A 57,671-nucleotide genomic window follows, 5' to 3' on the forward strand; every position below is an offset into this window, starting at 1 on the left:
GCTTGGCGACCATAGCGTTTTGGACCCACCTGATTTCCATGCCGAACTCAGAAGTGAAACGAAATAGCGCCGATGGTAGTGTGGGGCTTCCCCATGTGAGAGTAGGACATCGCCAGGCTTTAAATTTTGGACACTTGCTGATTACAAGCGAGTGATACCACTGCGGAGTGGTAGTTCAGTTGGTTAGAATACCGGCCTGTCACGCCGGGGGTCGCGGGTTCGAGTCCCGTCCACTCCGCCACTTATATTAAGCCTCAGTCGAAAGACTGGGGCTTTTTTCGTTTTGATTACCCGACTTACCTTAACCCCATTTCCATATTGAAACCTTGCATCGAGAGGCAGACTTCCCTCTTCGCGATGCTTTCTAAGCCCTGTCATGACGAGTTGATGCGCAATTCTATGCGGTTTCTGCTGAACCGGGTCCCAGTCTCGAGCGCTAGTTTTGAGCCCCTGTGCTTACTTACCAAAGCTTCCTTTATTATTACCTGGAAAGTTTATTCACTAGGTTATGTTATTTTCAGGGATGATTTCTTTGCTTTAGATGTTGTGATTTAGCCACCGGCGCTCATTAAAATAAGCTCAGCGTATTTAAAACTTTCCTAACATGGATTTTGTTTGTAGATCTATTTAAGCCAGTGTCTGCCTTAAAGGATATTTGCTACTTCTTCCCCTCTAACCGTCTCCAACCGATAAAGCCACCACTACGTACGTATAACGTGAGCGGTATAGGTGCTCTCATAGCTGTGTGTGCTGAGTAAGTCGTTCACCTGGCACATTGACTGAGGAAAGGTCTTCTTTCAGTGGACCTTCGTGTAAGTCACGATAGTTCTAATAATTATCTGGTACTTTTTATTCTAAAGGTGTACGCTTCACATCGAATGTTTTTTCGACAGTAAACCATGTTATATCTCTTGTTTAAAAGCTTTGTAAGAAGGCTGAACTCCGTGCAAAAAACGCGATGAAGTGTTGCTCGGAGTCTTAAATTAATCTTCATCAGGTGTTTTATGCGTATAACTTCGCTGAAGTTATACGCAGGCGTCTGTACACCTGATAAAAGAGAAGAGATGGCCGGTGATATTTCATCATCGGCCTTTTTGTATCTGTTAAGCAGCTACAAAGCATTATCCAGTATTGAAAAAAGGGCCGGTATTGATCACCGGCCCTTTTTATTTGGTTAAAAACATGAGTATTTTACAAGTTAAAAATTTGTCTTATCAGATCGCTGATAAGAGTTTATATAACAACGTGACATTTCGAATTAACGTGGGAGAGAAAATAGGTATCACTGGAGCGAATGGCGTTGGAAAAAGCACCTTATTAAAACTGCTTACCGGTGAATTATCTGCAGATAAGGGCTGCATTGACTGGTTACCAAACCTTGAGGTGGGGTATTTAGAGCAACATTTTAAGATGGATAATGCGCTGAAGGTTGATGAATGCTTAAAGAGTGCTTTTGAGAACTTATACGCTGCCGAGCAGAAGCTTTGGACTTTGTATCAGGCGATGACCGAGTCTCACTCTACATCTCTTTTAAGCCAAGTCGCCCAACTACAGGCATATTTAGAAGATGAAGACTTCTATGCAATTGATACCAAAATTGAACAAGTTGCTGTAGATCTTGGCATTTATCAATTTGGCTTAGACACACCGCTTGTCTCGCTAAGTGGGGGTCAAAGACACAAGGTCCTTTTAGGGAGGTTGTTACTCCGCAACCCCGATGTGTTAATTCTCGACGAGCCGACAAACTATCTTGATGCTCTGCACATTGAATGGTTGGTCACGTTTCTCAACGAGTACACTGGCACTGTTTTACTGGTTTCTCATGATATTGACTTCCTTAATCAAGTAGCGACCAGTATTTGTGATATTGATTATCAAACGGTCCGAAAATACAGCGGCACTTATGTCAAAGCAATGCAGCAAAAGAATCACGACGGTGCTTTGTTAGAAAAGCAATATAAGGCTCAGCAAAATGAAATTCGAAAGTTAGAGCAATTTATTGCCAAAAATGGCGCTGGAGTTAACGCGAGTCTTGCTAAGGGACGCAAGAAAAAACTGGATAAAATCGAACGTATTCAACTGAATCATATAGAGAAAGTATCGATGTTTGACTTTGCTCACCAGCCTATTGGGCAACAGTATGTGATTGACGCAAAAGCGTTGAAGATAGGTTATCAGCAGCCTCTGCTTCCTGCGCTTGATATCACGTTAGCGCGCGGGGAGAAGTTGGTCGTTTCTGGTTTTAACGGCGTAGGTAAGTCGACTTTGCTTAAAACCCTTATGGGGGAGATCGAGCCGCTCTCTGGTGAGGTGGTATTGGCAAAAGGTGCAATGATTGGGTATTTTTCTCAAGATTTGTCTTGGCGTCACCCTCAGCACACGCCTGAGCAGGAGCTATGCTCTTGTGATCCAACGATATCAAGCAAAGAATCACGCAAGATATTAGCTCGCTTTGGGGTCACCGGAGATAAGACGCAGCGCCACCTAGATACATTAAGTGGAGGTGAGCAAACTCGCGTGAAACTTTGTTGTTTATCAGTCCAGAAATGCAATGTTTTGCTGTTGGACGAGCCAACGACACATTTGGATAGCAGCAGTAAAAATGCGCTTAAAGAGGCTCTCCAGCGCTTTTCTGGTAGTGTGATTGTGGTATCTCATGAGAAGGCGTTTTTACAATCTTGGCCTGATAGAGTTTTAGATATTTCGTTGCTCACTTATGCTGAATCGGAAACAGAACAGGAGGTGGAGCTATGATGCAGTCCATGATCCTATTTCTTGTTGCTTTTCTTGTTGGTGCTGATGAGTTGATGCTTGGATCTATTCTTGAACCTATCGGAAATGATTTAAGTGTTCAACCGAGTCAGGTTACGTTATTTATTACGGCATATAGTTTAGCTATAGCAATTTGCGCTCCTTACCTGGGACGTTTATCAGACCGGGTTGGGCGTATTCGTATCATGTTGCCTGCTTGCTTCGTATTTGGGGTTGCGTCTATTACGACGGGCATAGTTCATGATTTTGAACTTGCGATTGCAAGTCGAGTGATCACAGGTATTGCAAGTGCAGGCATGTTGCCAATTGCATTTGCGTTGGCGGGAGACGCGAAGGGTAATAGAGCGATGCGTCAAATTGTGATGGTTCAGGTGGGATTAACGCTGGGTATGATAACCAGCCCAGCGATCGGAGCATTGCTGACCCAGCTTTTATCATGGCGTGCCGCTTTTATTATTTTGGGCGTTGCGGCTCTTCTTGTCGGTGCCATGAGCGTAGTGTTCATGAACAACAAGCATAATGAGTCCAAGAAGTCAGATACTCTGCCACCTATCACAGACGTCATTCATCTTCCAGGCGCGTTGAGGGCTATTCTAGCGATGTGTTTAGGCCTAGGGGGAGGTATTGGTGTATTTAACCTGATAGGCCTTCATATTCGAGATACCAGCGAGTTGGCGCTCGGTTGGGTGGGCGCTATTTATGCTGCTCTAGGGATCGTGAGTGTGGTTGGAAATATGTGCGTGGGGAGAGCTTGCCGTTGGCTTGGTAGCTCTCGAGCCGTTATGCGAGTGGCTTTAATGGTGTGCATACCTTGCAGTGCATGGGTGTTCTCAAATGAGATGAGTACGGTGACCGCTTATCTTCCAGCTCTAGTGCTCTGGTCTCTTGCTGGAGGGGTAGGCTCTCCGGCGTTACAAGCACATATAGCAAGCTTATCTGATGAACATCGAGGTGTGCTGATGTCTTCTGGAATGAGTATGATGCACTTTGGTGTCGCGATTTGGTCTGCCTTGGCGGGCTTTGCTTATTCTGTAGGTAGTGAATGGGTCGCTGTCGTGGCTTTGTTATTGTTTGGCTCAGCGGTAGTTATATTAAAGCCAGTTGGTAATGCTGAACAAAGTGAGCGTTATTCGTAGTGTTTTAGTAGATAAAGAAAAGCCGTTACCTAAAAAGGTAACGGCTTGTTCCAAATACTTTTTGAAAGCCGGTCTTAGTTCATGCCGTATTTCTTAAGTTTTTTGCGAAGAGTACCGCGGTTGATACCCATCATAGTTGCCGCGCGAGTTTGGTTACCGCGAGTGTACTGCATGATAGTATCTAATAGTGGCTGTTCAACTTCAGCTAGAACTAATTCGTATAGTTCTGTTACTTCCTGGCCGTTTAGTTGAGCAAGGTAGTTTTTAAGAGACGCTTTAACAGAGTCACGTAAAGGCTTCTGAGTAATCTGGTCTTGTGACGTTACTGTAGTTACTGTTAATGCTTCTGAAGTCAGATTTTGTTCGAACATATTCGGTCTAGCTCTTCTCTTAATTATGATGCAACGTTATCAAAATAACCTTCTAACGCCTCAATTTGCAGCGGAGCTGCGTCGATAGCGTTGAAGGTACGGCGAAACTCACTTGCCTGTTCATGCTCTTTCAGGTACCACCCAACGTGCTTGCGCGCGATACGTGGACCTAAGAACTCCCCATAAAATTCATGCAGAGCATTCACATGACCAAGCATAATGGTTTTCACTTCCTCAGTTGGAAGCTCCTCCATTGTGGTGCCGTTTTCCAAATAGTGATGGATTTCCTGGAAAATCCACGGACGACCCTGGGCAGGGCGTCCAATCATTAAAGCGTCCGCACCGGTGTACTCCAGTACAAATTTGGCTTTCTCCGGGCTATCGATATCACCGTTCGCGATAACCGGAATTGAAATCGCCTCTTTTACCGCTTTAATGCTGTCGTATTCGGCCTCACCTTTGTACATACATGCTTTCGTTCTGCCATGCAGAGCAAGAGCTTGTATGCCGCAGTTTTCGGCTAATTTAGCGATCTGGACACAGTTCTTGTTGTCTGTATCCCAGCCAGTTCGAGTCTTTAACGTTACAGGAACGTCCACTGCATTCACGACCGCTTTCAAAATCTCTTCGATAATGTTTGGGTATTGAAGCAGAGCAGAGCCCGCTAGCTTCTTATTCACTTTTTTTGCCGGGCAGCCCATGTTGATGTCGATGATTTGTGCACCGTTCTCAACACTGAATTGAGCTGCGTCCGCCATAAGCTGTGGATCGGAACCCGCAATCTGTACAGAGCGAATGCCCGATTCGCCCTCGTGTACCATGCGCTGTTTCGACTTTGACGTTCCCCATAGTTTTGGGTTAGCAGACATCATTTCACTGACGGCCATTCCCGCACCATAGCGAAGACACAACTCGCGAAACGGTCTATCCGTTACACCAGCCATAGGGGCTACGATTAGATTGTTCTTAAGTTGATAGTTTCCGATTTTCAAAACGTCATCACAGTTCTGTACCAGCAAGGGCGCGCATTTTACGCATTTTTTCACTGCGTGAAAAGACTAATATTTGAGCATTTACAAATTGTTTTTGTAAATTGTATGAATTTCAAACAATTAGCTCTGAAAACCTTGTCTAGCCTTGCTTACGACCAGAGATGCGACACCATTCACTTTGCTCAACAATCGGGTCAATGTGAAGCTCGTCACGGTAATAATTCGCAACATCTTCGGCTTGGGTGTCTAATACGCCAGACATTGCAAGGTCGCCATTTGGTTTAACTAGGCCTTTAATGATTGGTGCAAGTTCACGCAGTGGGCCAGCAAGAATGTTAGCAACAACCACGTCTGCAATCAGACCTTCTGGTTGGTTTTGCGGTAAGTAAACTTCTAGTTTGTCGGCAACGCCGTTACGCTCTGCGTTGTCTTTCGAAGCAAGCAGTGCTTGAGGATCAATGTCGATCCCTATCACTTTTTCAGCGCCCAGTTTGATCGCCGCGATCGCCAGAATGCCAGAGCCACAACCGAAGTCGATAACGGTCTTACCGCTTAAGTCCATGCTTTCTAGCCACTCAAGACAAAGTGCTGTTGTAGGGTGAGTACCCGTACCGAATGCAAGGCCAGGATCCAACATAACATTAACAGCGTCAGGATCTGGAATGTCGCGCCAGCTTGGACAAATCCATAGTCGTTCACCAAATTTCATTGGGTGGAAGTTTTCCATCCATTCGCGTTCCCAGTCTTTATCTTCAAGCTGTTCTACTTTGTAAGCAAAATTGTCAGCCAGCATATTGCTCGCTTTAATTTGGTCGATGATGAAGTTAGTGTCTGCTTCTGCATCATACAGTGCCAGAATATCAGTATCGCCCCATAAGCGAGTTTCGCCAGGTAGAGGTTCGAATACAGGTGTATCCTGCGCGTCTAAGAATGTAACAGACAGCGCGCCAGTCTCTTCCATTAGCATATCGCCGATTTGCTCAGCGTTTTCATTGGTCGCGTTGAGTTTGATTTGAATCCAAGGCATTGGTTTTTGCTCTTAAAGTGAATGAAGTGGCGCAGAGTTTACCAGAACTCTACGATTTGTTTGAGTATATACCCAAATAAGCCTACGTATCTGTTGAACGCTTAGAGTACATACAAAACAAAAATGCCCACGGGTGTGGGCATTTTTTAAGACGTTAGCTAAGGCTTATTGTAAGCCGAGCTTCTTCTCTAGGTAGTGGATGTTTGCACCACCATGCTGGAAGTTTTCGTCATTCATAATGGAGAATTGCAGTGGCACGTTGGTTTTGATGCCTTCGATGATCATCTCACCCAGAGCATTCTTCATGCGCGCAATCGCCACATCACGGTTTTCACCGTACGTGATTAGCTTACCAATCATTGAATCGTAATGAGGTGGTACTGTGTAACCAGAATAGATGTGTGATTCCCAACGCACACCCATACCACCAGGCGCGTGGAAACGCTCGATCTTACCTGGAGATGGTAGGAAGCGTTCTGGGTCTTCTGCGTTGATACGGCACTCAATCGCATGGCCACGGATCTTAATGTCATCTTGAGTGAATGACAGAGGTTGACCCGCTGCAACGCGAAGCTGTTCTTTGATTAGGTCGATGCCGGTAACCATTTCTGTTACTGGGTGTTCTACCTGAATACGAGTGTTCATTTCGATGAAGTAGAATTCACCGTTCTCGTACAGGAATTCGAACGTACCTGCGCCGCGGTAACCAATTTCGATACATGCACGAGTACAACGTTCACCGATGTACTTACGCATCTCTTCAGTGATACCTGGTGCTGGCGCTTCTTCCACTACTTTTTGGTGACGACGTTGCATTGAACAGTCACGCTCACCAAGGTGGATTGCGCCGCCTTGACCGTCAGCGATAACTTGCACTTCAACGTGACGAGGGTTTTCTAGGAATTTCTCCATGTAAACCATATCGTTGTTGAACGCTGCTTTTGCTTCAGCACGCGTCATTGCAATCGCTTGAATTAGGTCTTTTTCTGCGCGAACGACACGCATACCACGGCCACCGCCGCCACCAGACGCTTTGATGATGACTGGATAACCAATGCGTTTAGCAAACGCCTTGTTTTTCTCTTCGTCGTTGTCCAGAGGACCGTCAGAGCCAGGTACACAAGGAACGCCAGCTTTCTTCATTGCGTTGATAGCCGACACTTTGTCACCCATCAGGCGGATAGTGTCTGCTTTTGGACCAACGAAGATGAAACCACTGCGCTCAACTTGCTCAGCGAAGTCTGCGTTTTCTGACAAGAAGCCGTAACCAGGGTGAATGGCAACGGCCCCTGTTACTTCTGCTGCAGAAATAAGTCGTGGGATATTTAGGTAGCTGTCGATACCACGAGCAGGGCCGATACATACGGTTTCGTCTGCGAGTAGTACGTGCTTAAGATCGCGGTCAGCTGTCGAGTGAACAGCGACGGTCTTAATACCTAACTCTTTACAAGCGCGAAGAATACGAAGTGCAATTTCACCTCGGTTCGCGATGACTACTTTGTCTAGCATAAGGCAAGCCCCGCTTATTCGATTACAACAAGAGGTTGGTCGAATTCAACTGGTTGGCCGTCTTCAGCTAGGATCGCTGTAACAACGCCAGATTTGTCCGCTTCGATTTGGTTCATCATTTTCATTGCTTCAACAATACATAGCGTATCGCCAGCATTTACTTTCTGACCCACTTCTACGAATGCTTTAGAGTCTGGGCTTGGAGAACGGTAGAAAGTACCAACCATTGGAGAAAGAACTTGGTGACCTGCAGGCGTTGCAGCTGCTGGAGCTTCTGCTGCTGGCGCTTCTGCTACTGGTGCCGCTGTTGGAGCAGGTGCCGCTACTGGAGCTGCTGCGTAGTGAACTGGTGCTTGAGGGGCTGCAGTGCCGTGACGACTGATGCGTACTGACTCTTCACCTTCAGAAATCTCTAGCTCAGCAATGCCAGACTCTTCAACTAACTCAATTAGCTTCTTGATTTTACGAATATCCATCTTTTCTTTCTCTTTTATCTTGTGATTAAGACAACCCTCGTGGGGTTGCAGAGTGTTAGGGTTACTTTGCCTGTAGCTTATTAATCGCGGCAGACAGAGCGAATTCATAACCTTGTGCGCCTAAACCGCAAATCACGCCTTCTGCTTTATCTGACAGATAAGAGTGATGACGAAATGATTCACGTGCGTGCACATTTGATAAGTGCACCTCAATAAATGGGATGGCGACGCCAAGTAATGCATCTCGCAGTGCCACACTGGTATGAGTGAAAGCCGCTGGATTGATGATGATGAAGTCAATCTTGCCATAAGCAGCATGAATGGCTTCAATCAGTTCGTACTCACGATTTGATTGTAGGTGTTCCAGTTCCACCCCAGCGTTATGAGCTTGCTTCGTAAGAGCATCCACAACTTGTGCTAAGGTGCTGTGACCATAGTGTGTCGGTTCGCGCAGACCCAATAGGTTAAGATTTGGTCCGTTTAGAACAAGAATCCGTGACTTTGCAGACATTATGTTGCTATCTTCCCTTATCGTGAGTGGAACGTTTATATTCCCAAATATACGATAGTTCAGCACGATTTTTTTGTTAAAACCGAGCAAATTTTAAAAAATCGACCAAGATTATAGCTAATTCATAGCAATTAGCAGCAATTTACTGGTCTAATCTCCTAATAGCCACCTTCGTTTCTGTAACCAAGTTAACAAAAACAACATAATTGCCATGTTCTTTGTGTGGCTAATTTGTGCGCAAAAGCAAAAAACCGCCATGAGTGATGGCGGTTTTTAAAGTGCTTTTAAAACAGTTGGTTGAATTTATGCCAATTCTGCTTTCTCTGCGATGAGTTTGTCTACCACGCTCGGATCGGCAAGCGTTGACGTGTCTCCGAGGTTGCTTGTATCGCCCGTTGCAATCTTACGCAGGATTCGACGCATTATCTTACCAGAGCGAGTCTTCGGTAAGGAATCCGTCCAGTGCAGTACATCTGGTGTCGCGATTGGACCAATCTCTTTACGCACCCAATCTTTAACTTCTTTGTGCAGCTCAGCTGACGGGAATTCACCATCGTTCAATGTAATGTAAGCGTAGATAGCTTGGCCTTTGATGTCATGTGGAATACCAACAATCGCCGCTTCTGCAATCTTGTGGTGCGCCACTAGCGCTGATTCAATTTCAGCGGTACCCATACGGTGACCCGACACGTTCAGTACGTCATCAACACGGCCTGTGATCCAGTAGTAGCCGTCTTCGTCACGACGCGCACCATCACTGGTGAAGTACATACCCTTAAAGGTTGAGAAGTAGGTCTGTTCAAAGCGCTCATGGTCGCCGTAAACCGTGCGCATCTGGCCTGGCCAAGAATCAAGGATAACCAAGTTACCTTCAGCAACGGTATCTTCAAGAATGTTACCCATGTTATCGACAAGAGCAGGTTGGACGCCGAAGAATGGGCGAGTCGCAGAGCCTGGTTTTAGATCGGTTGCCCCTGGTAGTGGCGCAATCAAGATGCCGCCAGTTTCCGTTTGCCACCAAGTATCGACGATAGGTGAGTTCTCGTTACCAATCGTTTTGTAGTACCACTCCCACGCTTCTGGGTTGATTGGTTCGCCTACTGAGCCCATGATGCGCAGGCTTGAACGAGATGTGCCTGCAACCGCTTCATCACCTTTTGCCATTAGCGCACGAATCGCGGTTGGGGCGGTGTATAGAATGTTGACTTGGTGTTTATCAACCACTTCGCTCATACGGCTTGTGCTTGGGTAGTTTGGTACACCTTCGAATAAGATGGTCTTCGCCCCATTTGCTAGTGGACCGTAGATTAGGTAAGTGTGACCGGTAATCCAACCCACGTCCGCGGTACACCAGAAGGTTTCGCCTGGTTGGTAATCGAACACATATTTGAAGGTCATCGCCGCGTAAACGAGGTAACCGCCTGTTGTGTGTAGTACGCCTTTAGGTTTGCCTGTTGAACCTGAAGTGTAAAGGATGAAGAGCGGATCTTCGGCTTTCATCTCTTCTGGTGGGCAAACGTCAGAAACGTTAGCTGTTGCTTCGTGCCACCAAACATCACGATGTTCATGCCATTCGACATCACCACCTGTACGTTTAAGCACCAACACTTTATTGATGGTTTTTACGTCTGGGTTAGTTAGTGCTTCGTCCACGTTCTTTTTCAGTGGAACGGCACGCCCGCCACGCACGCCTTCATCAGCGGTGATCACGACTTTAGCGTCAGAGTCGATGATACGGCCAGAGAGAGCTTCTGGTGAGAAACCACCAAATACAACGGTATGAACCGCACCGATGCGGGTACAAGCGAGCATAGCCACTGCGGCTTCTGGCACCATTGGCATGTATAAACACACCACGTCGCCTTTACGTACGCCTTGCTCTTTCAATGCGTTGGAGAACTTACATACTTCTTTGTGCAGTTCGTTGAAAGTGAGTGTTTTGTCGTCGGCTGGATCATCGCCTTCCCAGATGATTGCGACGTCATCCCCGTGTTCTGCGAGATGACGGTCAATACAGTTAGCCGAGACGTTCAGTGTGCCGTCTTCAAACCAACGAATGTCGACATGACCAGTATCGAAAGAGGTGCTTTTTACTTTGGTGAAAGGTTTGATCCAATCAACGATTTTGCCGTGTTCGTTCCAGAAGCCCTCTGGATCGGTTACCGACTGCTGATACATGGCTAAGTAAGTATCATTATCCGCGTGTGTATGAGTTTTAATATTTTCTTTTACCGGATAAACGTGGGCTTCGCTCATGGCTTCTCTCCTTGTGCCTTATTTCTCGGCCTTACACCAATCTAGATAAGATTTTGAATATGTTTTTGTAGGGCTGTTTTTTTGGTTCTAAATAACTTGGTCGTGGTAATGACGACGTTGTGCTTATAACTGTCAGTCACTGCGCGTATTTCCACAATTAGACTTTAGGATGAGAGTGAAGGAAGCGCCGTGAAATCGCTGAAACAAAAGTATTTCTGGGAGCTAGGTCAACTGATTTTTATGTATACGGCGCGGTTAGGTTGGGCAAATCGCCTTTCGTTAAGCGAACAAAGACCAAAGCGGCAGAAATCGCATCTTGTAAAGCGTCGTGTTTATCTTGGATAGGAAGTTCGAGGTGTTTACAAATCGCATCCAGACTTAAGTCGAAATAGGCATTCGGCAAATGTCTTTCCAGCTTGTCGTGATAAATCTGACTTACCTCGATGAGCGGGTTAGGAAGTGGAAAGCCAAGTTGCCTCAGACAAGCAAGATCTAAGATCTTTTTATCGTAACGAATGTGATAACCGACAAGTGGTCGGTTGCCGATAAAGTCGAGCAGCTCGAGCAGCGCCTCTTTTTCGCTAATCCCGTCGACTAAGTCTTGGTGGCGAATTCGATGAATTTTGACTGAGCCAGAATCGAGCGATTGCGGCGCGCGTAAGCGGACTTCAAATGGCTGGCTAGTGATGATGCGGTTGTCGATGATCTTCGTGGCCGCAATGGTCACCAACTCGGCGCGATTTGGATCAAGGCTGGTGGTTTCGCAGTCGAGAGAAACGTATTCTGTTTTATCGGGCGTGCAAAAAAGCGACTGATAAGGAGAGCCTTTCAGTTTGTAGTGCCAGTATTTGCGTTGTAACCAGTTCATTGCCTACGCCTCTGTATGATTTATGAAAATCATGGTTAATCACGAATTTGATAGTGGAAGCCTAAAAATTGCTTAAATTTTTTCACTACATGTAAGCTGTGGCGAAGTAAATCACGCTCGGTTCTATCCAGTTGTTTAATATCAATGTTATTCAATGCTTCTTGCTTTTTGAGTTGTTGATTAAGGCGAACCTTAAAGAACAATTTCAGTGCTTCGTTGAGGTTATCTGCCGTTTCAGGCTCTAAGATGCGTTTTTTCCGAAGTGCTTCAATGCGCTCAAACGTGTTCTTCTCCTCAATGGCATATTCCAAAGACAAGGTGCGAATGCCGTGCACAATTGGGAAAATGCCGCCGCGTTTAATATCTAACCCGTCCTTAGCACTTTTTACGTTGCCAAAGAGAGTTAGGGGCACAGAAAACTGCAAGGCAGGGCGAGTAAAATCAGACAGTATCAACATGCGATCTTTCATTGTGTCGCGAAGGTGGGTCGCGATTGGAGCCAGCAGTTCGCGATTTCCCGCAACAGCATGGGCGTCACTGAAAATGGCTAAGTCCATGATTTGTTGTGGTTCGGCTTTGGCTATCCAGCGGTCTAAGGTGTTTATCCACTCTTGCTGCGTTTTGACCCATTTCGGGTTGTTGACCATGACTTTACCCGGGCAAAGTGGATAACCGAGCTGTTGTAGAGTGTGCGTGAAGGATTGCATCACTTGTTCGCAATGAGGCCATTCCAAACCATCTTGAATAATTAGAGCATTGTCTTGGTCTGTCTTGAGAATTTGTTCTCCTCGACCTTCTGAGCCGAGTACGATTAAGCAGCAATGATCGTGCAAGGCTGGTGGAACCACTAACTCGAACGCTTTTTCGATAATTTGCTCGTTCACGGCGGAAATCAGCTCCATGATAAAGCGAGTGCGGATGCCGTTTCTCAATAAACTCTCGACCAATTGACGCTGGCGGTTTGAGGCCAATGCGAGCTCTTCCACACTGCTTGCTCTGGCAATACTGAGCGTTAACACGTGAGAGTGGGTGGAGAACGCGCTGAGAATTTGGGTCATATCCAGCATGCCGACGGCTTGGTTGCCATCACATACCATGAGACGTTTCATTCGATTTCGGGTCATGGTGATCATGGCGTTGAATAAAAAATCACCATCATCAACGTGATAGACAGGAAAGGTGGCGATATCACCAACAGGGGTATTGAGTGCGCTGCCATCTAACATCACGGAGTGCAGCATGTTGGTTCGCGTCACGATGGCGTATGGATGAGCCGAGGGCCATTTTTCTAATCGCGGATCGTCATCATTGAGTTTGACAAGTGCTGCATCGATCCCATTTGCTTTTAGGGTGTGCGTCACCTCGTTAATCGGCGTATTTGGCTCAAGGATCATCGGTGGGTGATAAATGCTGCGGTCCACTTTGGTGAGGATAAACTCTGCCAAGTTTTGTTGTTGGTGAGCGGCTTCGATGAGTTCTTGTCGCTTTGATAAATTGTTATCGAAATAGGCCGCAAACTGACCATTCTCGTTGTAAAGCGCCAGAAAGACGTCTTTCGGTAGCAGATAGGAGAGCGTGTCTTCAAGTGCGATGTATTGATGACGTACGTTGTCTTCAAGTAACGAGCGCACATCAAACATATCGTCGTTGGCATAATGCGCGAACACTTCCTGCTGATCTTGGGAGCGCTCTTCTACCGCGCCTTTGATCAGAATATGCAAGTGAGGGTTCTTCTGTCCGCAAGATAAAATTACATCTCGAGCTCGATAGTAGGCAACGTCCAGAGACGAGCGCAGTCGTGTCTGTTGTGCTTCGGTTAAGCGGTCGAACGGTGGAGATTGCATGTTAAATTTGTCAGGCATGAGAACACCCAATGATGGAAGGAACACTCTCTAAGTCTGACAAATTTCCTACCGGAAGCCAGACGACTTTGGTCTAAATCACGATGATTTCGCTTTAAGATGGCCAATGTCGCAAAGTTAGTATTCCATCGAGGAAACGATAAGTTGCCTATTCTTCCCTTTTTATAATACGCATAGCGATCCATAATTCCCGGTTCGAACGTTGATGTTCCCGTTTTAGGATATTAGTAATGTTGAAACCTTCTCCGTATGGCTGGATTTCCCAGTACTTTCTCGGATTCTTCTTTGCGTATGGCGTATATCTGCCATTTTGGTCACTTTGGTTTAAGGAGCAAGGTGTCTCTTCAACCGACATCGGTTTGCTAGTTGGGTTAGGTCTTGCGACACGTTGTGTCGCCAATATCGTGATCACCCCACGAGTGCACAAAGTTGAACACCTTATGCCTGCTTTACGTTGGTTGAGTTTCGCTGCCCTCCTTTTTGTTGGATTTCACTTTTTTACAGGTGGCAGTTTTTGGTTAATGGCGTTAGCGACGGTGCTATTTAACCTCTGTTGTGGACCGATTGTTCCATTATCGGATGCGATGGCAAACTACTACGCTCGTCTGAAAATGCTCGACTACGGCCGTACGCGCTTATGGGGCTCGATCGCCTTTATCGCGGGTTCGACGGCCGTGGGTTATCTGGTGGCTGAATTTGGCTCTGATATGATCTTGTACACGGCGATGGCTGGGGTATTAGTTTCGTTGCTATTTTCAATGCGTATGACTAACCCGATGCCCGTTACGCTTGGTGGGCAAAGCGCGGAGCGTCCAAAACTGAGTGCTCTTTTGACTGACAAGCCGATACTTAAATTCTTAGTGTTGGTGTCATTAATTCAGGGCAGTCATGCGGCTTACTACGGTTTTAGCGCTATTCACTGGAAAGCCGCAGGTCATTCGGAAGATGTGATTGGCTATCTGTGGAGCTTGGGTGTTGCAGCCGAAGTGGCAGTGTTTGCGCTGAGCAAGCGTTTATTTGTCGGTTGGTCAATGCGCGCGTTATTTGTTGTTGCTGCCGTTGGTGTGATGATGCGTTGGGGCATTACGGCATCGACAACGTCGATTGTTGCTTTGGTGATTGTTCAATTATTGCATGGCGTGACCTTCGCAACGGCACACATTGCTGCAATTCAATATATCCAAAACTCGGAAGAAAATAAGATAGTGGCGCTGCAAGCATTGTATAACGCGATTCCGCTAGGCGCATTCATCGCACTGATGACCGTGTTGAGCGGTTGGGGTTATGAGCACTGGGGACCACTTGTGTTCTGGGGCATGGCCGCGATGGGTTTATTGGCATTGTTCATCAAGCTCGAACCACAAGAGCCACATCATGTGGTCGATGTATCAGACAAGTCACTGGAAACACAGAATTAGACTTCTGTGACAAAGGTTAAAAACTAAGCTTTGTCTCCGTTGTGAAAGCAGTGTTAAATGAAACCTCTCCCTAATGGAGAGGTTTTTTTATTCTCTTGCTTTAAAACGGCAAGAAAGGCAAGAAAGGATATCGGATGCAAGGATGGCTGGTGGTTCCCGTTTCTTTGGCGTATTTGGGAGCCTTATTTATCATCGCGTGGTACGGCGACATTCAGAAAAGGTGGTTAGCACGCTGGCGGCCGTGGATTTATAGCCTTTCCATTGCGGTGTACTGTACATCGTGGACCTTCTACGGCACGGTCGGGCAGGCCAGCAGTAACCCTTGGTCTTTCTTGCCCATCTATATTGCCCCCATTTTAGTGTTTACCATCGGATGGCGCGTTTTAGCTCGGCTTATTTTGATTGCTAAACGGGAACACATCACGTCGATTGCTGATTTTATCGGAGCTCGTTACGGCAAATCTCAAGGTTTGGCCGTAGTTGTTACACTCATTGCAGTTGCGGGAATTTTGCCGTACATCGCTTTGCAGTTGCGTGGTATCACCATGGGGCTAGAAATCATTGCCCCTGAACTGGCTACCGATTTTGGTTATCAAAACGATAGCGTGTCGTGGTTTGTCGTGGTCGCACTGGCAATTTTTACCATGCTATTTGGTACCCGGCACATTGATAACACGGAACACCATCGTGGGATGATGATGGCGATTGCTTTCGAATCGATTATCAAACTGTTGGCGTTTTTAGTGGTCGGTGTATTCATTGTTTGGTTGGCGATGAACACCGAGAATTTGAGCTTAGTTGATGTTGCCGCACAGACGTATCAGTCACCGAATATTCCGACGATATTGATTCATACCGTACTCACGATGCTGGCGATTGTTTGTCTTCCACGACAATTCCATACTATGGTGGTGGAGAACGAACGCGCGCAAGATTTGCATGTTGCTCGTTGGTTGTTTCCCATTTATCTGATCTTGATGGGGATTTTTGTTTTACCTATTGCGTGGGTAGGGCAAGGTTTGTTGAGTGGTGCTTCGCCTGATACTTATGTGATCAGTGTGCCGATGTCGGTAGGGGCGAGTGAAATCGCTTTGCTTGCATTTTTAGGTGGCACTTCGGCGGCCAGTGGCATGGTTATCGTGTCGACGATTGCCTTAGCGATCATGGTATCGAACGACTTGGTTATGCCACTACTATTGCGTCGCATGCGATTGACGCAGCGTAACCATCATCACTTCTCTGAATTATTACTGCGGATCCGCCGTGGTCTGATTTTAGTCCTACTAATTGGCGCTTGGGGTTTTTATCAAGCGTTAGATACCATTCACTCACTCTCAGCGATCGGCTTTCTCTCATTTGCGGCGATCACGCAATTCGCGCCTGCGCTGGTGGGCGGTATGTACTGGCGTCAAGGGAATAAGAAAGGTGTGTATGTTGGCTTGGCGGTAGGCTTTACCATTTGGCTGATTACGTTAATGAGCCAAACGGACATGCTTGCCGGGAATGCCAGTAACAACTTTTTGATTTGGTTGATCACCCCACCAGAGGTATTGGCTGGCTTTGACATTGCGATTTCAGATTGGGGGATGATCCTCAGCGTGGTCGCCAATGCAGTGTGTTTTGTCGTGGTTTCTATGACTACACGACCAAGCCTAAGTGAGCGCTTACAATCGGCGTCATTCGTTGGTACGCCACTGCCTGAAAGCGAAAACATGAGCCTATACCAGAGTCGTGTTACGGTTGCTGAACTAGAAATGCTAGCGTCTAGGTTTGTTGGGCGAACGCGAGTAAAAGCGGCTTTTCAAGCGTATTGGAGCCAGCAACGAGAAGAGCTAATGCCGAATCAGCAAGCGCCATCTTCTCTGATTCGACATACCGAACGTGTATTAGCCGGGGTATTCGGTGCTTCTTCTGCTAAGTTAGTACTTACTTCTGCCCTGCAAGGAAGAAACATGCAGCTTGAAGAGGTGGCGACTATCGTCGATGAAGCCTCTGAACTGTACGATTTTAGCCGAGGCCTACTTCAGGGGGCGATTGAACATATCGGCCAAGGTATTGCGGTGGTCGATAAGCAATTACGCTTGGTGGCTTGGAACCAACGCTACTTAGAACTCTTTGAATTTCCGCCAGGCTTGATCCAAGTTGGGCGACCGATTGCGGATGTGATTCGGCACAATGCAGAGCAAGGTTTATGTGGACCAGGCGATCCTGATGACCACGTCCGTCGTCGCGTTTATCATCTTGAGCAAGGGACTCGGCACACCTCTTCTCGGGTTCGTCCTGATGGTCGCGTGATTGAGGTACAAGGTAACCCAATGCCAGGTGGTGGCTTTGTGATGAGCTTTACCGACATCACCGTATTCCGTGATGCAGAGCAAGCGCTGAAAGACGCCAACGAGACATTGGAAGAAAGGGTGCGTCTGCGGACTCGGGAATTAGAACAACTTAACAAGCAGCTGGTGGCAGCGACGCAACGCTCCGATTTGGAATCGAAGTCCAAATCACGGTTCTTGGCGGCAGTAAGCCATGACTTGATGCAGCCACTCAACGCTGCGCGCCTGTTCGCTTCTTCATTGTCGGAAGTAGCCAAAGACAGCGAAGCTAAAAAGCTGTCGGCTCACATTGAGAGTGCTTTAGAGGCGGCCGAAGACCTGATAGGAGATTTGCTGGATATTTCGCGCCTGGAGTCGGGCAAGCTGGAAGTCAATATGCACGGTTTTGCGTTAAACGATGTGTTGTCGAATTTGAATGCGGAGTTCAGCGCATTAGCCAAGCAACAAGGTATAGCATTCACCATGATTCCATCCTCACTCATGGTGAAATCGGATCCCAAACTGCTGCGCCGTGTGGTGCAAAACTTCCTGACCAATGCGTTTCGTTATAACCCGAATGGCAAAGTGGCGCTCGGTGTTCGCCGGGTAAAAGGGCGAGTGCGTATTGATGTGTGGGACAACGGTGTAGGTATTGAAGAAGAGAAGCAGCAAGAGATCTTTGAAGAGTTTAATCGCGGAACTCAAGTTCGTTCTGACCAAGGTCTCGGGCTTGGTTTGGCGATTTCCAAGGGAATTGCTCAAGTGCTCGGGCATGAAATTTCGATGCGTTCTTGGGTCGGGAAAGGCAGTGTCTTTTCTATCACGCTTGATAAAGCCGATCATGTGCAGCCGCACCCAGTTCAAGTCACGACAAGTAACCAATCTGAACTTGGTCATCTGAGAATCCTTTGTGTCGATAATGAGCCTGACATTCTAGTCGGCATGGAAAACTTACTGTCTCGATGGGGCTGCGATACACGAGTTGCAATTGATTTAGTTGAAAGTCTACAAGCGCTTGAGGATGGTTGGATTCCGGATGTAATTTTCTCCGATTACCGACTTGATGATGGTCGTACTGGCTTGGAAGTACTACAGCAATGTCGCTTGAGACTAGGCAGCTGCTTTGAAGGTGTCATCATCAGCGCGGATCGCACCGATGATATGCTTGATGGCATCAAGGCAAATGGGTTCAGCTTTATTGCGAAGCCAGTTAAGCCGCTTAAATTGCGTTCGGTGCTCAACCGCGTCGCATAGATTTAGAGTGTTTTAGCGTTGCTATAAAAGAGACCTCCAAATGGAGGTCTCTGTGTTTGTAATCTTATTTTGGTTTGTAGGCTGAGTTTGCCGATTATTCCGCAACACCACCTTGGGTGAGTTTTGCGGGATTAAGCAATCGTTCTAACGTGGCTCTATCTAAATCGGTTTCTTCTTCCGCGACATCAATAATCGCACGACCCTGCTTATAGGCTTTCTTCGCGATTTCTGCCGCTTTCAGGTAGCCAATGACCGGGTTGAGGGCCGTGACCAAAATTGGGTTTTTTGCGAGCGCTATATCCAAGTTATCTTGACGAACTTCAAATGTTGCAATGGCCTTATCGGCTAAAGCGGTTGCGCTATTAGCGAGCAACTCGATGCTCTCCAATATATTATGAGCAATGACAGGTAGCATGACGTTTAGTTGGAAGTTACCTGCTTGGCCCGCGACGGTAATCGTGGTGTCATTACCAATGACTTGCGCTGAGGCCATAGCTGCGGCTTCCGGGATCACAGGATTTACTTTGCCAGGCATGATGGAAGAACCTGGTTGCAAGCCTTGTAATTCAATCTCAACTAAACCAGCCAATGGGCCTGAATTCATCCAGCGAAGATCGTTTGCGATCTTCATGATCGCAACTGCTGCTGTTTTGAGCTGTCCCGATAGAGCGACGATCGCATCTTGGCTGCTTAAATTGAAAAAGAAATTATCACTGGCTGTGAACTGAATACGAGTCGATTGTGTCAGGTTGCTGGCGAATAAGTCCGCAAAGCGTGGATCGGCATTGATCCCTGTGCCAACCGCCGTACCACCTTGGGCTAAGGCTTTTACCGCTGGCAGTGCTTGCTCAATCGCTTGTTTTGCGTGCTCGATTTGGAACTGCCAACCGCCAAGCTCTTGAGCAAAGGTAATGGGCATCGCGTCCATTAAGTGAGTGCGACCGGTTTTTACAACATCTTTCAATGCTTGTTGCTTAGACTCTAGTGCTTGGCTGAGGTGTGACAAGGCCGGAAAGAGCTGTTTTTCAATGGCTAATGCTGCGCTAACTTGAATTGCGGTTGGCACCACATCGTTACTGCTTTGTCCCATGTTGACGTGATCATTAGGACTGACGGTACCGCCTAGATGCTGGGAGGCCAGTGTTGCAATCACTTCATTCGCATTCATATTTGAGCTGGTGCCTGATCCGGTTTGAAATACGTCAATTGGGAACTGCTCAATATGATTGCCCTCGATAATCGCCTGAGCTGCGTCAGCAATCGCATTAGCGATATCACCTTCAAGCAGCCCCAATTGTGCGTTGGTGAGTGCCGCAGTCTGCTTGATGTGTGCCAACGCTTGGATGAAGCCAGATGGCATCTTATATTGACTGAATGAGAAGTTATCGACGGCGCGCTGAGTTTGGGCTTGGTAGAGTGCATCTGCTGGGACTTTCACTTCGCCCATACTGTCAGTTTCTATGCGGAATTCGGTGCTCATGGTAGGGATCCTTTTGGTTAATCGAGTGAGATTTGAATCAGGCGTAATTGTTGTTGTAATGCGAGAAATTTCACGTCGCCTTGTTCAAACTGATAGTAATAGCGTTTGAGACAGAATAATGGCGTATGGATAGAATCGAGACAGACACGACGGAAGATGCGACTGCGAGTGGAGTCTTGAATTGCGTCTAGTAGATGGAAATAAACCTGACGCAAAAACAGCTCACACAACAATAGATTTTCTTCATCGGCACCGTGTTCATAGCAGGAAGACAACACCATTCCCCAATGAATATAGTCATGAATTACGTCTGGCTCAAAGCCGTGTGGTGCGGCGAGAAGGAATCTATCTTGTGCTTTAAAAAATGCGTTGAAGATGTCCCGTTTGTTGTCCATAACCACCTCTCGTTTAATGTAATGATAATTATTATCAATTAAGTGGTGGGTTGGCAACCCTTTTTAGAGTAAGAGGTTGTTGAAGAAAGACTTACGGAAACAAAAGCCGACGTAAAAGCGTCGGCAGAGAGGGAATTATTTAGTCCTGAGGTGACAATGAGGTATCGACGTTTTGGATATCGGTGTCTTTATCTGTGGCCATTACTCTGTAAATAAGGTTTCGTACTTCACAAACGCGGTTTGTGTTTCGCCGTAATAAAGTGTGCCTCCAGATTGAATGACGACTCTTAACCAACTTTCTGCGGATGCTGGTCTTGGTAAGGTAATGTACCAACTTTTTCCAGCCTGATCGGCGGGCTTCATATCAACCGGCTGAGCATTTTTCTCTTCGTCATTAACGATGGAAACTTTGACCCCTTCGAGTGGATAGGCGGCATTGAGTGACAATTCTAAGCCATTTTTCGTGAGCTGTTCTGAGCGAAACTTCACTTTAAAGTCGCCATTTTCCATGTCACACAGTCCACTGGTGTAACGACAGTTAGACTTACTCGCGAGTTTGTAAGTTTCCCCTTCTTGTGCCGCGTGGGGTTTCTCGCTGAGTGCCATATCGGTGCCGAAGTAGGCGATCAAAGAAAGAATCGGCGCAATCAGCAGTGCGAGAATAAAGTGCTTGTTTTTGAACATAAAATACTAATTCCATCAATTATCTGTTCATTTTAACTGGCTAAAATCACTAATAACTTCGTTAATGATTTTGAAGGTAGAGCAACTAGCTTGCTGCAATCTTTGCCCTGCTCTAAACGATTGTTTCTGAGTTCCCCGAACATATAATCAATGCCATTCCTGTGCTTCCTTGCTACGGCTCAGGGAATCTAATTATTAGAATAAGTTAGATGAATAAAAAAGCCCCAAGTGGGGCTTTTGTGGCTTGCGTTATATTTTAGTGATCCACGGCATCGCCTGCACCAACAGGGACACGAACGTGTTCAACAAGATCTTTAACTTCTTGAGGTGTTTCCGCTGTAACTTTCGATACCGCGAATGCCACGATGAAGTTAAATAGGGCGCCGATAGCACCAAACGCGTTTGGCTCAATACCTAGGAACCAGTTGGTTCCCCAGCTTTCTAGATATTTCCAGTCAGCAACGAATAGGATGCCTTTGTGCTGGAATACGTAGAACAGTGTGATACTGATACCGGCAATCATACCGGCGATTGCGCCTTCTTTATTGATGCCTTTGCTGAAGATACCCATCATCAACGCAGGGAAGATGGATGACGCAGCAAGACCAAAGGCGAGCGCCACCGTACCAGCGGCAAAGCCTGGAGGATTCAATCCGAGATAGCCTGCGGCTGCGATTGCCACCGCCATCGAGATTCGGCTGGCAAGCAGCTCCTTCTTCTCGGATATGTTCGGATTTATAACCCCTTTGATTAAGTCATGGGAAATCGCCGACGAAATAGCAAGCAACAGACCCGCTGCTGTGGATAGTGCTGCAGCGAGACCACCAGCGGCAACGAGTGCAATGACCCAGTTTGGTAGCTTAGCGATTTCTGGGTTTGCTAGTACCATGATGTCACGGTCAACTCGCAATTCATTGGTATCAGGATTTGAGGTGTACTCGATCAGGCCATCGCCATTCTTATCATCAAAGCCTAATAGACCTGTTGTTTCCCAGTTTTTGAACCAATCAGGGCGCTCATCATACGCAAGGTGCTGACCAGGCGCAGGGTTGACGGTATCCATTAGGTTTAGACGTGCCATTGCTGATACTGCTGGCGCCGTTGTGTATAGAATAGCGATGAACACAAGTGCCCAGCCTGCAGAAGTACGCGCATCACGCACCTTAGGTACTGTAAAGAAACGGATGATAACGTGTGGTAGACCTGCAGTACCGATCATCAATGACATGGTGTAAACGAACATGTTTAGTGTGCTACCGCGAACCTGCGTAGTGTATTCACTAAAGCCGAGTTCGGTCACCACTTGGTCGAGCCTATCGAGCAGATAAACATCGGTGCCTTGAATGGTACTCCCGAGGCCAATCTGAGGTAGCGGGTTACCTGTAAGTTGCAGAGAGATAAAGATTGCAGGGATAGTGTAAGCAAGAATGAGTACGCAATATTGAGCAATCTGCGTGTATGTGATGCCTTTCATGCCGCCAAGTACTGCGTACATGAATACAATACACATACCAATCAGTAGGCCTGTTGAGTAATCAACTTCTAGGAAGCGACCGAAGGCAACGCCAACGCCTTTCATCTGGCCGATAACATAAGTGACCGATGCGATGATAAGACAGATAACCGCCACGATACGTGCCGTGTTCGAGTAAAAGCGTTCACCAACAAACTCTGGCACCGTAAACTTACCAAACTTACGTAGATAAGGGGCGAGTAACAGTGCAAGCAGTACGTAACCACCCGTCCAACCCATTAGGAATACGGAGCCGCCGTAACCCATAAAGGCAATTAGGCCTGCCATTGAGATGAACGATGCCGCCGACATCCAGTCAGCAGCGGTTGCCATACCGTTAGCGATTGGGTTTACCCCGCCACCTGCGACATAGAACTCTTTGGTTGACCCCGCACGCGCCCAGATCGCAATACCGATGTAGAGGACGAAGGTTGCACCAACAACCAGGTAGGTAATAGTTTTCAAATCCATCTGAGTTACTCCTTACTCATCTACGCCGAATTCACGGTCGATTTGGCGCATCTTCCATGCGTAATAGAAAATAATACCTAGGAAGGTGTAGATGGAGCCTTGCTGAGCAAACCAGAAACCAAGTTTGTATCCACCTAATTGAAATTGATTAAGTACGTCGACAAATAAAATGCCGCAGCCGAAAGACACTACGAACCAGATGACCATAAGGCCAATCATGAGCTTCACGTTTTTGTCCCAATAGGCTTTGGCTCTTTCTTCGCTTTCAAATGCCATTGCCGTCTCCTTACGATTGGTATTGTTGTTAAAAAAATGTTTCAACATGTACATTAGCAAGGTGTTGGCAAGAACTCTTTTCAACTTTAGTCGGGGTATAAAAAATAAAAAACTCCCGTGATATGGTCGCTTAGAGAGAAGTTAGGGTTATTTATTAATGTTAAAAAGCTGTTAAATTAGCCAAAGGTCTAAGGAGAGAAATGATAAAAAGCACGAATAAGAGACGTGATTAATTTTTTCTTCATTGATTTTAGCGATCCTTAACAGAAACATTCTGCGTTCTTCTTTTTATCAATCAGTGAAAAAATTGGCGTGAAAAATTCACAAGTAATTTATTTACATAAAGTTTTCGTACCAAATCACCGTTTTAGCGCACAATAAAGTAATATAACTGAGTCATTCTCGTACAACCTCGCGCTTTGGGACGGTTTAAGGAGGAGGCAGATTAAGGCATTAACTTATTAACGAAGTCGCCTTAGCTCATCACAAGCATATCGTTTTTCATTAAGGGAGGGTGAGAATGGACGCAGACACCATTAACAGTTTTTTTCTTATAGGTGCGTTGTTAATCGCACTTAGCGTTCTTTTAAGCCCAGTTTCCTCTAAGTTGGGAATCCCAATTCTTTTGGTATTTTTAGCCGTTGGAATGCTGGCGGGGGAAGACGGTTTAGGCGGTATTTTATTTGATAATTTTTCGATCGCTTACTTGGTCAGTAACCTCGCATTAGCCATCATTTTGCTCGATGGTGGTATGAGAACACGGGTTGCCAGCTTTAGGGTGGCGTTATGGCCTTCGGTGTCCTTGGCAACGTTTGGGGTTGCGATCACCACTATTTTGACCGGGCTGATGGCAACGTGGTTATTCGACTTAGACTTGCTGCAAGGTATATTAGTTGGTGCGATTGTCGGCTCCACAGATGCTGCCGCGGTTTTTTCTCTACTCAAAGGTCGTAGTCTTAACGAACGTGTTGGCTCAACGCTGGAAATTGAATCCGGCACCAATGATCCTATGGCGGTGTTTCTGACTGTTACTCTGATTGCTATTTTAGCGAACCCAGATGCAGATTTGAGTGTGGGCTTTTTGGCGCTCAGTTTTCTTAAGCAGTTTGGTATTGGCGCTTTACTCGGTTTTGCTGGTGGCTGGATTTTGTGGAAGGTCATCAATCGTAATCAACTGCCGGATGGCTTATATTCGATTTTAACCGTCAGTGGTGGCTTGCTGATTTTCGCTTTATCTAATGCATTAGGTGGCAGCGGTATTCTGTCAATTTATCTGGTTGGTTTACTGCTAGGTAATCGTCCAACACGCAGCCGCCATTCCATTCTTCATGTGCTAGATGGCATGACGTGGCTAGCTCAAATCGGTATGTTCCTCGTGCTTGGTTTATTGGTTACGCCTTCCAACTTGCTCTCTATTGCGTTGCCTGGTTTGGCGCTGGCCTTTGGGATGATTTTATTTGCCCGTCCAATCTCGGTTTGGATCGGTTTACTGCCATTCAAGAGTTTCACACCACGTGAAAAGTGGTTTGTTTCTTGGGTGGGCTTGCGCGGTGCTGTCCCAATTATTCTGGCGGTATTTCCAATGATGGCAGGATTGCCAGATGCGCAGTTGTACTTCAATTTGGCGTTTTTCGTGGTAATGGTCTCTTTGATTGTACAAGGTGGCACATTGACTAAAGCGATGTCTCTGGCGAAGGTAGAGCTACCTTCTAAACCTGAGCCAATTTCACGCACAGGTGTGGAGATTTACCCAACTAGTGAGTGGGAACTGTTTATCTATAAGCTTAAAGCGGATAAATGGTGTATTGGTGAACCATTGCGTAGTCTTTCGATGCCGGATGGAACGCGCATCGCCGCAGTATTTCGCAATAAAGCGTTATTGCATCCGTCAGGTAGTACGCGCCTCGAAGAAGACGATACCTTGTGTGTGTTGGCGCAAGAAAAGGATTTGGATGCCCTGAGCTTGCTATTTAGTGAAGCGCCTGAGAAAGCGTCATTGGCACGATTCTTTGGTGATTTCTTCCTAGATATTGAAGTGAACCTTGCCGATATTGCGATGATGTATGGCCTGAACTTGGGCGATGAATCACTCGATAAAAGCTTAAGAAACCTTGTAGAAGAACAATTGGGGAGTACACCAGTGTTAGGGGACCAATTCGAGTGGCAAGGCTTGCAATGGATCATTGCCGATGTCGTTGACCAACAAGTCACCAAAGTAGGTATCCGTTTGCCAAGCGAGCAAAGCCTGCTCGCTGACGAGGAGTGAGTCTAGTCGTTCATCTCCGTTAGCATGATGACGGCTTGTGTGCGGTTTTTTACGCCGAGCTTGCGGAAAATCGCCGTCATATGCGCTTTGATGGTGGCTTCTGAAACATTCAATTCGTAGGCGATTTGTTTGTTCAGTAAGCCATCTGACAACATCCCCAACACCTTATATTGCTGTGGCGTTAGCGCGGCAATCTTCTCCGCTAAGTCATTACATGCCGCGTTATTGGTGATCAGCCCTTCAGGAAAATACGGGTCGCCATTGAGCACTTGATTGAGCGCATTCACCAATTCGCGCATATCGCTCGATTTAGGAATAAAACCAAACGCACCATGGCTTTTCACTTGTGTCACGATCGCTGGCTCTTCACTAGCCGAGACGACGACGATTGGTAAGTCTGGGTGTTCTGCTCGCAAGTGAATCAAGCCAGACATACCATTTGCTCCTGGCATTTTGAGATCCAATAGCACCAAATCTGGCTCTTCTTCTCGCTCTAACAAAGCCAGTAGTGCGTCGAGTGAGTCCGCTTCCAGCAAATTTGCCCCACTGATTGCCATGTGGATAGATTGAAACAAGGCATTACGGAAGAGTGGGTGATCATCTGCAATGATGATGGTGTAGGTCGAATCCATGACGTTAAACACTTTTGACTATTTCGTTAAATTTATTATTGTCCAGCTTTGAGAGAGTGGACAATATTTATTCGCTAAAAGTCTGAACCAAATCGACTTTTATTAGGAAAATTGCATATAAGCGCAATTTTCTCATTCAAATCTGGGTAATAAAAAACGCCAGTGGTCATCACTGGCGTTTGAATATCTGGTGATCAGAATTGTTGGATGTGCTCTAAGAAAGGCTCGGCTTGCATAAAGCCGGTTAAACGCGCGTTTGAAATGTGTTCGCCATTCGCATCCCAGAACTCGATGGTTGGCAAGCCAAGTACGTTCATGTGTTTGAGTAACTCAATATCTTGCACTTGGTTCTTGGTTACATCAGCTTGCAAAAGAACAAAGTCTTTTAGCTTGGCTTCGACGCTTGGATCATGGAAGGTGTACTTCTCAAACTCTTTACACGCCACACACCAATCGGCGTAGAAGTCGAGCATCACAGGTTTGCCAGCTGTTTTGGCTAGCGCTAGTTGTTCTTCCAACTCTGCAACATTGGCAATGCGTGTAAAGCTTACGGAAGTTTGTTGAGCTTGCGTTGCGTTATTACCAAACCAGTAATTTAATACTGGCTGTGCTGACGCGAGCAAACCCAATACGGCCATGATGCCAACGGCGCTTTGTTTCCAGCCACCAAACTCCAAGCTGTTTTTCACATGATACAGCCAACCAAAGGCAGCGATGCCCAGTGTTGACCACAGAATTGTTGACCATATTTCTGGCATGATACGTTCCAACAAGAAGATAGGCGCAGCAAGCAGAATAAAGCCGAACAGCGTTTTCACGCGGTCCATCCAACCGCCGGCTTTTGGTAGCAACTTGTTGCCAAATACCGCTACAAGGATCAACGGAATACCCATGCCCATCGCCAGCGCGTAAAGGGCGACCCCACCAGTGAGTAAGTCGCCACTTTGTGCGACGTAAAGCAGCGCACCAGAGAGTGGGGCGGTAGTACACGGAGAACAAACCAAGCCAGATATTGCCCCCATTGCAAACACGCCTGCACTGCTACCACCTTGCTGCTTGTTACTTAAGTTATTCAGCCACGTTTGCACGCTGCTTGGTAACTGCAATGAGTACAGACCAAACATCGACATAGCTAATGCGATGAACAGTACACTTAAACCAATCAGCACATAAGGGTGTTGCATCGCCGCTTGGAACTGCATGCCCGCAGACGCCACTACAAGGCCGAGCAGCGTGTAAGTTAGTGCCATGCCTTGTACGTAAACAAAGGACAAACCAAGCGCACGACGTTGGCTCAGTTTGCCGCTACCAAGCACGATGCTGGTGAGAATGGGATACATCGGCAGTACACAAGGGGTAAATGCTAGACCCACACCAAGTGCCAAAAACAACAACGGCGTCCACCACTTGTCGGCTAGATTCGCGGCTAAGCTATCTTGCTCACTGACTGGTACTGAAGTGGTGGTTGATTTTGTTGTTGGCTGTGCTTGTTCTGTCGCTGGTGCCTTGGCAGTCGGTGCTACGGTGTCGGAATTGGATGAAGAAAACGCGCTGATTGGAATCTCACGTGTTTCTGGTGGGTAACAGAAGCCCGCTTTCGCACAGCCTTGATATTGCACAAGGACGCGCGCGCCCTCTTGCCAATTACTCAGTGGGATATTGACAAATAGTGGTGTGGTATAGATATGCACATCACCAAAGAATTCATCTTTATGTGGCGTGCCGTTTTCCATTTGCAGTTCGCCCAGTGAGATGTTCTCACCAGACACAGATAAACGCTCTTGATACAGGTAATAACCATCGCGTACCTGCCAATCGAGCATCAATTTGTCGTCTTGCTGGTAAAAACTAAACGGAAATGCCTGATCGACCGGAACAAAGCTGTCGCTGCTGCTACCAAAACTGTTGTTCTGGCTATTGGTAAACTGGTCTTTGCCGAACAAGGCTAAAGCTGGAGTGGAAAAGGTAATAAGCCCTAAGAGTAAAACGGAAAGTAATGCGCGCATAAAAGAGTCAATTCATCTTAGATAATTGCCGTTAGTGTAACTCAATCAGACCCGGAGGCGAGTCAATAAGTTTCATGAAAATGAAGATTTATTGAGCATAATTCAAAACGACAGGCAATAAAAAAGGGAGCCGAAGCTCCCCGAGTAAGACTCTGTTTCCACTAGATCAGTAGACCACCGAATGCGAAGCCAAGTGCTACCGCAGAAGCGATGGTTACCACACCAGGTACAAAGAATGGGTGGTTGAATACGTACTTACCGATGCGAGTTGAACCCGTGTCGTCCATCTCAACCGCCGCAAGTAGCGTTGGGTAAGTTGGTAGTACGAATAGCGCACTTACTGCTGCGAAAGACGCAACGGCGGTTAGTGGTGCTACACCGATAGCAAGTGCTGCTGGCATTAGCGCAACCGTGGTTGCACCTTGAGAGTAAAGCAGCATTGAAGCGAAGAATAGAACCAGTGCTAGCATCCATGGGTAGTCTGCTAGTAGCGCACCAGCCACTTCTTTGATGCCGTCAACGTGCGCGTTAACGAAGGTAGAACCTAACCATGCCACACCAAGAACACACACACACGCTGTCATACCAGAGCGGAATGTTGCTGCTGCTGGGATTTTGCCAGCGTCGATTTTACAGCTCATTACGATAGCTGCCGCGGCTGCTAGCATTACCGTCATGATAGCTTCGTTACGACCTAGAGCAGGGTTCTCGATAAGGCCAACAGAGCCAGAAATTGCTGCTGCGTAACACACTACGAATGCGATTGCGCCTAGGAAGATGAAGGTAGCTTTCTTCGCTGTTGGTAGGATTTCGCGTTTTGCTTCTGTATTTAGCTTGATTAAGCCTTTTTCTAGACGCTCTTGGTATTCAGCATCGTCTTTTAGCTCACAGCCCATGAAGTTCGCCACGAACGCACCGATCATGCACGCGATGAACGTCGTTGGGATACAGATTGCTAGTAGTGTTAGGTAGTCAACGCCAAATGGGTGCAGCATTGCCGCAAACGCGACAACAGCCGCTGAGATTGGTGATGCAGTGATCGCGATTTGCGATGCCACTACTGCGATAGACAGTGGACGAGAAGGACGCACGCCTTGGCCTTTCGCGACTTCTGCAATCACTGGCAACGTAGAGAATGCCGTGTGGCCGGTACCAGCCATCAGCGTCATTAGGTAAGTTACGATAGGCGCATAAAAGGTGATGCGCTCAGGATGCTTGCGCAAAAAGTTTTCAGCAACTTGCACCATCCAGTCTAAACCACCTGCCACTTGCATTGCTGCGATAGCCGTGATGACAGACATGATGATCAAAATTACGTCAACTGGGATGTAAGCTTGGCTTGTTGGCACACCTAAAATCAAAGACAACGCAATGACCCCAGCACCACCAGCAAAACCAATGCCGATACCGCCGATTCTAGCCCCCAAATAGATGAAGAGCAGAACCACGAAGAGTTCGACCATGACCATATTGATACCTCTTTAGTTTTTTATTGATTCTGATTTTTTGAACACTCAGGAACAGGAGTAAATGCTCAGAGAATTAGAACCCAGTGGCCTAATGGCAATAAAAGCATATAAAAAATGTGGTTAACCGTATGAGAGCCTAAAAAAGGGGCCTGAGTGGCCCCCTTCGAATTAGTTATTACTCGTAGCGTTTCGCTTTGTAAGTTGGATGCATGAAGTTTTCGACTGACAAGATTTCATCAAGCTCTTCTGCGGTTAGCAGGCCGCGCTCTAGCACAACTTCGCGAACACTCTTACCGGTTTCCGCACAAATCTTACCTACGATGTCACCTTCGTGGTGGCCGATGTATGGGTTTAGATAAGTGACGATACCGATAGAGTTGTAAACGTAGTTTTCACAAGTCTCTTTATTGACTGTGATGCCGTCGATACATTTATCACGTAGGTTCACACACGCATTGTGTAGTAGAGAGATAGACTCAAACATGCTTTGTGCGATAACTGGTTCCATTACGTTTAGCTGTAGCTGACCGCCTTCTGCTGCGAAAGAAACCGTGTTGTCGTTACCTAGAACTTTGAAGCAAACTTGGTTTACTACTTCTGGGATAACTGGGTTTACTTTTGCTGGCATGATTGAAGAACCTGCTTGCATTTCAGGTAGGTTCAATTCATTTAGACCAGCGCGTGGGCCAGAAGAAAGTAGACGAAGGTCGTTACAGATCTTCGATAGTTTCACCGCTAGACGTTTTAGTGCACTGTGCGTCATTACGTATGCGCCACAGTCAGAAGTCGCTTCGATAAGGTCTTCTGCCGCAACAACTTCAAGACCTGTTACTTCCGCTAGATGTTTTACTGCAAGCGCTTGGTAGCCAGTCGGTGTATTTAGACCTGTACCGATTGCGGTTGCGCCTAGGTTGATTTCTAGGAGTAGTTTAGAGGTGTAATCTAGAGCACGAATCTCTTCGTTTAGTGTTACTGCCCAAGCGTGGAACTCTTGACCTACAGTCATCGGTACCGCGTCTTGTAGCTGAGTACGACCCATTTTCAGTACATCTTTAAACTCAATTGCTTTAAGTTCGAATGCGCCTTTTAGGTACTCAATTGCTTCCATTAGTTTGTGTACGCTGTTGTAAACCGCGATACGGAAACCCGTTGGGTACGCACAGTTGGTTGATTGGCTCTTGTTTACGTGGTCATTTGGGTTAACAAATTCGTATTGACCTTTCTCTTTACCCATTAGCTCAAGCGCAACGTTTGCGATCACTTCGTTTGTGTTCATGTTCACGGAAGTGCCCGCACCACCTTGGAATACGTCTGATGGGAACTGATCCATGCACTTGCCAGTTTCTAGGATCAAATCACACGCTTCGATGATGTAGTTTGCAACGTCTTTTGGAATCGCACCAAGTTCTTTGTTTGCCAACGCCGCTGCTTTTTTGGTCATTACCATACCGCGTACAAATTCTGGTACGTCAGAGATGGTCATATTAGAGATGTTGAAGTTCTCGATCGCACGTAGCGTATGAATACCGTAGTACGCATCTGCAGGGACATGACGTTGACCTAATAGATCTTCTTCAATACGAGTGGCTGGGTTTGCTGTTTTTGGAGCATCAGATAGGGTAGCCATAGCAGGATCCTTAGATGATAATTCTGATAATAAAGTTATTTATTAGCCATTTCTGCAATCTAGAATCCATTCATCAGAATTTTTGGCTGGAAAATCCGTCCTGACTTATGTGGCACATGATACTGCACCTAGCGCATAAAAATAGTAACTAGATCACCTTTTTCGTTTTTCATGAGTCAATAATTTGCAAAGTATGAAAGGGTTATTAATAACCCTTTATGGGTACTCGATTTTCCTCGACAAACATGGGTTTTTAGAGTTCGAAATTAGCACTTTAAAAGCACGAAAAAATCGGTATGCAATTGAATGAAACACTCCACTACCACTTTTTCTGCGTAGGAAGAGACCAGTATGAACACGCTTTTTTACAACGATTCGTTTGAGCTTAGTCTGCTTTTACCATTACACTGAATTAAACAAAGGAGGGCGTGTGTTTCCTATCTTATTATTGGCATTTATTTTTGTCCCGATCATTGAAATCGGCTTATTTATTCAGGTGGGCGGCTTTTTAGGTTTGTGGCCGACTATCGCATTAGTATTAATCACGGCATTTGTCGGTGCATCGTTGGTGCGCAGCCAAGGCATCCAAACTCTGATGTCGGTGCAGGGGCGTCTGGAACAAGGTGAAATTCCAGCCCAGCAAATTTTTGAAGGCGTAATGCTAGCGGTGGCTGGCGTGCTGCTGTTAACACCGGGCTTTATGACCGATGCTCTTGGTATGCTGGTGTTGCTTCCTGCGCCACGCGCCGCGATTGCCAAATACTTGATGAGTAAAATGGTGGTGAAAACCATGCATGGTGGTGGCTTCCAAGGTGGTTTCTCTAACCAAGGGCCATTTGAGCAAGACCCGTTTCGCCGTGACCCATTTAATTCCCAGTCAGACGATGGCAATACCTTTGAAGGGGAATACGAGCGTAAAGACGATGATGATCGCAACAAGCTCAACTGATTGAGTCAGAGAGTAAAGAAAACAAAAGGGCGCACGAGCGCCCTTTTTTGTGTCTGAAAATCGTGGTGCTTACAACGCGCCTTCAAATCCCATTTGACGCCATGCTTCAAAAGCAATGATCGCAACGGCGTTCGAAAGGTTTAGGCTACGCGCATCTGGCATCATTGGAATGCGGATACGCTGCTCCATTGGCAAGCTATCGATGATTTCAGCAGGCAAGCCACGAGTTTCTGGACCAAACATCAATACGTCACCTGCTTGGTATTGTGCATCAACGTGGTGACCTGTGGTTTTGGTGGTGCAGGCAAACAATCGGTAGTTCCCTTGTTTCTCTTTCTCTAAATATTCTAAGAATGCTTGATAGTTCTTATGACGCGTTACGCGAGCTAAATCATGGTAATCCAAACCAGCACGGCGGACTTTCTTCTCTTCAAGATCGAAACCCAGAGGTTCAATTAAGTGAAGGTTTGCACCGCAGTTGGCGCATAGTCGAATGATGTTGCCGGTGTTCGGCGCGATTTCTGGTTCGTATAAAGCGATATCAAACATGGTATTGAAATAGAGTTGGTCAAATAGAGGGGCAGTATATACCCAAGTCAGCAAGATATGCGAGATTCAGCAAGATTGACCTGGGCATGAAAGCAGGCATTAGCGCGGACGCTAATACCGTAACTATCGATGCTCTTTATAATAGAGCGTGAGCGTAATTTTCTTCAACCGCTCGCCAATTAACGACGTTCCACCATGCGTCAATGTATTCTGGACGACGGTTTTGGTAGCTGATGTAATACGCGTGCTCCCACACGTCAAGAGCGAGAATTGGCTCGCCGCGTACATCCACTACGTCCATCAGAGGGTTATCTTGATTGCTGGTGGACGTAATGTGAATCTCTCCATCTTTTACGATCAGCCATGCAAAGCCAGACCCAAAGGTATTTATCGCGGCTTGGGCAAACGCTTCTTTAAATTGCGCAAAGCTACCAAATTTATCGTTAATTGCCTGAGCAAGTGCGCCTTGAGGCTCACCGCCACCGTTTGGTGACATGCAATTCCAATAAATGATGTGGTTATAATAGCCGCCGCCATTATTACGCACTGCAGGGCTGAGCTTAGAGATATTGTCAAAGATCTCGTCTAATGACTGAGTTTCGAGCTCGCTCCCTTCAACGGCACTTACGAACTTATCGAAATAAGTCTTGTGATGTTTGCTGTAATGCACTTCCATGGTTTTCGCGTCGATGTACGGCTCTAGTGAATCGTACGGGTAAGGCAGAGCGGGAAATGTATGTGACATAGTAAATCCTCCTTAATTGGAAAATTTACTTTAATGCTAACGATAATTATTATCAACTTTGATCTTTGTAAGGGTATTCGAAGGCGTTCCCACCCAATTTCTAAAGTGAAGATGAAGCCGTGAATCTCTCACTCTAGAAATATGGTGTGGCTTACTGTTAGCCCATCGGCTTGAAGTTAACGATTGATAGGTAAGGTGATACTCATGCGCAATCCGCCTAACGGACTTCGACTGGCGACGATCGTGCCACTGTGCTGGCGGATGGCACTTTCGGTAATGGTTAGGCCGAGACCCGTGCCGCCGGAGTGGCGATCGCGGGCAGTCGAAACGCGATAAAACGGGCGAAAAATCGCGGCTAATTCTTCTTCTGGAACGCCCTCGCCATTGTCATCAACCGTGATATGCAGCGTATCCTCATCGGCCTTGATGTCGATTTGCACCTCATCTTTCCCGTAATAGATGGCGTTACGAACGATGTTTTCCACCGCACTCATCAGCAGTTTAGGATTGCCGGAGATACTTCGTTTTGGCAGTTCAGAATAGTGTAGGTGCTTGCCCATTTGCTCAGCTTCAAACTGCGCATCTTTAATGATCTCTTCCCACAAACTTTCCAGTGGCTGCGTTTCGCGAGTCATATGGCTGTTTGCCTGCATGCGAGACAGTTCAAGCAATTCGCTGATCATCTGTTCCAAGCGCTGCGCTTCGGTATCGATACGAGTCAGTTCTGGGCTTTCACCCTGCTTACGCGTCGCTAATGCGCTCGCCATACGTAGGCGAGTTAAAGGTGAGCGTAACTCGTGAGAGATGTCGGATAGCAGGCGTTGCTGTCCTGAAATCATCTGATTGACCGCCTCGACCATCTGGTTGAAGCTGCTGCCAGCCTGACGAAACTCTGCTGTGCCTTTTTCTAAATTTGGGTCTGTGACAAATTCGCCTTTCGCGACACGTTGAGCGGCGGCTTCAAGACGACGCGCTGGCTGACTCAATGCCCAAGCAAGCCATAACAGCAGTGGTGTACTAACCAGCATGACCGCGAGCAATAGCTGGAATGGGTGATCAAACAGACGCAAGAGTAGTGGTGGTGGCTCATTCCACTTGAAGCCCACATACATCAAGATATCGGAGCCAGCCAAAGTAATTGGGATTGGACCTGCAATCATGTATCGACCATACAGTTTCTGCTTTGGCTGGTTGTAATCTTCGATACTGGTGACAAAGTTTTGTATGGCACGCAATTGGAAGTTACTGCGTTTTTCTGTCGTAAGAACATTACCGCTGTAGTCAGAAAAAAATACGCGCGGACGAGGGTCATGCTTACCGTGACGGTTACCCTCGATACGAAATAGTATTCGACCTAAATCAGTTTGCTGACTGTATTTTTGTTGGATTGCGTCACGCGTTTCTACCATACGTTTATAGTGCTCTTCTGGAATGTCGCGAGCTTTGCGAGGGTCCAAATGTGGCAGTGATAGCACAGCTATCAACACCAATAACATAGTGAACCAAAAAATGGCAAAGATGCGCCCATACAAGCTATTGATGTTTGGCAGTTTGATGCGTGATAGGCGCATTAATCCTCCTCAAGCAGCATATAGCCACGACCACGCAGGGTTTTGATTCGCGGCTTGCCATTGCTCTGATCTGGTAATTTTTTACGTAAGTTCGAAACATGCATATCGATCGCGCGATCAAAAGCGGCGAGTCGTTTACCAAGCACATCTAAGCTCAATGTTTCTTTAGTTAGCACTTGTCCTGGGTTTTGCACAAAGTGGGTCAACAGAGCAAACTCGGTTGCTGTGAGATCGAGCAACTGTTGATCGCAGTATGCTTCTTGTTTACCTGGGTAAAGACGGAGCTCTTGATACTCAATGCAATCGCTGTTTTTGGTGTTTTTCTGTGTGCTGCTGGTACGGCGTAAGATCGCACGGATACGTGCTAACAGTTCACGGTCACTAAAAGGTTTCGGTAAATAATCATCCGCGCCTAGCTCTAAACCGATCACGCGGTCAATTTCTTCCCCTTTAGCGGTCAGCATCAAGACAGGAGTTTCCCAGTTTTCACGCAAGCGTTTAAGGGTTTCCATGCCATTTAGCTTCGGCATCATGACATCCAACAAAATCAAATCAATCTTATCATTGACCGCAGCTAAGCCTGCTTCGCCATCATTTGCTTCGCTGACGTCAAATCCTTCGAAACTGAGTACTTCTTTTAATAAGCTGGTTAGCTCGATATCGTCATCAATTAAAAGAATGTTTGCCATGGGGGCACCTATAGTAAGTTACCGATAGCTTAATATTACATTGGAATGATGTGCTGCGAAGAGGGTAAAAATCACTCTTTACGATTCTTTACGCTCCCTATACGTCGCTTTACCTAGTGGGTCGTATTCTATACTCAAGCGCTGTGAGAACAGCTCAGAAGAATCACTCACCTGTGTAAGGAATCAAATTATGAAATCTGCAAAAAAACTTGTGTTAGCTGCTGTTGTTCTACCTCTTACTCTCGGCGCAGCAAGCGCATTCGCTTACGGTGGTAAAAACCATCATCAAGGCCCGCGTGATGAATGTGGCATGGGAATGGACCGCGGCATTATGCGTGATTTGAGTTTGACGGATGCTCAAAAAGATCAGCTTAAGTCTTTCCGTGAAGCAAACCGCGCACAGATGAAAGGCAAATATTCTGAAAATCGCGAAGCTCGTATGGCTGAGCGACAAGCACACCATGCAAAAATGCAGTCACTCTTACTAGCGGATAGTTTTGATGAAGCGCAAGCGACCGCATTAGCAAAAGAAATGGTTGAACGCCAAACTGAGCATCGTGTGCAAATGCTAGAAAGAAAGCACCAAATGCTGAGCGTATTAACGTCAGAACAAAAAGCAGAGTTTGTGAAGTTGCAAAATGAACGCATGCAAGAGTGTGGCGATAGAATGCATAAGCGCATGGAAAAATACCGCAATAATTAAGTCATGAATTGATGTTATATAAAGAGGCAGCCATTGGTTGCCTCTTTTTGATCTGGTTATTTCATGGGCATTCAATATACTCAACGTATGGTTTGAGTTAACTCTTTGATTATGAAACAGCAATATGCACGTTTAGTGACGACCGCAGCTTGGACTGCAACTATTGTGGCGACTCTTCTCTTGATTGTAAAAGTCATCACGTGGTGGGTAACCGGCTCAGTTAGCCTATTGGCATCACTGATCGACTCAATGTTGGATATCGCCGCGTCGGTGGTAAATCTCGTTGTTGTCCGTTATGCCTTACAACCAGCAGACCGCGAACATACGTTTGGGCATGGTAAAGCTGAGTCTCTAGCGGCCTTGGCTCAGGCGATGTTTATTTCGGGGTCGGCGGTATTTTTGATCCTGAACGGGATTGACCGATTTTTCCGCCCACACGCACTGCATGCGCCGGAGCTCGGTGTTTATGTATCGCTGTTTGCGATTGTGGTCACACTTGGCTTGGTGATGTTCCAAAAACATGTGGTACGCGTGACAGGGAGCCAAGCAATCGCGGCGGATTCTCTGCATTATCAGACTGATTTGTATATGAACGCTGCGATCATGGTGGCTCTGGGACTCAGCTACTTTGGCGTGACGCAAGCGGATGCGGTGTTTGCGATTGGCATTGGTGTCTTCATTCTTTACAGCGCCTTCAAAATGGTCAGCGAAGCGATTCAGACGTTATTAGACCGAAAGCTACCGGATTCCGAATTGGAGCAAATCCGCAATGAATGTTTGAATGTGAAAGGGGTTCTTGGGGTTCATCAACTGCGCACCCGTATGTCAGGGCCGACACGCTTTATTCAGTTGCACTTGGAGCTAGACGATAACTTACGTTTAATCGAAGCGCACTATATTGCCGATAAAGTTGAGGAAAACCTTTTAGCTTTGTTTCCTGATGCGGATGTTTTGATCCATCAAGATCCATTGTCTGTCGTTTTTGGGCCAGAGAAAGAGCAAAAAGCGCAAGATTGGTAGGGCTCGAAAAATCCATAAGTGCCTGACGACAAACAGGCACTTATTGACTATCTTTCCATCAATACTTATTAAGATTCGTGATCCTGATGTGAATCAACAAAGTTTCATAGAGAAACTGTAATACTCTTACATAAGTAGAAAAGTTACATAAAAAAGTGCGTTTTCATTGGTAATCCTGTAGAGGAAATGTAACATAACGCACAGTTCTGGATTATGCAGGTTGCTTGGTAACAAGGGGCCTAAAAGAAAATTAAATAATTGATTGCCAAAGATCGAGGGTGAGCATGATTAAGAAGATCGGTGTTTTAACAAGTGGCGGTGACGCACCTGGTATGAACGCGGCGATACGCGGCGTAGTACGTACAGCACTATCCGAGGGATTGGAAGTATTCGGTGTGTACGACGGCTACCTAGGCCTATACGAAGGCCGCATCGAGAAGCTAGATCGTTCTAGCGTTTCAGATGTGATCAACAAAGGTGGTACGTTCCTAGGTTCTGCACGTTTCCCTGAATTTAAAGAAGTGGAAGTGCGTGAAAAAGCGATTGAGAACCTGAAAAAACATGGTATCGATGCGCTAGTCGTGATCGGTGGCGACGGTTCGTACATGGGTGCGAAGAAACTGACTGAAATGGGTTACCCATGTATCGGTCTTCCAGGCACAATCGATAACGATATCGCTGGTACTGACTACACAGTGGGCTACCTAAGTGCACTAAACACAGTTATCGATGCAATCGACCGTCTACGTGATACTTCTTCATCTCACCAACGTATTTCAATTGTAGAAATCATGGGCCGTCACTGTGGTGACCTAACTCTGATGTCTGCAATCGCGGGTGGTTGTGAGTACATCATCACTCCAGAAACTGGTCTAGACAAAGACAAGCTGATCAGCAACATCCAAGACGGCATTGCAAAAGGTAAGAAACACGCAATCATCGCGTTGACTGAGCTAATGATGGATGCTAATGAACTAGCACGTGACATCGAAGCGGCGACAGGTCGTGAAACTCGTGCAACAGTACTTGGTCACATCCAACGTGGTGGTCGTCCAACGGCATTTGACCGCGTTCTAGCATCTCGCATGGGTAACTACGCTGTTCACCTATTGATCGAAGGTCATGGTGGTCGTTGTGTCGGTATCGTGAAAGAGCAACTTGTTCACCACGACATCATCGACGCGATCGAAAACATGAAGCGTCCAGTACGCAACGATCTATACAAAGTTGCTGAAGAACTGTTCTAAGTAAGTTTGAAATAGATAAAGAAAAACCGCGGCTTTCCGCGGTTTTTTTGTATTTGAGTATCAGCCAAAGGAAGCTGACGCATCGGACAAAATCTTACGAAGCGCTGCTCTGTTCAATGAGCGTCAATTTACGTTCGCGCAGTGCAAACATATAGCCAAGTAGGCCACCTAACGTATTCCCCACAGCGATACCTATAAACAAGCCTTCAATACTGTAAATCTGGCTTCCGATCCATGCTGATGGCAGGGTAAACACGAACAGACGCATAAAGCTCCATTGGAATGCTCGTAATGGTTTGTGCATCGCATTCAAACCACTGATTAACATCATCACAATGCCTTGAAAACCATAACTGAACGGCACCACAAGCAGGTAATGCCACAGCAGATTTTTTACCGCTTCTTCCTGCGAGAACAATGCCGCTAGAGGAATACTCAATGGCACCATCATCAAGAAGATAAACCCTTGGAACACCACCGCAAAACGCATGCTGATAAATAAGCCGGAAAAGGCGCGTTGAGGGTTTTTCGCCCCTAAGTTTTGTGCCATGAATGGCGTGAGTGCTGAGGTCAGAGACATCAAGACTAGGATCAAAATAGACTCAATACGCTGCGCCGCACCGTAAGCCGCAACCGCTGCTGTACCGTGGTTGGATAACAGCATCATCAGAATGGCACCGGACAATGGATTCATCGCGTTCGACAGTGCGGCAGGAGTGCCGATTTTTAACGTTTGCTGCCAATCTTGTTTCAGCAAGGACCATTGGGGTTGAGCGAGCAACTTTTCGCGTTTAACTAGCACATAGAATGAGCCACATAGCGCACCTAACCAGCTAAAAGCACTGGCTATTGCCGCACCTTGGATGCCAAGCTCGGGGAATGGGCCAAGTCCGAAGATCAGTAGCGGATCGAGCATGCCGTTAATCAAGCCCGCCAACATCATGATTTTGGCTGGTGTTTTTGTATCCCCAGATGCTCGTATCGCGCTATTGCCCGCCATTGGGATCACCAACAATGGAATGGTGAGATACCACACCTGCATGTACTCTTCGATGAGTGGAATTAGGTCGTCGGCTGCGCCAAGAAAGCGGAACAGTGGTGCAATAGTGGCAAAGCCAATCGAAGAGGCGATAGCCACGAGTAACACCGCTAACAACAAACCGTGAGTGGTAAACCGAGCGGCTTGTGGGGCGTGACCTTGTCCAAGTAAGCGACCAATGTTGGTCGAAAGACCCATCCCTATCCCCATCGTGATGCAGTTAACCGCAAAGGTTACAGGGAAGGTATAGCTGATCGCCGCTAGCGCTTGAGTACCAAGCAACGAGATAAAAAACGTGTCCACCAAGTTAAACATCAAAATCGCGATCATGCCCATGGTCATGGGGACGGTCATTTTCCGCAGCGTTTCAGGAATGGGTGCGGTCAACAAACCATGCTTATCGGTCGCTTGGGGTTCCAGCTTGTTATTTTCCTGCATGTATGACAACTATGTGGTGAGCAAACTGCAAGGATACAAGAAAGCGAGATGCTGGGCGAGTGAGCATTTCGAACGCAAACCGTTGCTTAGTTGTTCGTTATTTTAACTAAGTCACAAAAATTTTGTGCCACCCCCTTGGGATCGCTGCTTCGACCCCTTATATAGGGATCACGTGTCTGGGGCTACAGTCCCTAAGGACAATTATCAAATAAACATGGAAATTTTCAGGAGAGACGACCGATGAACATTCGTCCATTACATGACCGAGTTATCGTTGAACGTAAAGAAGTTGAATCTAAGTCTGCTGGTGGCATCGTTCTCACTGGTTCTGCTGCAGAAAAATCAACTCGCGGTGTTGTTCTAGCTGTGGGTAAAGGCCGCATCCTAGAAAACGGCACAGTACTGCCGCTGGACGTTAAAGTTGGTGATACTGTTATCTTCGCTGAAGGTTACGGTACAAAAACTGAAAAAATCGACGGTAAAGAAGTGCTTGTCATGTCTGAAAACGACATCATGGCGATCGTTGAATAATAGCAATCATTGAGTAATTTTTTGCTCAGATTCAATTACGAAATTACACACAAAGAATTTTAGAAAGGAAATCAAAGATGGCTGCTAAAGACGTTAAATTTGGTAATGACGCACGAGTTAAAATGCTAGAAGGTGTAAACGTTCTGGCTGACGCAGTAAAAGTAACACTGGGTCCTAAAGGACGTAATGTCGTTCTAGACAAATCTTTTGGTGCACCGACTATCACGAAAGATGGTGTATCAGTAGCGCGTGAAATTGAACTGGAAGATAAATTCCAGAACATGGGCGCACAAATGGTTAAAGAAGTTGCGTCTAAAGCAAACGACGCGGCAGGTGACGGTACAACAACAGCAACAGTACTAGCACAATCTATCGTAAACGAAGGTCTAAAAGCAGTCGCAGCGGGTATGAACCCAATGGACCTTAAGCGTGGTATCGACAAAGCAGTAGCAGCAGCAGTAGAGCAACTAAAAGAGCTTTCTGTTGAATGTAACGACACGAAAGCGATCGCACAGGTTGGTACTATCTCTGCAAACTCAGACGCAAGCGTAGGTAACATCATTGCTGAAGCAATGGAGCGTGTGGGCCGTGATGGCGTTATCACTGTTGAAGAAGGTCAGGCGCTACAAGATGAGCTAGACGTAGTAGAAGGTATGCAGTTCGACCGCGGTTACCTATCTCCTTACTTCATCAACAACCAGGAGTCAGGCAGTGTTGATCTAGAAAACCCATTCATCCTGCTAGTTGATAAGAAGATCTCAAACATTCGTGAACTTCTTCCAACGCTAGAAGCCGTAGCGAAAGCGTCTCGTCCACTGCTTATCATCGCAGAAGATGTAGAAGGCGAAGCGCTAGCAACATTAGTTGTCAACAACATGCGTGGCATCGTGAAAGTTGCAGCAGTGAAAGCACCTGGCTTCGGTGACCGTCGTAAAGCAATGCTACAAGACATCGCTATCCTAACTGGCGGTACTGTGATTTCTGAAGAAATCGGTCTAGAGCTTGAAAAAGTAGCACTAGAAGATCTAGGTCAAGCGAAGCGTGTTTCTATCACGAAAGAAAACACGACTATCATCGATGGTATCGGTGAAGAAGAGATGATCTCTGGTCGCGTAGCTCAAATTCGTCAACAAATCGAAGACGCAACTTCAGACTACGACAAAGAGAAACTACAAGAGCGCGTAGCGAAACTGGCTGGCGGTGTTGCAGTAATCAAAGTTGGTGCAGCAACTGAAGTTGAAATGAAAGAGAAGAAAGACCGTGTAGAAGATGCGCTAGCCGCAACTCGTGCAGCGGTTGAAGAAGGTGTTGTTGCCGGTGGTGGTGTTGCACTTATCCGCGCGGCATCTAAGATTGCTCACCTAACGGGTGACAACGAAGAGCAAAACGTTGGTATCCGCGTTGCACTACGTGCAATGGAAGCGCCAATCCGTCAAATCACGAAGAACGCAGGTGAGGAAGACTCAGTGGTTGCGAACAATGTGAAAGCGGGTGAAGGCTCTTACGGTTACAACGCAGCAACAGGCGAATACGGCGACATGCTAGAGATGGGTATTCTAGACCCAACGAAAGTAACTCGTTCTGCGCTACAGTTCGCAGCATCGGTTGCGGGTCTGATGATCACGACTGAAGCAATGGTTACTGACCTACCGCAAAAAGACGCACCAGCGATGCCTGACATGGGCGGCATGGGTGGCATGGGCGGTATGGGCGGCATGATGTAAGCCAGCTTATCTCTTTGCTCTAAGGGAATCCTTATAGCGGAAAGATAACCGACCAAACCTTTAAAAGTCGAGGCATTTGCCTCGACTTTTTTATGCGCGTTATCCGAGAAACATAGCATTCTGATGTGGCTTCGATTGTGAGAGGCGAGTTCAAGAAATGTCAGTGGAAAAACATGAAAATAGAAGCGACAAAATTTTTTCTTTTGAGTCAGATGGTTAAATCTGACCTACCGCTAACACTTTTTGAACGTGGATAGCGCAAAATCTGAACATTACACTATGTTGTAAATTGTTGCTTCCCATCATGGAGATGAAAATGAAAAAGCTTATGACGTCATTGGCGGTTGCAGCCGCTATCGCATCACCAGTTGCTCTTGCTGACAGTACACCTGTGATGTTCTCTACTATCGACAACACAAACGCACCTTCTAACTCGTCAGTTGGTGGTGTTCGTTTAGCCGTGTTGCATGGACAGGTGAATGAGGTTAAAGGTGTCGACTTTTCACTGCTTGGTATGTCAGAAACGGATCGTACGACAGGTGTGAACTTCGGTCTGTTTTTTGGTGCAGCAAAGGTAAACCAAGAAATGAAAGGTGCGTCTTTAGGCTTAGTTAACTGGAACCAAGGTCAGACGACGGGTGTTAACTTGGGTGCTGTCAACATTACGAACAATGTAAAAGGCTTGAACTGGAGCGCGGTGAACTATTCTGAAGGCTACACCATGGCGGATGTGGGCTTAGCGAGTATCTCTAAAAAGTCTAACTTCCAGTTTGGTTTCTTCAACATGACCGATCAAATTGATGGCGTACAAATTGGTCTTTTGAACTGTGCGGATAACGGTTTCTTCAAGTGTTTCCCACTCATCAACTTCGCTAAATAATCCCCGAGCAAGTCAGAATTTTTAGATACCGAAAGCCCTCGATATTCGTCGAGGGCTTTTTAATTACTGATGGGGTGAAGCGAGTTTATCGGCGGCGTTAACTATTTAATTAAGCGGGATGAGGTTTTGCGTTGTTGAATTCTTTGGTGAACCCCTCGGCGCAATGCTTTGATGTGGTTTTCTGCTTTATCCACGCCCAGTAACACCGTTAAAGCCAGTAGGGTAATGACCACCGACTGCGTTAAATAACCCAAACCGATCATCAACCCTAATCCTGCCAGTACCCAAATAACCGCTGCGGATGTTACGCCGTGGATTTTTCCATCGAGTGTCATCATCACGCCTGCGCCTAAGAAGCCGACGCCAGTAATAATCTGACCAAGCACGCGTGCTTGATCGAGTGTATTTTGCGATAACGATACTGCCATCGACATAAACAGGTAAGTGCCTGAAATAATAAGAATTGCCGTGCGAATGCCAACAGGTTTACCACGAGTTTGGCGTTCGATACCGATCATTAGCCCATTAATGGCACAGCATAGTAGGGCAGGCCAGCTGAATGGGCCAAGATCGAAAATTTGTTCGAGTGCTGTATGCATCTTGACCTCCAAAAGAGCGGAGTATGCATAGACTTACCGTGCAAAGCGAACAAAAAGGAACGGTCGTGACGACAAATTTAATTGAGCGTCAGGACCTATTCTAAATGCAAATCCAATGGCGTTTTACTTGGCCTGCCACCAATTTCTCGTGTCAGTTTTGGTACCAGGTAACCCGATACACGCGTGATGAGTCCGCGCATAATGGCTTTTGCTTCTTCGTCCGAAATAAAGTAGTGCGCCGCGCCTTGCACCTTATCAAGAACGTGGAGGTAATAAGGCAAGATACCCGCGTCAAATAAGGCTTCACTTAATGCCACTTGAGCTTCTACCGAATCATTCACGCCTTTCAACAGAACGCCTTGGTTTAGAAGCGTAACGCCTGCTCTTTTGAGCTTGAACATCTGTTCAGCAAATTCGTCATTGATTTCGTTGGCATGGTTGATGTGAGTCACAAGGATGATTTGCAACCTTGATGCTTGCAGCAGTTGGCATAGTTCATCAGTGACTCGAGCGGGAATCACCACAGGTAAACGGCTATGAATACGCAGACGTTTGATGTGAGGTATGTGAGCAATATGCTCTAAAAGCCAATGAATTTCATCGTCTTTTGCCATTAATGGATCACCACCTGAGAAGATGACTTCGTTCAACTCTGGTTGCTGCGCCATGTACTCTAAGCACTTTGTCCATGCCTGCTTGCCGCTTTTATTTTCTTGATATGGGAAGTGACGACGAAAACAGTAACGGCAATTTACCGCGCAGCCACCTTTGACGATCATTAAGGCGCGGTTGCGATACTTGTGTAGCAGACCAGGGACTTCATTATCCTGCTCTTCTAACGGATCGTTGGAATAGCCCGGATGTACTTCAAATTCGTCACTTAATGGTAAAACCTGACGTAAAAGAGGGTCTTTAGGGTTGCCTTTCTCCATCCTATCGACAAAACTTTGCGGTACACGCTGTGCAAACAGCTTGCGTGCGGCAAACCCGTCTTGCCACGGTGAAGGATCTATTTCCAGTATTTCGAGCAATTTTGCAGGATCAGAGATCCCATTCGCCAACTGTTTGAGCCAGTTTTGCTCAACAGATTCGACTTTTCGGGTTATTATGTGCGGCATTGAATTTAGCTCTAAGAATGTAAGAGGAAAAAATGGCTACAGTTAGCACCAATGAATTTAAAGGCGGTCTTAAGTTAATGCTTGATAACGAGCCTTGTGTAATTCTGGAAAACGAATACGTTAAACCAGGTAAAGGCCAAGCGTTCAACCGCGTTAAAATTCGTAAACTTCTTTCTGGTAAAGTGCTAGAGAAAACATTCAAGTCTGGTGACACTTGTGAAGTGGCAGACGTAATGGATATCGACCTAGATTATCTATATTCAGACGGCGAATTCTACCACTTTATGAACAGTGAAACGTTTGAACAGATCGCAGCAGACGCAAAAGCGGTAGGTGACAACGCTAAGTGGTTGGTAGAAAACAACACTTGTATGATCACACTTTGGAACGGTAACCCAATTACTGTTACTCCACCAAACTTCGTTGAGCTAGAAGTGGTAGACACAGATCCAGGCCTGAAAGGTGATACTCAAGGTACTGGCGGTAAACCAGCTACGCTATCAACTGGCGCTGTTGTTCGTGTTCCTCTGTTCATCTCAATTGGTGAAGTGATTCGCGTTGATACTCGTACGGCTGAATACGTAGGCCGTGTGAAGTAAGCACTTTAGATTGATTGTTTGAAAGGTCGCTTCGGCGGCCTTTTTTATTGCCTGTAATTCTCTCTTGAATGTCCCTGCATAGAAAATCGATATCCTCCGCAAATTTTCGATGATTTTGTATTATTCGTAAAAATCTTATTTATTTCATGAATCTGTCGATTATTCCTTAATGTAACATTTTGATACATTAGTTCTTGTTGTTGAGTTGCATAGCAATCTGATTTTTATCGATTTAACTCAGTAACAATCCAAAAAGGAGAACAAAATGGAAAGCAGAGGCTTAGGAAGGGGTTTAAAGGTGGAAGAAAGACGTCAGTTACTACACAAAGGATTGAAAGCTGCGGTGTTTGGCGTACCGCTGTTGGCAATAGGCTTAACGATTAATAGCTCTGTGCTGATGACCGATGCAGGTTACAGCTACGTGCATCAGAACAATATCACTGGTGAGTTGGATGTGTTTACTGAACCTGGCATTCATTTTCGCATGCCATTTCTGTCCAAAATCACCAAGTATGACCAAGTGATCACTGTGTCATTCGGTAACAGCAAGGGCGAAGATTTTTATCAACGTCTTGATGCGATTCAGGTTCGGTTTGCCGACACCTACATTGGTCAGATCCCCGTAACATTCCGCTTTAAGCTCAGTAATGACCCTGAAGCGGTGAAGAAGATGCACAAAGAGTTCCGTAACAACAGTAACTTGATTGATGCGCTGCTTGTAAAGAACGCACGTAACGTGACGGTGATTACTGCTACCCAATACACGGGTGAAGAGTTTTTCCAAGGTGGTTTGAACCAGTTCAAATCGAAACTTGGCGATCAGTTGCGAGAGGGGATTTATCTAACAGAGCGACGTCAGGTTGAAGTGGAAGAGTTGGATCTTGCGCCTGTTGGGGCGAATCAGGCCAATGCGAACCAACTACAGCGCACCAATCAACTGGTTTGGAAAACGGTGCCAGTTGTAGATAAAACCGGGCAACCAATTCGTCAAGACAACCCGTTACAACAATACGGCATTCAAGTGACGCAGGTGACCATTGGTGATCCACAGCCAGAAAAGCAATTGGATCAGCTATTGGCGGATAAAAAGCGTTTAGTGGCGGATCGTATTCGCGCGATTCAGGAGCAAGAAACGTCGAAAGCACAAGCAGAGACCGAGCAGTTACGCAAAGAGATTCAACGAACACGTGAAGTGCAAGACGCTCAGCGTGGTAAAGAACTCGCTATTATTGCTCAGCAAAAAGAAGTGGAAGTTGCACGTCAGATTGCAGAGCGTGAAATCGTTGAAGTGGAAAAAACCAAACGACTTGCTGAAGTCGAGAAGGAGAAAGAGCTAGCTATCGCAGAGGCTAACTTAGCCATTCAAAAGGCGAACGCACTTTCTGCTGAGTTTGAAGCGAAAGCGATATTAGCGAAAGGTCGTGCAGAATCTGAGGTCCTAAAAGCGAAGTACTCGGCGTTAGGGGCAAACCGTGAAGTTTATTTGGCAGAGTTGAATCGAGACGTAGCGAACTCGTTGTACAACAACTTGCAAAACTTCCAAGTTCAGATGCCACAAAACTACATTGGTGGTAGCGAAGAAACGGGCTTGAAAACAAACCTAGATGTGATTACTGGCTTTGGCGCCCTGGGTCTTATGGACCAAACGAAGAAGGTCATACAGCAATAAGATCATGGGTGGTCAAAAGCTTAAAAAGCAAAAAGATCATGGGTAACCCAAAGCAATAAAAAAGCTGGCATAGAGCCAGCTTTTTCTTTTTAGTCAGTATCTTAAATCATGAAGATAAAGATAACGGCTAGTGCAGTGATGAGGCCTGCAAATGCATAGCATGCAATTTTACCTATCACACCAGTGTGGAATTTAAGGTCGTGCATGCCGTGGTGTACACGGTGCATCGCATGCCACATTGGTAGAGCTAGGGTGCCAATGATGAATAGCGCACCGATGATACTGGTTGCGAATTCGGAGACACGCTCGTAGCTCATCGCTTCTGCATCAATCACGCCTAGTGGGACCAAGATACCTAGCACCAATACCGTGATTGGCGTGATCATCGCGAACCAAGTACCGCCAGCACCAAATAGACCCCACCAGATTGGCTCATCAGAACGTTTTGGTGATGTGTTTACACTATAATTCGGTTTCATGCTCAGCTCCTTACACCACGATGAGAACGATCAGTGAGATGAACGCAACCGCGGCCCACTGAGTCAATACGATGATTTTCTTGTCCACCAGTTTGCCTTTCAAACGAATTGGCATTACTTGCGGCATCATGCTGAAGAAAGTTTGAGCGTGGAATAGGCTACCTAGTAGTGCAACGATGTTGATCGCGACTACGATTGGGTTTGCCATAAAATCCAACCAACCTTGCCATGCTTCAGGGCCTTTCACCAAGCAACCTAAACCGAAAGTTAGGAACAGAGTGAATAGGATCAAAGGAAGCACAGTCGCTTCACGTAGCATGTAGAAGCGGTAGAAAGGATGGTTCTTCCACCAAGTGCGTTTTACTTCACGAACGTAAGGTTTACGATTGCTCATCCTTATGCCTCCACTTTCTTTGGTGAACCATCAGGTTTCAACATAGCAATCACGAAGTCCATAGAAGACTCCACTTTGCCTTGGTTTACTGCCGCTGCTGGGTCAACGTTCTTCGGACAAACTTCAGAACAGTAACCAACAAACGTACAACCCCAAGCACCGTTTTCACCGTTGATAAGCTTCATGCGCTCATCTTTACCGTTGTCACGGCTGTCTAGGTTGTAGCGGTGTGCTAGCGTTAGTGCCGCAGGACCGATGAACTCAGGGTTTAGACCAAACTGAGGACACGCCGCGTAGCATAGACCGCAGTTGATACAACCAGCGAACTGCTTGTATTTCGCCATTTGCTCTGGCGTTTGCAAGTTCGTACCGTCTTCTGGTTTACGGTCGTTACCAATGATGTACGGTTTGATTGCTTCAAGACGTTCGATGAACGGCGTCATATCAACAATCAAGTCTTTCTCGATTGGGAAGTTCGCTAGAGGCTCGATAGTCACACCGTCTGGGTAATCACGTAGGAAGCTCTTACAAGCAAGTTTCGGTACGTTGTTCACCATGATGCCGCAAGAACCACAGATCGCCATACGGCAAGACCAACGGTAAGACAGATCTTTGTCTAGGTGATCTTTAATGTAGCCCAGTGCGTCAAGCACAGACATGGTTTCATCGAATGGCACTTCGAATGTTTGCTTGTATGGTTCTGCATCTTTTTCTGGGTCATAACGCAGAATGTCTACTTTTTGAATGCGATTTGCTGACATTATGCTTGCTCCTCTGCGTTCTTCTCTTCAGCTGCGGCTTTTTCTGCTGCTTCACCGTATAGACGAGCTTTTGGTTGTGACTTAGTGATAGTCACATTGCTGTAATCGATACTTGGCGCTGAATCTGGTTTGTAGAAAGCAAGTGAGTGTTTTAGGAAATTCACGTCATCACGTTCTGTACAACCGTCGTCCAGACGTTGGTGCGCGCCGCGAGATTCTTTACGTAGAATCGCAGAGTGAACCATCGCTTCTGCGACTTCTAGGCCGTAACCCACTTCAATTGCGTACAGAAGATCAGTGTTAAACACTTTGCCTTTGTCTTTAATGCTGATGCGTTTGTAGCGTTCTTTTAGTTCGGTGATCTTGTTAATGGTTTCTTGCATCAAATCTTCTTGACGGTAGATACCACAACCCGCTTCCATGGTATGACCCATTTCAGTACGGATGTTTGCCCAGTTCTCATCACCTTCTTGGTTCATCAGTTTGGCGATGCGCTCTTCAACTGCTTTCACTTGAGCATCGATTGCAGACTCGTTCCAACCTTTGAATTCTTCAGCGCGTTTCACTGCGTTTTCACCCGCTACGCGACCAAATACCACAAACTCAGCCAGTGAGTTAGAACCTAGACGGTTTGCACCGTGAAGACCAACAGACGCACATTCACCAACCGCGAATAGACCTTTAATGCGAGTTTCACAGCCGCCGTTTGTCTCGATACCACCCATGGTGTAGTGAACCGTTGGACGAATTGGAATTGGCTCTTTTGCAGGGTCTACGTTCACGTAAGCTTTTGCTAGCTCACAGATGAACGGTAGACGCTCTTGTAGGTACTCTTCACCAAGGTGGCGAAGGTCTAGGTGCACCACGTCACCCAGTGGGTGTTTGATGGTGTTGCCTTTCTGTTGTTCGTGCCAGAAAGCTTGAGAAACTTTGTCACGAGGACCCAGTTCCATGTATTTGTTCTTCGGTTGGCCAACTGGAGTTTCAGGGCCCATGCCGTAATCTTGTAGGTAACGGTAGCCGTTCTTGTTAACGATGATACCGCCTTCACCACGGCAACCTTCCGTCATCAGGATACCTGTGCCAGGAAGACCGGTTGGGTGGTATTGAACGAATTCCATATCACGTAGAGGAACGCCGTGACGGTAAGCCATTGCCATACCATCGCCCGTTACGATACCGCCGTTGGTGTTACAGTGGTAAACGCGGCCCGCGCCACCTGTTGCTAGAACAACAGATTTTGCTTTGATAGTAACAAGCTCGCCTTCAGACATGTGAATAGCAATCAGACCTTGAACTTCGCCTTCATCAACAAGCAGATCCACCACAAAGTACTCATCAAAGCGTTTGATGTTGCTGTACTTCATGGATGTCTGGAATAGCGTATGAAGCATGTGGAAGCCAGTTTTATCTGCAGCGAACCAAGTACGTTCAACCTTCATACCACCAAAGCGGCGTACGTTGACTTCACCGTTCTCTTTACGACTCCATGGGCAACCCCATTGCTCCATTTGGATCATTTCGCGAGTCGCGTTCTCTACAAAGTATTCAACAACGTCCTGTTCACATAGCCAGTCACCACCGCCAACAGTGTCGTTGAAGTGGTTGTCTAAGCTATCTTCATCCTTGATAACTGCTGCTGAGCCACCCTCTGCAGCGACCGTGTGGGAGCGCATTGGATAAACTTTAGAAATCAGAGCGACTTCTAAGTCTGGGTTTGCTTCAGCCGCTGCAATAGCAGTACGAAGACCAGCGCCGCCTGCGCCGATGACTGCGATATCTGTGGTGATAATTTGCACAGTTATCCTCCAGTGTGTGATTGCGGAAATCCGCTTGTTATTGTCATTACGAGGCGCTCTTTAAAAAGAACTCCCCAAAAGTAGTAGGGTTAGTGTAGATGAGCCACATGGCAGAAAAATTGATGTAATTGGGTTTTTGCTTCGGTAATGCACTTAAGGGCATAGAATTTATAGGTTATGTGACTGCTATCACGGCATCGAGGTTTTGGCCCTCAAGCATTAACATTAGGGATGTTAAACCTGTGTTGCGTGACATTAACCGCATGGATAATAGGGTTTTAACTGAGTGTTTTTTGTGCTGCGGCACGAGTAATGCTTGCCTCAAATAGGCGAGCACGTTAGTAAAAATAAGAAGGGATATTCCTCTCTTCTTGAAGAGTAAAAAGCATGTAGAATGAGACTTTCCTCGCTGAATTAAAGTTTGAGAGACTTGTTATGCAAACCAACTGGCAACCTACTGCTTCCATTGACCAACTTCGTCAACGTGCGACGTTAATCGCGTCGATTCGCCAATTCTTCGCTGATCGACAGGTGATGGAAGTCGACACGCCAGCCATGAGTCACGCAACCGTGACTGACATTCATTTGCATACTTTCCAAACCGAGTTTGTTGGCCCGGATTACGCCGATGGTAGCAAGCTGTTCTTTATGACCAGCCCTGAATTCCACATGAAGCGCCTGCTGGCGGCTGGCAGCGGTTGTATTTATCAAATCAACAAAGCATTTCGTAACGAAGAAAATGGTCGTTACCACAATCCAGAATTCACGATGTTGGAGTGGTATCGCGTTGGCTTTGACCATCATAAATTGATGGATGAAATGGATGATCTGTTGCAACTGGTATTGAAGTGTGGCGCAGCGCAGCGCATGACGTATCAACAAGCCTTCATTGATGTGTTGGGTGTGTGCCCACTAGAAGGCTCGATGACGGAGCTGAAAGCGGCGGCAAGCAAGCTGGGTTTGAGTGACATTGCAGAGCCTGAAGAAGATCGCGATACGTTACTGCAATTGCTATTTAGCGTGGGAGTCGAACACAAAATTGGTCAGGATGTGCCTGCTTTTGTTTACGACTTCCCGGCATCACAGGCGGCGCTTGCGAAAATCAATCCTCAAGACCATCGTGTTGCGGATCGCTTTGAGGTGTATTTTAAGGGAATTGAGCTGGCAAATGGGTTCCATGAACTCGATAACCCGAAAGAGCAACTGGCGCGTTTTGAGCAAGATAACGCGAAGCGTCTCGACATGGGTTTAAAACCGCAGTCAATCGACTATCATTTGATATCCGCATTAGAGGCAGGGTTGCCAGATTGTGCGGGTGTTGCGTTAGGCATCGATCGTTTGATCATGCTGGCGCTCGGCTGTGACCACATTGATCAAGTGACGGCCTTTCCATTCCCAATCGCATAAGGATATTCAATGAACTTGGCTGCTGCACGTTTGGTCATTCTCAGCTACGCAATACTGATCGCTTACTTATCGTTGAGCTCGGGCGAGTTGCAAGGCTGGGGCAACATTGCATATCTTGATAAAATGCAGCACGCCATGGCGTACAGCGGATTTGCGTTTTTAGGTTGCTTTTGCGTGTGGCGTTGGCGTCAACGTTGGGCGGTGGCGATTGGTATCTTATTATTTAGTGCTGCCATCGAATGGCTACAAGGGTATGTCGGAAGACAAACCTCTTGGTTAGACCTTGTCGCCAACTCAACGGGTATTCTAACTGGTCTGTTATGTTACCGTATTTGGAGCCTCTATCGACCTAGGTTGGTGAAGTCGCTATACTCGATTCGTTAATGAAGAGGGAACACGATAACAATGAAAACGCGCGACAAAATCGTCTACGCGGCACTGGAGTTGTTCAACCAACATGGTGAACGCAACATCACCACCAATCACATTGCCGATCACATCGAAATTAGCCCAGGTAATCTGTATTACCACTTCCGCAATAAGCAAGAAATCGTTCGTGAGATCTTTGCGCTTTATTCAGCAGAACTTTTAGAAAGATTTACCCCTATTCAAGGTTCGCAAGAGAGCCTGACTATGCTGAAGAGCTACCTAGACTCTATTTTTACCTTGATGTGGAAATACCGCTTTTTCTACGCAAACCTACCAGAAATCTTGTCACGAGATGAACAGCTACACGAGCAGTACATCGATGTGCAAGAGAAGCTGCAAGCGAACCTCATTGCGATCATGCAAGAGTTTGTATCGCTGAAGCTGCTTAATGTTGATCAACAGCAGTTGAAGTCACTGGTGTGTACGTTGCATTTGATTGCGTGTAGCTGGTTGGCGTATCAATCTGCAATGGCTTCGAAAACCAGCATCACTGAGCAAATGGTGAAGCAAGGGATGTTGCAGATGCTTAATGTCGTTAAGCCATTAGCAACTGAGCAGGGGTTAGAGCAGCTACTGTTACTGGAAGATGCAGTCAGCAATCTACACAGTTAAACGTCAAACTGCTTAATATTTCGAGAGTCACTCTCATTTTCGAGTCGTGGCTCGAGTTGACTTGTCAAATATGCCACGCACAATAGTCCTCATACCGTTCAGCCCTCTCTGGGATATGACTCTCGATAAAGGAACTATCGCTCCATGAATTACGACATTTTTAATGGCGATGCTGATGGCATCATTGCGCTTCTACAATTACGCTTGGCTGATCCTATCGAGGCTCAGTTAATTACTGGTGTAAAGCGCGACATCAAGCTGGTGGAAAAAGTAGACGTGCAAGCGGGTGATGAGCTAACGGTGTTAGACATTTCGATGGAAAAGAACATGGTAGGCCTAGAGCAAGCATTGGCTCAAGGCGCGCACGTATTTTACGCCGATCACCATAAGGCGGGTGATATTCCTCAGCATGGCAACTTGGATGCGCACATCGATCTCGATGCCAACATGTGTACGGCTTTAATTGTCGATCAATTGCTAAATGGACGTTTTCACACATGGGCGATTACGGCGGCTTATGGCGATAACATGATCGCGAAAGCAGATGAATTGGCTGACAAGGTCGGATTGTCACACGATCAGAAAGCGCAGCTTAAAGAGCTTGGCACTTTGATTAATTACAACGGTTACGGTTCGAAAGTGGATGACTTACATTTCCATCCTGCGGATTTGTACCAAGCCTTGCTGAAGTACACGTCGCCATTTGATGTAATTGAAGATAAAACTTCGCCTTACTACCAACTGCAGTCTGCTTACCAACAAGATATGGATGCCGCTCTGGCAGTGCCTGCCACGCATGAGAGCGGTAAGCTAAAGCTGTTCGAGCTACCAAACACGGCCGCATCACGTCGAATCAGCGGTGTGTATGGCAACTGGCTGGCAAATCAAAACCCAGATTCTGCTCATGCAGTACTCACCGAAAATGCAGATGGCACTTACACGGTCTCTCTACGTGCCCCGTTGAACAACAAACAAGGCGCCGTTGCCGTGTGTGGACAGTTTCCAACTGGTGGCGGCCGAGAAGCGGCGGCAGGCATCAACACATTAAGCAAAGATGATGTAAGTGCTTTTATTGATGCGGTAGAAACGTACTACGCATAGCATTTGCCAAAATATGAATACAAAAAAGGAGCCGAGTGGCTCCTTTTTTATTATAAGTCGATGAGTCAGATAATCAGCGCTTCAACCAAGATTTCGGGTTTTGCGCTTCACTGTTGCGGCGAATTTCGAAGTAGAGTGATGCGCGATCTTGCCCGCCAGTATCACCCGCAAGAGCGATCACTTCGCCAGCGGTCACGCGATCGCCTTCTTTTTTCGTCAACGCTTGGTTGTAGCCGTAGAGCGTCATGTCACCTTTGCCGTGGTCAAGCAATACCACTAAGCCATAACCGCGTAAATACTCCGCAAACACTACAGTGCCCGGGTAAACGGCTTTCACTTGTTGACCATAATTGGCCGCAAGCACCATGCCCTTCCAGTTTACTTGCCCGGTTTGGCGAGTACCGAAGTTGTGTAATACACGACCTTTGAGTGGCCATGGCAGTTTACCGCGCTGTTTGCCCAGTCCGTCCATTGGCACGGCATTGCGCTTAGCCGCTTTGGCTATCTCGGCTTTTAGGCGTGTTTCGTTGCGCTGCAGTTCAGCAAGGTAGCGTTTATCATTCTTGATACTGCTCTGAATTTTATTCAGGGTTTGCTTACGTTTGGATTGTGTACTTGCCAGCGCCGTACGTTTCTCAGATTGCTGTTTGAGTAACGTCTCGATTTGCTCTTTTTCTAGCTCAAGCTGGTTTTTGTTGTGTGCCAATTCTTGAGTGGTTTTGGTGATTGCATCAATCACTTCAGCACGCGCTTTGGCTAAGTGCTGGAAGTATTGACTCATGCGGTCTTCTTCCACACCTTGATTCAACAAGTGACCATTGGCTTTTGCTCGTTCGGTCACGTAATACGTTTGCAGCAACTGTTTGAGCTCTTCCTCTTGCTCTTGGCGCTGCGCTTCTTGCAAGGCAATTTTATCTTCTAGCTTGTCTATGTTTTTGTCTGCTTGTGCCAGCTCAGATTTGGTTTGTCTTATTTCGCGTTCAAGTTTAGAAATGCCAAGTTCTTGCTCTTTGAGCGATTTTTGTAGCTCATTGAGTTGCTTTTCTTGGGAAGAGAGAGATTTGCGTTGACGGCTTATCTCACTTGATACGCCTTTGAGCTCTTGTTGACTAGCGGCAGAAGAGGCAAGGGGATATGTGGCAGATAAAGCACAAGTTAATAAAATAGCCGAGCGTAGAACAGGGTGATTTTGTTTTCGCACTTGAGATTTACCTACCACGTTGTTGTCAAAAGGTTTGTTGACGATTAAATACCATCTCCATGGATAAAGCTTTGTGATTTACCATTAAAGCCTTGATCCATATCGAGAGAAGGTTTGTCCGTTTTTGGACGACCGACGATTTTCGCAGGAACCCCCGCCACAGTTGTGTGTGGTGGCACTGCTTGCAATACCACAGAGCAAGAGCCGATTTTCGCGCCTTCGCCCACTTCGATATTGCCAAGAATTTTTGCACCTGCACCAATCATCACACCTTCACGGATTTTCGGGTGACGATCGCCGCACTCTTTACCCGTACCGCCTAAGGTAACGTCTTGTAGAATTGAGACGTCATTATCGATAACTGCAGTTTCACCGATGACAATACCTGTCGCGTGGTCGAGCATGATGCCGCTACCAATGCGTGCTGCCGGGTGAATGTCTACCTGACACGCAACCGAAATTTGGTTTTGCAGGTAGGTTGCCAGTGCATGGCGCCCTTGTTTCCATAGCCAGTTTGCCACGCGGTAGCCTTGCAGAGCGTGGTAGCCCTTTAAGTACAGCAGCGGCATAGAGTACATCGAAACTGCAGGGTCGCGATTAACCGTGGCACAAATGTCACAAGCGGCACAATCGGTAATGGTTGGGTCGGCAGAGAACGCTTCTTCTACCACTTCACGTACTGCCATTGCTGGCATCGATGCCGTGTTTAACTTGTTTGCCAAAATGTAGCTGAGCGCGGCACAGAAACTTTCATGCTTGATGATGGTGGCATGGTAAAAGCTGGCCAGCATTGGCTCTTGCTCTGACATTTCGCGGGCTTCTGAGACAATTCTGTTCCAGACTTTTTGTTTTTCGCAGTGTTTCATTCTCAATATCCTGAGTGGTTCTTCCGTGACCCGACAACTTCTATTCTTCTCAGATGAGGTGCGAAGGGGCGTAGAGTGCTACTTTCCTTCGGCTTTTTTGTCACGAGCAAGTAAATCTTGCGCTGCCAGGCGTGCATCCTTCCCTTGATACAATACTTGATAAATTTGATCAACAATTGGCATCTCAACACCCATGCGTTGAGAGAGCATCCATACTTCTTTCGTGTTGCGGTAGCCTTCTACGACTTGGCCAATTTCTTCTTGTGCCGTATCGACGTCTTTACCTTGACCTAGCGCTAAACCAAAGCGGCGGTTACGTGATTGGTTGTCGGTACACGTTAGGACAAGGTCGCCCAAACCAGCCATACCCATGAAGGTTTCTGGTTTTGCACCAAGCGCAGCACCAAGACGACTCATTTCGGCCAAACCACGAGTAATCAATGCAGTACGCGCGTTGGCTCCAAAACCGATGCCGTCAGACATACCCGCACCAATTGCGATAACGTTTTTCACCGCACCGCCCAATTGCATGCCGATAAAGTCACTATTGGCGTACACGCGGAAGGTTTTGCTGCAGTGGATTTTTTCTTGTAGGTCAGCGACAAATTCAGCATCTGGAGAAGCAACTGAAATTGCAGTAGGCATGCCCATCGCGAGCTCTTTGGCGAACGTTGGGCCAGACAATACAGCCAGTGAGTAGTTTTCACCGATAATGTCATAAGCGACGTCTTTCAGCAGACGACCCGTTTCTGGCTCAAGACCTTTGGTTGCCCAGCAGATACGAGAGTCTTCACGTAAGAAAGGCTTACAGCTGTTCAGTACGATGCCAAAAACATGGCTTGGAACCACAACCAATAAATCTCGGCTTGCTTGTACGGCTTTTTCTAAATCCGATTCAATGATCAAGCTTTCAGGGAAATCAACACCAGGTAAGAAAGCGTGGTTCGCGCGATCCGCTTCTAAACGTGC

Annotated in this window: 50 protein-coding genes, 1 tRNA gene and 1 rRNA gene (1 of these 52 running past the window's edge); 20 read left to right on the forward strand and 32 right to left on the reverse strand. The window is 46.6% G+C overall.

Annotated features, from left to right (window positions below; translation table 11 throughout):
* The first annotated feature begins 1 nt into the window (after position 1).
* From rrf to FKN16_RS21535, 4 genes are all read left to right on the forward strand, one after another.
* Positions 2-118: ribosomal RNA gene (rrf, locus tag FKN16_RS21520) — 5S ribosomal RNA — on the forward strand.
* A 46-nt stretch (positions 119-164) separates the two neighbouring features.
* Positions 165-241 (forward strand) — tRNA-Asp (locus FKN16_RS21525).
* A 941-nt stretch (positions 242-1,182) separates the two neighbouring features.
* The gene (locus FKN16_RS21530; protein WP_170903510.1) at positions 1,183-2,754 is read left to right on the forward strand and encodes an ABC-F family ATP-binding cassette domain-containing protein; all 1,572 of its coding nucleotides are present in this window, start codon (positions 1,183-1,185) and stop codon (positions 2,752-2,754) included.
* On the forward strand, positions 2,751-3,908 hold the full coding sequence (locus tag FKN16_RS21535; protein ID WP_170903511.1) for an MFS transporter: 1,158 nt from the start codon (positions 2,751-2,753) through the stop codon (positions 3,906-3,908). Before FKN16_RS21530 ends, FKN16_RS21535 begins: the two co-directional genes overlap by 4 nt.
* A 74-nt stretch (positions 3,909-3,982) precedes the next feature.
* On the opposite strand, the gene fis is transcribed toward FKN16_RS21535, so the two are convergent.
* The 9 genes from fis to FKN16_RS21580 form a co-directional block, all read right to left on the reverse strand.
* Positions 3,983-4,279 carry a DNA-binding transcriptional regulator Fis gene (fis, locus tag FKN16_RS21540; protein WP_000462885.1) on the reverse strand — a complete coding sequence of 99 codons (297 nt, stop codon included), beginning with the start codon at positions 4,277-4,279 and terminating at the stop codon, positions 3,983-3,985.
* A 23-nt stretch (positions 4,280-4,302) separates the two neighbouring features.
* Positions 4,303-5,271 carry a tRNA dihydrouridine synthase DusB gene (gene dusB / locus FKN16_RS21545; RefSeq protein ID WP_005382505.1) on the reverse strand — a complete coding sequence of 323 codons (969 nt, stop codon included), beginning with the start codon at positions 5,269-5,271 and terminating at the stop codon, positions 4,303-4,305.
* 139 nt (positions 5,272-5,410) lie between these two features.
* The gene (gene prmA / locus FKN16_RS21550) at positions 5,411-6,298 is read right to left on the reverse strand and encodes a 50S ribosomal protein L11 methyltransferase (RefSeq protein ID WP_005397838.1); all 888 of its coding nucleotides are present in this window, start codon (positions 6,296-6,298) and stop codon (positions 5,411-5,413) included.
* Between the two features lie 165 nt (positions 6,299-6,463).
* Positions 6,464-7,807 carry an acetyl-CoA carboxylase biotin carboxylase subunit gene (accC, locus tag FKN16_RS21555; RefSeq protein WP_170903512.1) on the reverse strand — a complete coding sequence of 448 codons (1,344 nt, stop codon included), beginning with the start codon at positions 7,805-7,807 and terminating at the stop codon, positions 6,464-6,466.
* Positions 7,808-7,821: 14 nt separating this feature from the next.
* The gene (gene accB, locus FKN16_RS21560; protein WP_170903513.1) at positions 7,822-8,283 is read right to left on the reverse strand and encodes an acetyl-CoA carboxylase biotin carboxyl carrier protein; all 462 of its coding nucleotides are present in this window, start codon (positions 8,281-8,283) and stop codon (positions 7,822-7,824) included.
* A gap of 61 nt (positions 8,284-8,344) precedes the next feature.
* The gene (gene aroQ, locus FKN16_RS21565; RefSeq protein WP_170903514.1) at positions 8,345-8,794 is read right to left on the reverse strand and encodes a type II 3-dehydroquinate dehydratase; all 450 of its coding nucleotides are present in this window, start codon (positions 8,792-8,794) and stop codon (positions 8,345-8,347) included.
* Between the two features lie 303 nt (positions 8,795-9,097).
* The gene (gene acs, locus FKN16_RS21570; protein ID WP_006742998.1) at positions 9,098-11,050 is read right to left on the reverse strand and encodes an acetate--CoA ligase; all 1,953 of its coding nucleotides are present in this window, start codon (positions 11,048-11,050) and stop codon (positions 9,098-9,100) included.
* 238 nt (positions 11,051-11,288) lie between these two features.
* Positions 11,289-11,918: a 3'-5' exonuclease gene (locus FKN16_RS21575; protein WP_005382363.1), complete on the reverse strand. Its 630-nt coding sequence runs from the start codon at positions 11,916-11,918 to the stop codon at positions 11,289-11,291.
* A 35-nt stretch (positions 11,919-11,953) separates the two neighbouring features.
* Complete coding sequence (locus FKN16_RS21580) at positions 11,954-13,780, reverse strand: DUF294 nucleotidyltransferase-like domain-containing protein (protein WP_161445900.1); 1,827 nt, start codon at positions 13,778-13,780, stop codon at positions 11,954-11,956.
* Positions 13,781-14,010: 230 nt separating this feature from the next.
* Here FKN16_RS21580 and FKN16_RS21585 point away from each other — a divergent pair, with 230 nt between their 5' ends.
* Both FKN16_RS21585 and FKN16_RS21590 read left to right on the forward strand, forming a co-directional pair.
* Positions 14,011-15,198: a 3-phenylpropionate MFS transporter gene (locus tag FKN16_RS21585; protein WP_005397849.1), complete on the forward strand. Its 1,188-nt coding sequence runs from the start codon at positions 14,011-14,013 to the stop codon at positions 15,196-15,198.
* A 134-nt stretch (positions 15,199-15,332) separates the two neighbouring features.
* Positions 15,333-18,764 carry a PAS-domain containing protein gene (locus tag FKN16_RS21590; RefSeq protein ID WP_170903515.1) on the forward strand — a complete coding sequence of 1,144 codons (3,432 nt, stop codon included), beginning with the start codon at positions 15,333-15,335 and terminating at the stop codon, positions 18,762-18,764.
* Positions 18,765-18,858: 94 nt separating this feature from the next.
* Here FKN16_RS21590 and FKN16_RS21595 read toward each other — a convergent pair whose 3' ends face one another.
* From FKN16_RS21595 to FKN16_RS21615, 5 genes are all read right to left on the reverse strand, one after another.
* Entirely contained in the window at positions 18,859-20,244 is a 1,386-nt protein-coding gene (locus tag FKN16_RS21595) for a class II fumarate hydratase (RefSeq protein WP_170903516.1), read from the reverse strand.
* Between the two features lie 17 nt (positions 20,245-20,261).
* Positions 20,262-20,639, reverse strand: coding sequence for a hypothetical protein (locus tag FKN16_RS21600; protein ID WP_012841320.1), 378 nt, complete (start codon positions 20,637-20,639; stop codon positions 20,262-20,264).
* Positions 20,640-20,840: 201 nt separating this feature from the next.
* On the reverse strand, positions 20,841-21,323 hold the full coding sequence (locus tag FKN16_RS21605) for a hypothetical protein (RefSeq protein ID WP_005397855.1): 483 nt from the start codon (positions 21,321-21,323) through the stop codon (positions 20,841-20,843).
* A gap of 256 nt (positions 21,324-21,579) precedes the next feature.
* The gene (locus tag FKN16_RS21610; protein ID WP_005397550.1) at positions 21,580-23,307 is read right to left on the reverse strand and encodes a sodium:solute symporter family protein; all 1,728 of its coding nucleotides are present in this window, start codon (positions 23,305-23,307) and stop codon (positions 21,580-21,582) included.
* 12 nt (positions 23,308-23,319) lie between these two features.
* Positions 23,320-23,583 (reverse strand): DUF4212 domain-containing protein, encoded by a 264-nt coding sequence (locus FKN16_RS21615; protein WP_005397548.1) that lies wholly within the window; start codon positions 23,581-23,583, stop codon positions 23,320-23,322.
* Between the two features lie 520 nt (positions 23,584-24,103).
* On the opposite strand from FKN16_RS21615, the gene FKN16_RS21620 reads away from it, so the two are divergent.
* Entirely contained in the window at positions 24,104-25,849 is a 1,746-nt protein-coding gene (locus FKN16_RS21620) for a potassium/proton antiporter (protein WP_047010251.1), read from the forward strand.
* 2 nt (positions 25,850-25,851) lie between these two features.
* On the opposite strand, the gene FKN16_RS21625 is transcribed toward FKN16_RS21620, so the two are convergent.
* The 4 genes from FKN16_RS21625 to aspA form a co-directional block, all read right to left on the reverse strand.
* A complete protein-coding gene (locus FKN16_RS21625) occupies positions 25,852-26,481 on the reverse strand; it encodes a response regulator transcription factor (protein WP_005397542.1) in 630 nt (209 codons plus the stop codon).
* 194 nt (positions 26,482-26,675) lie between these two features.
* Complete coding sequence (locus tag FKN16_RS21630) at positions 26,676-28,487, reverse strand: protein-disulfide reductase DsbD (protein ID WP_170903517.1); 1,812 nt, start codon at positions 28,485-28,487, stop codon at positions 26,676-26,678.
* Positions 28,488-28,648: 161 nt separating this feature from the next.
* The gene (locus FKN16_RS21635; RefSeq protein WP_005382378.1) at positions 28,649-29,956 is read right to left on the reverse strand and encodes an anaerobic C4-dicarboxylate transporter; all 1,308 of its coding nucleotides are present in this window, start codon (positions 29,954-29,956) and stop codon (positions 28,649-28,651) included.
* Positions 29,957-30,131: 175 nt separating this feature from the next.
* Positions 30,132-31,583, reverse strand: coding sequence for an aspartate ammonia-lyase (gene aspA, locus FKN16_RS21640; RefSeq protein WP_170903518.1), 1,452 nt, complete (start codon positions 31,581-31,583; stop codon positions 30,132-30,134).
* A 430-nt stretch (positions 31,584-32,013) separates the two neighbouring features.
* Between aspA and FKN16_RS21645 the strand changes: the two genes are divergently transcribed.
* Positions 32,014-32,532 carry an FxsA family protein gene (locus FKN16_RS21645; protein ID WP_053807754.1) on the forward strand — a complete coding sequence of 173 codons (519 nt, stop codon included), beginning with the start codon at positions 32,014-32,016 and terminating at the stop codon, positions 32,530-32,532.
* A 69-nt stretch (positions 32,533-32,601) separates the two neighbouring features.
* Here FKN16_RS21645 and trmL read toward each other — a convergent pair whose 3' ends face one another.
* The 4 genes from trmL to FKN16_RS21665 all read right to left on the reverse strand — a co-directional run bounded on the left by trmL (position 32,602) and on the right by FKN16_RS21665 (position 36,086).
* Complete coding sequence (gene trmL / locus FKN16_RS21650) at positions 32,602-33,081, reverse strand: tRNA (uridine(34)/cytosine(34)/5-carboxymethylaminomethyluridine(34)-2'-O)-methyltransferase TrmL (RefSeq protein ID WP_005382381.1); 480 nt, start codon at positions 33,079-33,081, stop codon at positions 32,602-32,604.
* A gap of 136 nt (positions 33,082-33,217) precedes the next feature.
* Positions 33,218-33,826, reverse strand: a complete 609-nt coding sequence (locus FKN16_RS21655; RefSeq protein WP_005397537.1) for a superoxide dismutase — start codon at positions 33,824-33,826, stop codon at positions 33,218-33,220.
* 176 nt (positions 33,827-34,002) lie between these two features.
* Entirely contained in the window at positions 34,003-35,397 is a 1,395-nt protein-coding gene (cpxA, locus tag FKN16_RS21660) for an envelope stress sensor histidine kinase CpxA (RefSeq protein WP_170903519.1), read from the reverse strand.
* Positions 35,397-36,086, reverse strand: coding sequence for a response regulator (locus FKN16_RS21665; protein WP_005397534.1), 690 nt, complete (start codon positions 36,084-36,086; stop codon positions 35,397-35,399). The genes cpxA and FKN16_RS21665 overlap by 1 nt, the downstream gene beginning before the upstream one ends.
* A 190-nt stretch (positions 36,087-36,276) precedes the next feature.
* Here FKN16_RS21665 and FKN16_RS21670 point away from each other — a divergent pair, with 190 nt between their 5' ends.
* The 3 genes from FKN16_RS21670 (at position 36,277) to pfkA (ending at position 39,056) form a co-directional block, all read left to right on the forward strand.
* Entirely contained in the window at positions 36,277-36,789 is a 513-nt protein-coding gene (locus FKN16_RS21670) for a CpxP family protein (protein WP_170903520.1), read from the forward strand.
* A gap of 111 nt (positions 36,790-36,900) precedes the next feature.
* A complete protein-coding gene (gene fieF, locus FKN16_RS21675; protein WP_005397530.1) occupies positions 36,901-37,809 on the forward strand; it encodes a CDF family cation-efflux transporter FieF in 909 nt (302 codons plus the stop codon).
* A 284-nt stretch (positions 37,810-38,093) separates the two neighbouring features.
* Positions 38,094-39,056, forward strand: a complete 963-nt coding sequence (gene pfkA / locus FKN16_RS21680) for a 6-phosphofructokinase (protein WP_005397529.1) — start codon at positions 38,094-38,096, stop codon at positions 39,054-39,056.
* Between the two features lie 94 nt (positions 39,057-39,150).
* Here pfkA and FKN16_RS21685 read toward each other — a convergent pair whose 3' ends face one another.
* The gene (locus FKN16_RS21685) at positions 39,151-40,533 is read right to left on the reverse strand and encodes an MATE family efflux transporter (RefSeq protein ID WP_074190085.1); all 1,383 of its coding nucleotides are present in this window, start codon (positions 40,531-40,533) and stop codon (positions 39,151-39,153) included.
* Positions 40,534-40,773: 240 nt separating this feature from the next.
* On the opposite strand from FKN16_RS21685, the gene FKN16_RS21690 reads away from it, so the two are divergent.
* The 3 genes from FKN16_RS21690 (at position 40,774) to FKN16_RS21700 (ending at position 43,668) form a co-directional block, all read left to right on the forward strand.
* Positions 40,774-41,064, forward strand: a complete 291-nt coding sequence (locus FKN16_RS21690) for a co-chaperone GroES (protein ID WP_005381516.1) — start codon at positions 40,774-40,776, stop codon at positions 41,062-41,064.
* Positions 41,065-41,141: 77 nt separating this feature from the next.
* Positions 41,142-42,788: a chaperonin GroEL gene (gene groL / locus FKN16_RS21695; protein WP_005381509.1), complete on the forward strand. Its 1,647-nt coding sequence runs from the start codon at positions 41,142-41,144 to the stop codon at positions 42,786-42,788.
* 316 nt (positions 42,789-43,104) lie between these two features.
* Complete coding sequence (locus FKN16_RS21700) at positions 43,105-43,668, forward strand: hypothetical protein (protein WP_005395435.1); 564 nt, start codon at positions 43,105-43,107, stop codon at positions 43,666-43,668.
* A 101-nt stretch (positions 43,669-43,769) separates the two neighbouring features.
* On the opposite strand, the gene FKN16_RS21705 is transcribed toward FKN16_RS21700, so the two are convergent.
* The gene (locus FKN16_RS21705) at positions 43,770-44,267 is read right to left on the reverse strand and encodes an MgtC/SapB family protein (protein WP_170903521.1); all 498 of its coding nucleotides are present in this window, start codon (positions 44,265-44,267) and stop codon (positions 43,770-43,772) included.
* Between the two features lie 95 nt (positions 44,268-44,362).
* Complete coding sequence (gene epmB, locus FKN16_RS21710; protein ID WP_005381502.1) at positions 44,363-45,385, reverse strand: EF-P beta-lysylation protein EpmB; 1,023 nt, start codon at positions 45,383-45,385, stop codon at positions 44,363-44,365.
* A 32-nt stretch (positions 45,386-45,417) separates the two neighbouring features.
* Between epmB and efp the strand changes: the two genes are divergently transcribed.
* Together efp and FKN16_RS21720 are read left to right on the forward strand one after the other, a co-directional pair.
* On the forward strand, positions 45,418-45,984 hold the full coding sequence (gene efp, locus FKN16_RS21715; RefSeq protein ID WP_005395425.1) for an elongation factor P: 567 nt from the start codon (positions 45,418-45,420) through the stop codon (positions 45,982-45,984).
* Positions 45,985-46,249: 265 nt separating this feature from the next.
* On the forward strand, positions 46,250-47,653 hold the full coding sequence (locus FKN16_RS21720) for an SPFH domain-containing protein (RefSeq protein ID WP_005395423.1): 1,404 nt from the start codon (positions 46,250-46,252) through the stop codon (positions 47,651-47,653).
* 101 nt (positions 47,654-47,754) lie between these two features.
* On the opposite strand, the gene frdD is transcribed toward FKN16_RS21720, so the two are convergent.
* From frdD to frdA, 4 genes are read right to left on the reverse strand one after another with little or no spacing between them, the layout of a single operon-like run.
* Positions 47,755-48,132, reverse strand: coding sequence for a fumarate reductase subunit FrdD (frdD, locus tag FKN16_RS21725; protein ID WP_005395421.1), 378 nt, complete (start codon positions 48,130-48,132; stop codon positions 47,755-47,757).
* A gap of 10 nt (positions 48,133-48,142) precedes the next feature.
* A complete protein-coding gene (gene frdC, locus FKN16_RS21730; protein ID WP_005395419.1) occupies positions 48,143-48,526 on the reverse strand; it encodes a fumarate reductase subunit FrdC in 384 nt (127 codons plus the stop codon).
* Between the two features lie 2 nt (positions 48,527-48,528).
* Positions 48,529-49,287 carry a succinate dehydrogenase/fumarate reductase iron-sulfur subunit gene (locus tag FKN16_RS21735; RefSeq protein ID WP_005381489.1) on the reverse strand — a complete coding sequence of 253 codons (759 nt, stop codon included), beginning with the start codon at positions 49,285-49,287 and terminating at the stop codon, positions 48,529-48,531.
* Positions 49,287-51,086: a fumarate reductase (quinol) flavoprotein subunit gene (frdA, locus tag FKN16_RS21740; protein ID WP_047010259.1), complete on the reverse strand. Its 1,800-nt coding sequence runs from the start codon at positions 51,084-51,086 to the stop codon at positions 49,287-49,289. Before frdA ends, FKN16_RS21735 begins: the two co-directional genes overlap by 1 nt.
* 435 nt (positions 51,087-51,521) lie before the next feature.
* On the opposite strand from frdA, the gene epmA reads away from it, so the two are divergent.
* From epmA to FKN16_RS21760, 4 genes are all read left to right on the forward strand, one after another.
* Complete coding sequence (gene epmA / locus FKN16_RS21745; protein WP_170903522.1) at positions 51,522-52,493, forward strand: elongation factor P--(R)-beta-lysine ligase; 972 nt, start codon at positions 51,522-51,524, stop codon at positions 52,491-52,493.
* Positions 52,494-52,502: 9 nt separating this feature from the next.
* Positions 52,503-52,877: a VanZ family protein gene (locus tag FKN16_RS21750; RefSeq protein WP_170903523.1), complete on the forward strand. Its 375-nt coding sequence runs from the start codon at positions 52,503-52,505 to the stop codon at positions 52,875-52,877.
* Between the two features lie 21 nt (positions 52,878-52,898).
* Positions 52,899-53,534, forward strand: coding sequence for a TetR/AcrR family transcriptional regulator (locus FKN16_RS21755; RefSeq protein ID WP_005395413.1), 636 nt, complete (start codon positions 52,899-52,901; stop codon positions 53,532-53,534).
* 144 nt (positions 53,535-53,678) lie between these two features.
* Positions 53,679-54,635 carry an acetyltransferase gene (locus FKN16_RS21760; protein WP_104969882.1) on the forward strand — a complete coding sequence of 319 codons (957 nt, stop codon included), beginning with the start codon at positions 53,679-53,681 and terminating at the stop codon, positions 54,633-54,635.
* Positions 54,636-54,708: 73 nt separating this feature from the next.
* On the opposite strand, the gene FKN16_RS21765 is transcribed toward FKN16_RS21760, so the two are convergent.
* The 3 genes from FKN16_RS21765 to gpsA all read right to left on the reverse strand — a co-directional run.
* Entirely contained in the window at positions 54,709-55,854 is a 1,146-nt protein-coding gene (locus FKN16_RS21765; protein WP_170903524.1) for a murein hydrolase activator EnvC, read from the reverse strand.
* Between the two features lie 26 nt (positions 55,855-55,880).
* On the reverse strand, positions 55,881-56,702 hold the full coding sequence (gene cysE / locus FKN16_RS21770) for a serine O-acetyltransferase (RefSeq protein ID WP_005395410.1): 822 nt from the start codon (positions 56,700-56,702) through the stop codon (positions 55,881-55,883).
* Between the two features lie 78 nt (positions 56,703-56,780).
* Positions 56,781-57,671 carry the 3' portion of an NAD(P)H-dependent glycerol-3-phosphate dehydrogenase gene (gene gpsA / locus FKN16_RS21775; protein ID WP_006743122.1) on the reverse strand. It continues 147 nt past the right edge of the window, so the window shows 891 of its 1,038 coding nt (coding positions 148-1,038); the start codon falls outside the window, past its right edge; it ends in the stop codon at positions 56,781-56,783.

The organism is Vibrio sp. 11-4(1), from assembly GCF_013048625.1.
GTDB lineage: Bacteria > Pseudomonadota > Gammaproteobacteria > Enterobacterales > Vibrionaceae > Vibrio > Vibrio diabolicus.

Excerpts from the sequence above, each read along its gene's own strand:
- frdC (WP_005395419.1), bottom strand. The coding sequence starts at position 48,526 with ATGAGCAATCGTAAACCTTACGTTCGTGAAGTAAAACGCACTTGGTGG.
- FKN16_RS21530 (WP_170903510.1), top strand. The coding sequence starts at position 1,183 with ATGAGTATTTTACAAGTTAAAAATTTGTCTTATCAGATCGCTGATAAG.
- FKN16_RS21580 (WP_161445900.1), bottom strand. The coding sequence starts at position 13,780 with ATGCCTGACAAATTTAACATGCAATCTCCACCGTTCGACCGCTTAACC.
- accC (WP_170903512.1), bottom strand. The coding sequence starts at position 7,807 with ATGCTAGACAAAGTAGTCATCGCGAACCGAGGTGAAATTGCACTTCGT.
- epmA (WP_170903522.1), top strand. The coding sequence starts at position 51,522 with ATGCAAACCAACTGGCAACCTACTGCTTCCATTGACCAACTTCGTCAA.
- FKN16_RS21575 (WP_005382363.1), bottom strand. The coding sequence starts at position 11,918 with ATGAACTGGTTACAACGCAAATACTGGCACTACAAACTGAAAGGCTCT.
- groL (WP_005381509.1), top strand. The coding sequence starts at position 41,142 with ATGGCTGCTAAAGACGTTAAATTTGGTAATGACGCACGAGTTAAAATG.
- FKN16_RS21585 (WP_005397849.1), top strand. The coding sequence starts at position 14,011 with ATGTTGAAACCTTCTCCGTATGGCTGGATTTCCCAGTACTTTCTCGGA.
- FKN16_RS21705 (WP_170903521.1), bottom strand. The coding sequence starts at position 44,267 with ATGCATACAGCACTCGAACAAATTTTCGATCTTGGCCCATTCAGCTGG.
- FKN16_RS21685 (WP_074190085.1), bottom strand. The coding sequence starts at position 40,533 with ATGCAGGAAAATAACAAGCTGGAACCCCAAGCGACCGATAAGCATGGT.
- trmL (WP_005382381.1), bottom strand. The coding sequence starts at position 33,081 with ATGTTTGATATCGCTTTATACGAACCAGAAATCGCGCCGAACACCGGC.
- FKN16_RS21690 (WP_005381516.1), top strand. The coding sequence starts at position 40,774 with ATGAACATTCGTCCATTACATGACCGAGTTATCGTTGAACGTAAAGAA.
- FKN16_RS21755 (WP_005395413.1), top strand. The coding sequence starts at position 52,899 with ATGAAAACGCGCGACAAAATCGTCTACGCGGCACTGGAGTTGTTCAAC.
- fieF (WP_005397530.1), top strand. The coding sequence starts at position 36,901 with ATGAAACAGCAATATGCACGTTTAGTGACGACCGCAGCTTGGACTGCA.
- cpxA (WP_170903519.1), bottom strand. The coding sequence starts at position 35,397 with ATGCGCCTATCACGCATCAAACTGCCAAACATCAATAGCTTGTATGGG.
- aroQ (WP_170903514.1), bottom strand. The coding sequence starts at position 8,794 with ATGTCTGCAAAGTCACGGATTCTTGTTCTAAACGGACCAAATCTTAAC.
- FKN16_RS21610 (WP_005397550.1), bottom strand. The coding sequence starts at position 23,307 with ATGGATTTGAAAACTATTACCTACCTGGTTGTTGGTGCAACCTTCGTC.
- acs (WP_006742998.1), bottom strand. The coding sequence starts at position 11,050 with ATGAGCGAAGCCCACGTTTATCCGGTAAAAGAAAATATTAAAACTCAT.
- FKN16_RS21750 (WP_170903523.1), top strand. The coding sequence starts at position 52,503 with ATGAACTTGGCTGCTGCACGTTTGGTCATTCTCAGCTACGCAATACTG.
- FKN16_RS21630 (WP_170903517.1), bottom strand. The coding sequence starts at position 28,487 with ATGCGCGCATTACTTTCCGTTTTACTCTTAGGGCTTATTACCTTTTCC.
- aspA (WP_170903518.1), bottom strand. The coding sequence starts at position 31,583 with ATGGCTACCCTATCTGATGCTCCAAAAACAGCAAACCCAGCCACTCGT.
- FKN16_RS21600 (WP_012841320.1), bottom strand. The coding sequence starts at position 20,639 with ATGGACAACAAACGGGACATCTTCAACGCATTTTTTAAAGCACAAGAT.
- FKN16_RS21655 (WP_005397537.1), bottom strand. The coding sequence starts at position 33,826 with ATGTCACATACATTTCCCGCTCTGCCTTACCCGTACGATTCACTAGAG.
- FKN16_RS21620 (WP_047010251.1), top strand. The coding sequence starts at position 24,104 with ATGGACGCAGACACCATTAACAGTTTTTTTCTTATAGGTGCGTTGTTA.
- cysE (WP_005395410.1), bottom strand. The coding sequence starts at position 56,702 with ATGAAACACTGCGAAAAACAAAAAGTCTGGAACAGAATTGTCTCAGAA.
- FKN16_RS21595 (WP_170903516.1), bottom strand. The coding sequence starts at position 20,244 with ATGAGCACCGAATTCCGCATAGAAACTGACAGTATGGGCGAAGTGAAA.
- accB (WP_170903513.1), bottom strand. The coding sequence starts at position 8,283 with ATGGATATTCGTAAAATCAAGAAGCTAATTGAGTTAGTTGAAGAGTCT.
- FKN16_RS21590 (WP_170903515.1), top strand. The coding sequence starts at position 15,333 with ATGCAAGGATGGCTGGTGGTTCCCGTTTCTTTGGCGTATTTGGGAGCC.
- FKN16_RS21700 (WP_005395435.1), top strand. The coding sequence starts at position 43,105 with ATGAAAAAGCTTATGACGTCATTGGCGGTTGCAGCCGCTATCGCATCA.
- FKN16_RS21635 (WP_005382378.1), bottom strand. The coding sequence starts at position 29,956 with ATGGTCATGGTCGAACTCTTCGTGGTTCTGCTCTTCATCTATTTGGGG.
- FKN16_RS21535 (WP_170903511.1), top strand. The coding sequence starts at position 2,751 with ATGATGCAGTCCATGATCCTATTTCTTGTTGCTTTTCTTGTTGGTGCT.
- FKN16_RS21670 (WP_170903520.1), top strand. The coding sequence starts at position 36,277 with ATGAAATCTGCAAAAAAACTTGTGTTAGCTGCTGTTGTTCTACCTCTT.
- FKN16_RS21625 (WP_005397542.1), bottom strand. The coding sequence starts at position 26,481 with ATGGATTCGACCTACACCATCATCATTGCAGATGATCACCCACTCTTC.
- efp (WP_005395425.1), top strand. The coding sequence starts at position 45,418 with ATGGCTACAGTTAGCACCAATGAATTTAAAGGCGGTCTTAAGTTAATG.
- prmA (WP_005397838.1), bottom strand. The coding sequence starts at position 6,298 with ATGCCTTGGATTCAAATCAAACTCAACGCGACCAATGAAAACGCTGAG.
- epmB (WP_005381502.1), bottom strand. The coding sequence starts at position 45,385 with ATGCCGCACATAATAACCCGAAAAGTCGAATCTGTTGAGCAAAACTGG.
- FKN16_RS21605 (WP_005397855.1), bottom strand. The coding sequence starts at position 21,323 with ATGTTCAAAAACAAGCACTTTATTCTCGCACTGCTGATTGCGCCGATT.
- frdD (WP_005395421.1), bottom strand. The coding sequence starts at position 48,132 with ATGAAACCGAATTATAGTGTAAACACATCACCAAAACGTTCTGATGAG.
- FKN16_RS21720 (WP_005395423.1), top strand. The coding sequence starts at position 46,250 with ATGGAAAGCAGAGGCTTAGGAAGGGGTTTAAAGGTGGAAGAAAGACGT.
- FKN16_RS21735 (WP_005381489.1), bottom strand. The coding sequence starts at position 49,287 with ATGTCAGCAAATCGCATTCAAAAAGTAGACATTCTGCGTTATGACCCA.
- FKN16_RS21615 (WP_005397548.1), bottom strand. The coding sequence starts at position 23,583 with ATGGCATTTGAAAGCGAAGAAAGAGCCAAAGCCTATTGGGACAAAAAC.
- fis (WP_000462885.1), bottom strand. The coding sequence starts at position 4,279 with ATGTTCGAACAAAATCTGACTTCAGAAGCATTAACAGTAACTACAGTA.
- pfkA (WP_005397529.1), top strand. The coding sequence starts at position 38,094 with ATGATTAAGAAGATCGGTGTTTTAACAAGTGGCGGTGACGCACCTGGT.
- FKN16_RS21665 (WP_005397534.1), bottom strand. The coding sequence starts at position 36,086 with ATGGCAAACATTCTTTTAATTGATGACGATATCGAGCTAACCAGCTTA.
- FKN16_RS21760 (WP_104969882.1), top strand. The coding sequence starts at position 53,679 with ATGAATTACGACATTTTTAATGGCGATGCTGATGGCATCATTGCGCTT.